Raw genomic sequence first — 55214 nt, 5'->3', positions numbered from 1 at the left:
CAGCCGCATCCGCGACACAGCAGCCGCCACCAGCACCATCTAGGCAAGGAGAGCCACCACCATGAGCGCTGTCTACACCGCCTCGGCCACCGCCACCGGCGACGGACGCGGCGGACACACCCGCTCCAGCGACGGCGTCCTCGACCTCGACCTCGCCGTCCCCAAAGAGATGGGCGGACCCGGCGGCCACCTCACCAACCCCGAGCAACTCTTCGCCGCCGGCTACGCCGCCTGCTTCCACAGCGCCCTCAAACTCGTCGCCGGCAAGCAGAAGATCACCCTCACCGACACCGCCATCACCGTCGACGTCGGCATCGGCCCCAACGGCCAGGGCGGCTTCGGCCTCACCGTCGCCATCGAAGCCGAACTCCCCGGCCTCGACGAAACCACCGCCCGCGGCCTGCTCGACGCCGCCCACCAGGTCTGCCCGTACAGCAACGCCACCCGCGGCAACGTCGACGTCACCCTGACGGTGGCCTGACATGACCCACTTCACCGCAGCCCAAGGCGTCGAACTGCACTACGAGGACTTCGGCACAGGCGACCCCGTCGTCCTCATCCACGGCTGGCCCCTGTCCAGCCGCAGCTGGGAAGCCCAGATCCCGGCCCTGATCGCCGACGGCCACCGCGTCATCACCTACGACCGCCGCGGCTTCGGCGCCAGCACCCAGACCTGGGACGGCTACGACTACGACACCTTCGCCGCCGACCTCGACGCCCTGCTGCGCCACCTCGGCCTGCGCGACGTCACCCTCGTCGGCTTCTCCATGGGCGGCGGCGAAGTAGCCCGCTACCTCGGCACCTACGGCAGCGACCGGATCACCAAGGCCGTCTTCGCCGGCGCCGTCCCGCCGTACCTCTACAAGAGCGACGACAACCCCGACGGCGCCCTCGACGACGCCACCATCAAAAGCTTCCAGCAAGGCGTCACCACCGACCGCATCGCCTTCGTCGACGGCTTCGCCACCGGCTTCTTCACCGCCGGCACCACGCTCAAAGTCAGCGACTCCCAGGTCCGCTACGCCCAGGAACTCGCCCACATCGCCTCACCCAAGGGCACCCTCGACTGCATCGCCGCCTTCGGCCTCACCGACTTCCGCGGCGACCTCGCCAAGATCGACGTACCGACCCTGGTCATCCACGGCGACAGCGACGCCATCGTGCCCTTCGAACACAGCGGCAAACGCACCCACGAAGCCATCGCGGGCAGCCGGCTCGTCGTCATCAAGGACGGCCCGCACGGCATCAACGCCAGCCACCCCGCCGAGTTCAACGAAGCCCTGCTCAGCTTCCTGAACAGCTAACCGGCCAGCTCACCCAGCGCGCGGTTCGTGCGGTTCGCCCGTACCGCCGCGCGCTGCTGCGCCGCCGTCACCTCGATATAACCCTGCGACGTCGTCAACGACGCATGCCCCAGCAACCGCATGATCTCCGAAGCATTCGCCCCGTCCTCGGCCAGCCGCGTCGCGAACGTGTGCCGCAACGCATGCAACTGCGCACCCCGCGGCACCCGATCCGTGATCCCCGCCCGCCGGTAACAGGACTCCACCAGATACTGCAACCCACCCCGCTTCAACGGCGCACCCTTCCGATCCAGCAGCAGAGGATCGCCCGGCCGCAACCGCCCGAACCGCACCCGCCGGCTGTCCAGATACCGCTCGACGACAGCATCCAGCTCCGGCTCGATCGGCACCGTCCGCGGCCGGCCACCCTTACCGGCCACCTCGACCCGCCGCTCACCCGGACGCCCCAGCACCGAACCCGCCCTCAACGCCAGCAGCTCCGACAACCGCAGACCCGCACACAGCGCGAGGGCCAGGACCATGACATCGCGCTCCGGCCACGGGTCACGCTGGCGCTCATCAGGCTGGTTGACCGCCTGCAGGAGCTGCTCCGGGGTGTCCTCACCACGCAGCGGCTTGGGGGAGGGGACCGCCATCCTGGGCTTACCCACGGCCGGCATCGGATTCCCGGCGACGACGCCGTCCACGACCAGGAAGCCGAAGAACGAGTTCCAGCTGGACCAGCACCGGTAGACCGAGGCGGGGGCCCGCCCGGCGGCGAACGTGGCGAACGCCGCTCGCAGAGACTTGGGGGAGAGGTCACGGAGAGTGACGTCCTCGCCGATGAGCCGCAGGACGGTGGTGAGATCCCGGCGGTAGGCCATCAGGGTGTGCTCGGACGGCTTCCGCACAGCTCTTGCGCCGAGGAAGTCTTCTATGAGAGTTTCTACCTTGATGTCTTGTTCGTCCTGCATAAGGAATATTATGCAGGAAATACTGGTGGAGTGGGGTCCGGATCTCAACCGAGACCGGCGCCGGGCGGCATCTTGTTGTAGGGATTCTGGGCGTCGCAGCGGCTGCACTGCAGGAACGGCTGGCCGTCCTCGGTGGAGTGCCTGGTCCATTTGTGCCAGCCCAGCCGGCACGTCCACGGCTTACTCATGCGGTGACGCTACGCCCGGGATGAGATCGCCTGCGTCCGCTGGGCGGTCCGCCGCCGGCAACCTTTCCGGTACGCCCTGAGCGCCGGATTCCCGCGGCTGATCCCGTCCCGTCGTGTGCGGCCGTCGATCCTGAGGCTCGGCTGCGTTGCGGGCGGCCTCTCGCATCCTTTCCGAGCGCTTCCTGGGCGCCGGTTCCACCAGACGGCTTCTCCTGAGGTTTCGCTTCGTGGCCGGCCGCCGTTTCCGGCTCCGCGACCCCTCTTGCGCGCTCAGGTTGACATAATGTTAATTATCGACCAGACAGTCGCGAGAGGATCTGGTCGATGGACCGCGGGCGGCGACTGTCGACGTGATCTGGAACGGTAAGGCCGTGACCGCTACTTCGTTCGAGGTCTCCCACGACGTCGAGACCATTGCCGTCCCACAGCTGCTGGAGTTGTTCGCCTCGGCGTGGTGGGCGGCCGGGCGCACGGAGACCGAGACCCGCGGCATACTCGCCGGGTCGGATGTCGTGGTGAGCGTGACGGATCGCTCATCAGGACGGCTGATCGGCTTCGCGCGGGTACTGACCGACCGTACATATCTGGCGCTGATCCTTGATGTCGTCGCGGCCCCCGACGTTCGAGGCGTCGGTGTCGGCGCGATGATCATGGATGCGGTGCTGGGGCATCCGTGGGTCAGTCGCGTCACGAGTGTCGAGCTGGTCTGTCAGCCGGATCTGGTCGGCTTCTACCGTCGGTGGGGTTTCACCGATGAGGTCGGGCAGTCCCGCCTCATGCGCAGGACTGCCCGGCCTTGACCGCTCCCCTGCTCGGGTCAGCCGACGTAGGCGGCGAGGTGTTCGCCGGTCAGCGTTGAGCGCGTTGCCACCAGGTCGGCCGGGGTGCCTTCGTAGACGATCTGGCCGCCGTCGTGGCCTGCTCCTGGGCCGAGGTCGATGATCCAGTCGGCGTGGGCCATCACTGCCTGGTGGTGCTCGATGACGATGACCGATTTGCCGGAGTCGACGAGGCGGTCGAGGAGCGCCAGGAGTTGTTCGACGTCGGCGAGGTGCAGGCCGGTTGTCGGTTCGTCGAGGACGTAGGTGCCGCCGTTGCCGCCCATGTGGGTGGCGAGCTTGAGGCGTTGGCGTTCGCCGCCGGACAGGGTGGTCAGGGGCTGGCCGAGGCTGAGGTAGCCGAGGCCGACGTCGGTGAGGCGTTGCAGGATGGCGTGGGCGGCGGGGATGCGGGCCTCCCCCGTGCTGAAGAATTCTTCGGCTTCGGTTACCGACATGGCCAGGACCTGGCTGATGTCGCGGCCGCCGAGGTGGTATTCGAGGACGGCGGCCTGGAAGCGTTTGCCTTCGCATTCTTCGCAGGGGGTGGCGACGCCGGCCATCATGGCCAGGTCGGTGTAGATGACGCCGTTGCCGTTGCAGGTGGGGCAGGCGCCTTCGGAGTTGGCGCTGAACAGGGCGGGTTTGACACCGTTGGCTTTGGCGAAGGCTTTGCGGATGGGTTCGAGCATGCCGGTGTAGGTGGCGGGGTTGCTGCGGCGGGAGCCGCGGATGGCGCCCTGGTCGACGGAGGTGACGCCGGCGCCGGGTGGGATCGAGCCGTGGATGAGGGAGCTCTTGCCGGAGCCGGCGACCCCGGTGATGACGCAGAGGACGCCCAGCGGGATGTCGACGTCGACGTTGCGCAGGTTGTTGGCGTCGGCGCCGCGGATCTGCAGGGTGCTGGTGGGTGTGCGGACCGTTTTCTTGAGGGTGGCCCGGTCGTCGAAGTGCTGGCCGGTGACGGTGCCGCTGGTGCGCAGGCCGTCGACGGTGCCTTCGTAGCAGATGGTGCCACCGGCTGTGCCGGCGCCGGGGCCGATGTCGACGATGTGGTCGGCGATGACGATGGTCTCGGGTTTGTGTTCGACGACCAGGACGGTGTTGCCCTTGTCGCGCAGGCGCAGGAGCAGGTTGTTCATGCGCTGGATGTCGTGCGGGTGCAGGCCGATGGTGGGTTCGTCGAAGACGTAGGTGACGTCGGTGAGGGCGGAGCCGAGGTGGCGGATCATTTTGACGCGTTGGGCCTCGCCGCCGGAGAGGGTGCCGGAGGGCCGGGCCAGGGAGAGGTAGCCGAGGCCGATCTCGACGAAGGAGGTGAGGGTGTGGTGCAGGGAGGTGAGCAGGGGCGCGACGGAGGGTTCGGTGAGGTCGCCGACCCAGGTGGCGAGGTCGCTGATCTGCATGGCGCAGGCGTCGGCGATGCTGATGCCGTTGATCTTGGAGGATCGGGCGGCTTCGCTCAGCCGGGTGCCGTCGCATTCGGGGCAGGCGGTGAAGGTGACGACCCGTTCGACGAAGGCGCGGACGTGGGGTTGCATGGCTTCGATGTCTTTGCTCAGCATCGACTTCTGGATCGACGGGATGAGCCCGGTGTAGGTGAGGTTGATCCCCTCGATCTTGACCTTGGTCGGTTCCTTGTAGAGCAGGTCCTGTAGTTCCTTCTTGGTGTACCGGCGGATCGGTTTGTCGGGGTCGAAGAAGCCGCAGCCGCGGTAGATGCGGCCGGACCAGCCGTCCATGCTGTAGCCGGGCACGGAGATGGCGCCCTCGTTGAGGGATTTGGTGTCGTCGTAGAGGGCGGACAGGTCGAAGTCGGTGACCGAGCCGCGGCCTTCGCAGCGGGGGCACATGCCGCCGGTGATGCTGAAGGTGCGGCGTTCCTTGACGGTCTGTCCGGCGCGTTCCATGGTGACGGCGCCGGCGCCGCTGATGGAGGCGACGTTGAAGGAGAACGCCTGGGGTGAGCCGATGTGGGGCCGGCCGAGGCGGCTGAACAGGATGCGCAGCATGGCGTTGGCGTCGGTGGCGGTGCCGACGGTGGAGCGGGGGTCGGCGCCGATGCGTTCCTGGTTGACGATGATGGCGGTGGTGAGGCCTTCGAGGACGTCGACGTCGGGGCGGGCCAGGGTCGGCATGAAGCCCTGCAGGAAGGCGCTGTAGGTCTCGTTGATGAGGCGCTGGGACTCGGCGGCGATGGTGCCGAAGACCAGGGAGCTCTTGCCGGAGCCGGAGACGCCGGTGAAGACGGTGAGTTGGCGTTTGGGTATCTCGATGCTGACGTCTTTGAGGTTGTTCACCCGGGCGCCCCGCACGCGGATCAGGTCGTGCCGTGTGGTGTTCTGCGGGCTCATGCGGGTCTCCATCTGTGCGGGGCGGCCAGGGTGGGTGGTCAGCGCAGTTGCTGGATGCGGATCATGTTGCCGGCGGGGTCGCGCAGGGCGCAGTCGCGGATCCCGTACGGCTGGTCGGTGGGTTCCTGGACGATGTCGGCGTCGCCGGCCTGGAGGCGTTCGAAGGTGGCGTCGAGGTCCTTGGTGGCGAGGTTGATGCCGGCGTAGGTGCCTTTGGCCATCATCTCGGTGATGGTGCGGCGTTCGTCGTCGGTGATGCCGGGGTCGGCGGCCGGTGGGTGCAGGACGATGGAGGTGCCGGGCTGGTCCGGGGGGCCGACGGTGATCCAGCGCATCCCGTTGTAGCCGACGTCGTTGCGGACCTCGAAGCCGAGGGTGTCGCGGTAGAACGCCAGGGCGGCGTCGGGGTCGTCGTGTGGCAGGTAGCTGCTGTGGATGACGATGTCCATGCTGATCAGGCTAGGTGTGGGGCCGGGGCCGGGGCTTCTCGATTCCTGATCGGTCTGGTGACCTGCCGGGTGACGCAGGACGGCATCCCGGCGGTGGTGCCGGCCACTTCGCGCCGGTAGACGCTGGGTGGCACGCCGACGAGCTCGGTGAAGCGGGTGCTGAAGGTGCCCAGGGAGGAGCAGCCGACGGCGAAGCAGACCTCGGTGACGCTGAGGTCGCCGCGGCGCAGCATGGCCATGGCGCGTTCGATGCGCCGGGTCATCAGGTACGAGTACGGCGATTCGCCGTAGGCGAGCTTGAACGCGCGGCTGAGGTGCCCGGCGGACATGGTGGCGCCGCGGGCGAGGGCTTCGACGTCGAGGGGCTGGGCGTAGTCGCGGTCGATGCGGTCGCGGACACGGCGCAGCCGGGCGAGGTCGCTGAGGTGCTGTGCTGCGGCGGGTCGGCTCGTCACACGCGGAATCGTGCCATGCCGGACCGTGGTTGCGTAGCCCGTCCGGGGTGAGGATGGGCTCATGGCGGAGGTGTCGTTGCCGGGTGGGTTCGTCGGTGGGGCGGTCCGGGTGGGGGCGACGGTGCGTAAGGCTCCCCCGGCGGATGCCGATGTCGTACGGGGTCTGCTGGAGTTGTTCGCCGAGCGGGGCTGGGCGGGCGCGCCGCGGTTCCTCGGTGTCGATGATCGTGGCCGGCAGGTGCTGAGTTTTGTGCCCGGTGAGGTGCCGTGGGGTGACGCCGCTCCCCCGGTCGACGATGCGGCGCTGGCGGCGGTGGCTGTCCTGGTGCGCGAGTTCCATGATCTGACCGCGGGTTCGGCGCTGGCCGGCGGCCAGGAGGTCGTCTGTCATCACGATCTGTCGCCGAAGAACACGGTGTTCCGCGGTGGGCGGCCGGTGGCGTTCATCGACTGGGACATCGCCGGGCCGGGGTCGCGGGTGCAGGACGTGGCCCACGTGTGCTGGCAGTTCGTGCCGCTGGGCCCGGCGGTGGCGGTCGGGGACGCGGCGCGGCGGGTACGGGTCGTCGCGGACGCGTACGGCTGGGGTGACCTGCCGTTGCTGGTGGAGACGGTGTTGTGGTGGCAGGACCGGTGCTGGCGGGGCATCGAGTCGGCGGCTGCGGCGGGGGTGCCGGCGATGCTGCGGTTGCGTGACGCCGGGGTGGTCGAGCAGGTGCGGGCCGCGTACGGGTGGACCGCGGCGCACGCCGCCGAGCTGGGGAAGGTGTTTCCGGGGCAGCGTTAGGGTGTGACGGTGACGGATCTCCGGCGGCTCTTCGACGATCTGGTGGGTTTGGAGATCGCGGTGTGGAACGCCGTGGACGCGCGGCTGAGCCGGGAGTGCGGCTTGCCGCTGGGGCAGTTCATGCCGATGCGGGTGATGGCCGCGACGCCGGGGTGCCGGGTGCTGGACGTGTCGGCGCAGTTGCAGATCACCGTGGGGGCGGCGAGCAAGGTGGTGGACCGGGTCGAGGTGGCCGGTCATTGTGTGCGCCGGCCGAACCCGCAGGACCGGCGTTCGTCGTTGATCGCGTTGACGCCGTCGGGGGCGGCGGCGCTGGCGGCGGCCGATGTGGTGTTCGAGCGGGGGCTGGCGGAGCTGCTGGGCGGGGTGCTGTCGCCGGCGGCGCTGGCCCGGTTCGCCGGCACGCTGGGCCAGGTGCGTGCCGCCCTCTGAGGCGAAAAGTGACGAGCATGTATGTTTCCGGGCATGATGCGGCATCGGGTCGTGCCGTTGCTGGTCGTGACGTCGGGGCTGTTCTCCGTGTTGCTGGCGGTGGCCGTGAACGTGGCCACGGGCGGGGTGCTGCCGGGGGCGCTGCGGCCGTACACGTGGATGGCCTGGCCCTTGGTGGGTCTGCTGGCTGTGGTGGGCGTCGCGCTGGGGTGGTGGCAGCAGCGGCTGGCCGAGCCGACGCCGGGCCGGGCCCTGGCGGTGCTCTCCCACCCCCCGGGTGAGTTGCCGGCGGCTCCGGCGCTGGTCGGGCGGGGTGCGGAGCTCGCGGCGGTACGGGCGGCGGTCGAGGGCGGCTCGCAGCTGGTGGTGATCGCGGCCGCCCCGGGTACGGGTAAGTCGGCGCTGGCGTTGCGGGCCGCTCATGATGCTCGTGACAGTTATCCCGACGGTCAGCTGTTCGCGGCGTTGCGGGGTGCGTCGGCTGATCCGGTGCCGCCGGAGGCGGTGCTGGTGCGGTTCCTGCGGGCGTTGGGGCGTCCGGACGACGAGCTGCGTGGTGAGGTGGTGGAGCTGGCGGCGCGGTTCCGGTCGGTGGTGGCCGACCGGCGGGTGCTGGTGCTGCTCGATGATGCCCGCGACGCCGCCCAGGTGCGGTATCTGCTGCCGGGCGGGGCGCACAGTGTGGCGATCGTGACGAGCCGGCGGCTGCTGTCGGATCTGCTGGGCGCTTCGGTGCTGACGATCGGGGCGTTGACGCCGGGCGCGGCGCTGGAGCTGCTGGCGACCGCGGCGGGCCCGGGGCGGGTGGCGGCGGATCCGGAGGGTGCGCGGCGGCTGGTGGAGGCGTGCGGCGGGTTGCCGCTGGCGTTGCGGATCGTCGGTGGCCGGCTGCGGATGCGTGCGCAGTGGTCGGCGTCGGCGCTGGCGGACCGGCTCGCCGACGAGGGCCGGCGCCTGGACGAGATGCGGCTGGCCGACCGGGCGGTGCGCTCGACGCTGCGGGCGGTCTACGACGAGCTGGGCCCGGGTGAGCGGCTGGTGTTCCGGCGGGTGGGCGGCTATCCGGGTACGTCGGTGGGGCTGGCCGCCGCGGCGGCCCGGTGCGCGCTGGACGAGCACGTGGTGGCCGAGGCGCTGGAACGGCTGGTGGACGCGTTCCTGGTGGAGTCGCCGGCGCCGGACCGCTACCGGATGCACGACCTGGTGCGGCTGTGCGCGCGGGAGCTCGCCGACGACGGTGAGGAGGGCGTGGACTGCCTGCACCGGCACCTGCGGTGGCTGACCGCCCGGGCCCGTTCGGGTCAGTGGCTGGCCGCCGAGCGGGAGAACGTGCTGGCGGCGGTGCACGCGGCGGTCGGGGCGGGGCTGGCCGCGCCGGCCCGGACGTTGATCGAGGCGGTGCATCCGCTGGTGACCGGGGAGGCCGAGCACTCCTACCGGCTGCGGCTGTGGTTGTCGGCGGTGCCGGTGGCGCAGGCCCTGGGTGATGAGCCGTTCCGGATCCGGGCGTTGCGGTGGGTGTCGCACTCGTACGGGATGGCGGGGCTGGTCCGGCTCGAGCTGCCGGCGGCGCAGCAGGCGCTGGAGGCCGCCGAGCGGCTCGGCACCGACGTGCGGGAGATCGCGCTGGCGTTGTGGCGGGTCGGGGACGCGTGGCGGGCGCAGGACCGTTTCGCCGAGGCCCAGGCGGCGCTTCTGCGGGCGCTGGAGCTGCTGATCGGGCTGGGCGCGGTCGCGGACGAGGTCGAGGTACGGCTGTCGCTGGGCACCCTGTACAACACGTTCCTGCGTCCGGAGCTCAGTGTGCCGGTGCTGAGCCGGGCCGTGGAGCTGCTGCCCGAGCGGGAGTCGCCGGAACGCGGCTGGGCGCTGCTGGGTCTGGGCCTGGCCTCGGAGCTCGGCGGGCAGACCGACCGGGGCCGGGAGCTGGTGGCGGAGGCGATGGGTGTCGCCGAGCGCATCGGTGACGAGATGCTGCGCGGCTACTGCCTGCAGGAGCGGGGCTGGCTGTACGTGCGGCACGGGGCGTACGACCACGCCGAGCGGGACTTCCGGGCGATGCTGGCGATCTTCGAGCGGCTGCGCAGCGGGCACGGCATCGGCAGCGCCCACGCGGCGCTGGGTGACATCGCCGACATGCGGGGGCAGCACACGGCGGCGTTGCGGGAGTACGGCACGGCGATGGCGGAGTATGAGCGCCTCGGGCTGCGGGTGCGTCTCGGTCAGGTGCTGCTGCACCGCTCGGAGGTGCTGCGGGCGTCGGGCCGCGAGCAGGAGGCCGACGCCGACCGGGCCCGCGGTGAGCAGTTGAGCGGGGACGCGCCGGTGCATCGGGGACCGGCGGTGCAGCGACGGCCGGGCCGGCCGGGACGGGAGGCATGATGGCGGTGCGGTGGGTGACGGGGTTCCTGGATACGCCCTCGCGGGTGGCGGAGCCGTTCTGGCAGGCGGTGACCGGGTCGCGGTTGTCGCCGCGGCGCGGGCCGGGCGGGGCGTTCGCGACGCTGGTGCCGGCCGGCGGGGACGCGTACCTGCGGGTGCAGGTCGTCGGGGACGGCCCGGCCCGCGCCCACCTGGATCTGCACGTCGAGGACGTGGCGGCGCAGGCCGCCCGGGCGGTCGCGCTGGGCGCGGCAGTCGTGCTCGACGACGGGGACCTGGTGGTGCTGCGCTCCCCCGCCGGGTTGCTGTTCTGCCTGGTGACCTGGCACGGCGAGGCGGTGCGGCCGGCCGGTGGGCGCAGCCTGGTCGATCAGATGTGCCTGGACGTGCCGGTGGCCGGCTTCGACGCGGAGGCCGATTTCTGGGCCGCCCTGACGGGCTGGCCGCGGCGGGCGGGGTCGCTGCCGGAGTTCGATTTCCTGGTACGCCCGGACGGCATGCCGCTGCGGTTGCTGCTGCAGCGCGTCGGCGGGAGCACGGCGGGCATGCACGTGGACCTGGCCTGTACGGACCGGCCGGCGGAGGTGGCGTGGCATCAGGAGCTCGGCGCCGAGGTGGTGGCGGTGCACCAGCGGTGGACGACGCTGCGGGATCCGGCCGGCCGGGCGTACTGCATCACCGACCGGCCGCTCTGACCGCGCTATTGGCGGGCGAAGTCCTCGCCGAGCAGTTCACGCAGCCGGCCCAGCGCGCGCATGCTCTGCATCTTCACCACCGACGACGACACCCCGAGGATCTCGGCGACGGTGTCGACGCTGTGGTCCTCCCAGTGCCGCAGCACCACGATGGCCTGGTCCCGTACCGGCAGGGTGGCCAGCGCCTGCATGAGCGTGACGTGCAGGTCTGCGGCGGACTCGGCCGCTTGACCGGGGTGCTCGGGCAGGTCGGCCAGTACGACCTCGGTGCCGCTGCGGCGCTTGCGCAGGTCGAACACGGCGTTCATCAGCACCCCGCGGCTGTAGGCCGGCAGGTCGGCGGTGCGCCAGATCCTCGGCCAGGCGGCGTACATCTTGGCCAGGGTCAGCTGCGTCAGGTCCTGGGCCAGATGCCAGTCGCGGCACATCAGGTAAGCGGTGCGCCGCAGCCGGGGCGTGGCGGCGGCGACGAACGTGGCGAACTCCTCGTCGCGGGCCGCGCGGTCCCGGCGCCACAGAGAGCTCACTTGGGCGTTCCCGGACAGGACTGGCCGACCAGGTCCTGGACGCCGGGACGGTTGCGGAACCGCGCGGCGAAGTCCCGGTACCCGGACGGCTCGGCCAGATTCACCCGGAAGGACTGCGGCAGGTTGGCCGGGGAGACCGCGGCGACGAAGTCCGGGCTGTCGCGCCACAGCACCTTGAACTTCTGGTACGCCTGCTCACGGCTCTCGAACTGCGCGTCGTGCACGACCGGGTCCTTCCAGAGCGCCTCGCTGAGGGTGTTGAGCTGCCCGACGGTGATGTCGTCGCGCAGGAACACCGCGACGGCGGCGGCGTTGTCCTGCACCGGCCACGTACAGGCGGCACTGGCCGGTGGCATGAGCATCGCCGCCGGTGACACGAACGACGGCGGCGCGGCGGTAGGGGCCAGGGCGATGTTGAGGGCGATCAGGGTGCCGGTGACGACGGCGGTGGCCGTACCCCCGATGAGCAGGCCGCGGCGCCGGCGGATCCGCCGGCCCTGGGTCATCGCCTGCTCGACCGGGTCACCCGGCGGGGGCAGGGGTTCGTCGTCGAGGGCTCGTTCGAACAGGCCCTGCAGGTTCTGCTGCACAGTGCGCGCTCCCGGCTGTGTGGTGGCTACTGCCCTGGATGACTGCCTGGGTGTGCGGATCGGTCACATGATCCCCGCCGCGGCCACAATGCGGTCCCGTGACCGGCCGGCCGGGCGCGCCTGCGTGCTTTGTCGGTGGGGCCTGGTAGAACTACGGCATTGAAACACGCGTTCGAATCCACGTTGACCGACGAAGGGACGACCATGGCAACGGCGGCACGCACCGGTGTGCGAGGGCTCAGCACGGACGAGCTGCAGGTGATCCGCGACGGGCTCGCCGCGGGGCGGCGGCCGCGGGTGATGTTCACCGAGTCCGCGGGGCAGATCGCCGGGCAGGTGGGGCAGGTCGTGGCCCTGACCGACCCGGCCGGGTCCGACGAGTGGGTGGTCGTGCGCTTCGGGCGCGACGAGCTGCCGTTCTCCCCCGGTGACCTCAAGGTGGCCCCCAAGGGCCCGGTGAAGAAGGCGGCCCCCGTGCCGCCGCAGCCGGCCAAACCGGCCCCCGAGTTCGTGATCGACAAGCCCATCCCCGCGCCGGCACCCCCGCCCGCGGCGGCCCCGGCCCCTGATCCGGCACCCGCGCCCGCGCCGGCCGCGTCGGCTCCCGCCCCGCGCAAGGCGACGGCCAAGACGGCCAAGCCCAAGCCGCCGCCCAGCCTGACGGTCACCCTCGCCTACACCGACGGCGAGTGGACCATCGCCGCCAACCAGGGCTCCAAAGCCCTGGCCAAGCCGTACGTGGTGAAGCCGTCCGAAGCGATGAAGATCGTCCAGCTGGTCGACGTGCCCGGCGTGCAGGAAGCGGTCGAGCACATCGTGTCCGCCGAACGCGCCGAGGTCGAGCAGCAGGCCGAACGGCTGCGCGCCGAGCTCGCCGAGATCGAGGCCCGCCTGGCGGAGCTGCGCGACGCGGGCTGACCGGCATGCGATCATGTCGCCTTGATGGAAGACACCTGGCGGGCGCCGTGGTTGTGGCGGGCGTTGCTGCGCACCTCGCGGATGGTCGTGCCGCTGCTGTGCCGGCTGCGCGTCTCCGGTGAGGTGCCGGCCGGGCTGCGGCACGGCCCGCTGATCCTCGCGGCCAACCACGTCAGCCCGATCGACCCGCTGATGCTGATGGCGGCGTGCAGCCGCGCCGGCATCGCGCCGCGCTTCATGGCCACCGCCGGGCTGTTCACGGCCCCGGTGGCGGGCACGATCATGCGCGCGTGCGGGCACCTGCGCGTCGACCGGCACACCGCCCAGGTCGCGCAGGCACTGCCCGCCGCCGCCGAAGCGTTGCAGGCCGGATCGGTGGTGCTGGTCTACCCGGAGGGCCGCATCGGGCTGGACCCGTGGATGTGGCCCGAACGCGGCAAGACCGGCGTGGCCCGGATGGCGGCCCTGTCCGGGGCACCGGTCATCCCGGTCGCGCAGTGGGACACCCACCGGGTGCTGCCGTACGCGGCCCCCAAAGGCCTGGCCGGCTCCCTGCTCCGGACGATCCGGCAGCGACCGGTGGTGCACGTCCGCTTCGGCGAACCGATCGACCTGTCCGGGATGACCGGCACGGCGGGCGCCCAGGCGATGCGGGCGACCGACCGGATCGTCGAGGGGATCGCGCAGACGCTGGCGCCGCTGCGCGCGGACGAGCCGGAAACACCCCGGCACATCGACAAGACCCGCCCACCCGACATGAGCCGCGTCCGCCGCAACCGCGCCGCCGGCATCCGCCCCCACTGACCGCGCCCGGGGTCGGCCGCGGTCAGCTCGGCGCGATCTGGGCCAGCTGGGTCAGCAGCTGCACCAGCCGGTAGGCCTGCGCCACGTCCTCCGCCGTGAACGTGATAGTGCGAGCGCCCGGAGCCCGGCTCACACCGGGGATCAGCGTCGCCAGGTCCACCGTGTGCGGCCCCTGCAGATCCACCTCGACCCTCAGCGGACCCGGCATGATCACCAGCGGGACGTGGTCGTGCCGGCGGATCGCCTTGGCCGCGGTCCGGTGCAGCCGTTCGCGGGCCTCGTCCGGGTGCAGGGCGATCGCGGCAAGCTGCCCCAGCGCCTGCTTGACCGCCACCGTCGCCGCGCCCGGCACCAGCTCGAGCAGTTCGGCGCACGCCACGTCGTCCCCGCTGATCAGCACGACCGGGGCGCCGTGGAAGCCGGCCAGGGCCGCGTTCAGGCCGATCTCACCCACCGAGCGGCCGTCGATGCGCACGTCGAGCAGCGCGTCGCTCATCGTGTGCGCCAGCACGGCCGGCCCGGCACCGGAACGGGCGTGGTAGCCGACGAACAGCACCGCGTCGGTGTCGTCGTCGAGCCCGGCGAGCATGCCCAGCGGGCGGGGGTTGCCCCGGACCAGGCGGGCGCGGCGGTCCAGCTCCTCGGGCAGCAGGTTCCGGAACGGGCCGTGCGCGTCCGCGACCAGCACCTCAGCGCCGGGCACAGCCTCCAGGACCCCGGCGACGGCCGCGTTGACCTCGGCGGTCATCAGCGCCCGGGACCGCTCGTAGTCGGCGCGGCCGAGGTTGATCTCGCTGGGATGCACGATCCCCGAGACGCCTTCCATATCGGCTGAGATCAGTATCTTCATCGCCTGGCACCTTACGCGGCGCCCGTTCAGCCGGGGTGCGCCAGCACAGCCTCGCGGGTCGGGCGTACTCAGCCGGGGGTGCGGCGCTGACGCAGGTACGCCAGCACGGCCTCACGGGTCGTGCGCACCCCGAACAGGGCCCGCGCCTCCGCGATACGCCGGTTCGCCGTCCGCAGCGACAGGAACTCCGCCGCCGCGGCCGCCGCGATCGTGTCGCCCGCCGCCAGCCGGTCCAGCAGGGCCCGCTGCTCCGGCACCAGCTCCGCGACCGTGTCACCCGCGTCCGCCGGCGCCGGCTGCCCACCCGGACCCAGGTGCACCGCGCCGAGCCGGCTCAGGTCGTCGATCAGCGCCCGGCCCACCGGGGTGTCCGCGTCGCAGACCGCGACGATGCCCGCTCCCCGCGCCGCCGCCAGGACCGCCAGCTGCAGGTTCTCCCGGTCGGCGACCCGGCCGTGCAGCACCAGCCGCGCGCCGGTGACGTCCCACGCCGGGTCCGGCAGCGCGAAACCCTCACGGGGGATCCAGCCCTCGCGGGCCAGGCGGCGGACCACGGACTCGGCGTCGGCGCCGGAGGCGACGACGTGGCGGGGAGCATCGGGCTGTCGGGTCACCGGCCATCCTCACGGTCGGGCAGTACGGCGGAGCGACGGTCACGGTCCGGCGGTCCGGCCGCCTCGATCTGGGTCAACGCCAGCGCGGCCGCCTCCGTCCTGGTCCGGGCGCCCAGCTTGCGCATACCCGCCCGGATGTGGGTATCCACGGTCTCCGCCGAAATACCCAGCTGCCCGGCGATCCGCCGGGTCGGCTCACCCGCCGCGACCAGGCGCAACACGTCGGTCTCGCGCCGGGTCAGCTGCGAACCCGAGCGCGGGCTGCGGGTGTCCCGGTGCACGTGGTGCCGGCGCAGCCCGCGCCGGGCCCGGCCGGCCAGCACCACCAGCCCGGCCGTGTCGGCCAGGTGCTCGGCCTCCAGCAGCGCGGCCACGGCCCGTTCCGGATCGGTGTCGTGCAGTCCCGCCGCGAGCAGGCAGCGGATCTGCTCCCGCAACGCGACCCCGGCCCAGCTCTGCGCGGCCGCGGCGAACCCGGTGCCGGTCGCCCAGGCGGTCAGCGTGCGCCGCGCGGCGGCCGGCAGCCCGGCGGGGATCGCCGGGGCCGGCGCGTCGATCTCGAACGCGGACGCGAAAGCAGCCCGGGCCGTGGCGCCGGAGTCATACGCGGCCCACCGGGCAGTGATGTGCCCCAGTCCGGTCAGCAGCCCCGCGACGGCGGCGTCCGGGGGCTGCGCGGCCCGGTCGGGCTGCCCGTCGAGCCAGGCCGCCTCCCGCGCCACCCACGCGGTGGCCGGATGCCCGTCGGGCGCGGCGAGCCGGGACCGGGCGGCGGCGAGCAGACCGGTGTCCGCCTCGATCAACGCGGTCGCGGCGATGGCATAGCCGCGGGCGTCGGCGGGCAGCGCCCGGTCGGTGAGATCGGCGGCGCGCCGCAACGCCCGGTCCGCCACGAACCGCACATCCGACGACGACCCGCTCTCACCGCGGCTGCCGGAGACGGCGCCCGGCCCGGCCGGGTCTCCAGCCCGCGACGCGTGAGAGGCATCAGGTCCGGCGGAAACAGCACCCGAACGCCCGTCCGGCGCCGCGAACGAGCCGGAACCGGCGGCCGGGCCGTAGACAACACCCGGTGGGCCATCGCCGGAACCGGCGGCCCGGCCGTAGACAACACCCGCAGGGTCGTCGACCGATGCCGGAAGAGGCCCGGCCCCGGACCCGGCGCCCCCATCCGGCACCCCGTGCTCCGGCGTGGCGAAGGCACCGGCGCCGCGAGCCGGATCGGTGCCCGCAGAGGAACCGGCCGGGGCGCCGGCCCCGGCGGACGACGCCCGGGAAACGTCGGACTCAGCGCTCGAAGCAGCCGAAGCGGCCAGAAGCGTGCCCCGCAGAACATCGGCCCAGTCCGCCACCGCCAGGAACCGGGTCTGCCAGCTGTAAGCCAGATCCGCCGCACACCCCGCCGCCGCGTCCCGGGCCGCAGCCGCCGCCTCACCCAACCGCCCGTCGGCCGCCAGATGCTCCACCAGCAGCCACGCACTCCACCGCCCGGTCAGCGGATCAACGCTCGCCGCGACCGCAGCCGCCAGCGCCGAGTCCCACCCCGGCCGGCGATGCGCGGCCCCCACGGCCGCCAGCGCCGCCGCCACCCCCGGCGGCGGCGCCGGATACCGGGCGGCGACCTTGCCCGCCATGTCCAGCGCACCCGCCGGGTCGGTCGCCAGCTCAGCCAGCACCAGAATCCGGTCCCGAGCGGCCACGACGGTTCCCGGCGCCGCGTCAGGCACCGGCCGCACCGCCGCCCGCGCCGCCACCGGATCCCCGGCCTGCAGCAGCGCCTCCCCGCGCAGCACGTCCGCCTCCACCCCGAGCGGCCCGGTGCTGCTCAGCACCCGCGCCGCCGGATGCGGCCGGCCCGCGGCCAGCAACGCGTCCGCGGCCGCGATCCGCACCCGCGGATCAACGGTCACCCCGGGCAGCTCACACGCGAACTGCAACAGATCGGCGCGGTCGCCGCCGGCAACCCGGTCGGCCGCGGTCAAGGCCCGCCGGTACGCCCCCAGATGGTCACCGGCCGCAGCCAGGTGCCGCGCCGCCTCCGCATCCGGGGTCAGCTCCGCCAGCGCCCGGTGCAGATCCGTACGGGCCGCCGCGTCGAGCAGCCCCGCCGCGGTCTCCGCGAAGTACGCCGACACCGGCACGAGCCCGGCCGCGTCCTCGGTGACCAGCCCGGCGGCGCGCAACTCGTCGGCGCCCGGACCGAGCAGCGCCGCCGGGGCCGGCCGGCCGAGCAGGCCCAGCGCGGCGAGCGCGGTGCGGGCCGTACGGGGCAGGTCGGCCAGGGCGGTGGCGATCGCGTACGCGACCTGGTCGATGTCGGTCTCCGGGGTGCCGCGGCCCGCCCCGGCCTGCCGGGCCAGTGCCGTGATCGCGAGGGGGTTGCCGCCGGCCCGGTCCACCACCGCGGCCAGGGCGGCGTCGCTGAGCTGACCGCCGGCGCGCCGGGCCAGCTCCAGCGCGGACTCGCGGCTCAGCGGCATCACCTCCAGCCAGGCCGTGGCCGTCGCGCGCAGCGCCGCGACGCTGTCCTCGCTCAGCCGGTGCGGGGTGCGCAGCGCGACCACGACCCGTACGTGCGCGGCCAGGTGCGGCAGGGCGGCGAGGGTGGCCGGGTCGGCGTACTGGAGGTCGTCGAGCACGAGCAGGCCGCCGCGGACCCGCGAGCGGACCGCCTCGGCCAGCAGCGGCACGTCGTGGGCGGGCAGGCGGGCCTTCAGCGCCCGCGACAGGGCCAGCGCCGGTACGGCGGCGAGCATCGCCAGCCCGCCCCCGGCATGCACGGGCCCGGGTGCCGCAGTCGCGACCCGCCGCAGCAGCGTGGAACGGCCGGCTCCGGGTGCGCCGGTGAGCACGACGAGGCCGGGACGGCGCAGATGCGCGGCGGCGAGCCCGGCCAGGTCCTGCTGTGCCACCCGCATCCCCCGTTTCCCTGTCCTGCCCGGCGTCCGTGCCCGGGTGGCACGAACACGGGATCTGCGTCGCCGCGAGCTTCCGTAGTCTGTGGTGCGGCAGGCGTCCCGCCCTGCCCGCGAACGGGAAGGGTGGCGACTGTGTCTTCGACACCGGCCGCGGTCAGTACATTCTCCCTGACCATGTGCTCGGCTGACGAGTCATGACCGTCGGACCGCTCTCCGCCCGCGTGGCGACGCTGTGTGACGAAATCGTCGCCCGGGTCGGTCCGGAAGCCGGTGGCCAGGCCATTCAGGTCCGCGACCGGCTGTCGGAGCCGTTACGCGTCGCTATCGCGGGGCGGTTGAAAGCCGGAAAGTCGACACTCGTCAACGCGTTGATAGGCCGCCGGGTGGCCCCCACGGCGGTCGGTGAGTGCACCCGGGTGGTCACCCGCTTCCGGTACGGGGCCGCCGACCGCGTCGATGTGGTGCTGCGCGACGGCTCCCGCTCGAGCCTGCCGCTGGCCGACGACGGCATGATCCCGCAGCGTCTCGGGGTCAGCCCGGACCGCGTCGCCTATGTGGACGTCTCGCTGACCAGCGACAAACTGCGCGATCTGACCGTCGTCGACACGCCTGGGCTGGCGTCGACCGACACCCGGGTCAGCGCCCGCGCGCAGGCGGAGCTCGGCGCCGGCACCGCACCGTTCGACGCCGACATCGACGCCGACTCCGCCTCCGAGGTCGCCGCGGCCGAGGCGGTCGTCTACGTGTTCACCCAGGCGGTCCGGGCCGACGACGTGCAGGCGCTGGAGGCGTTCCGGACGGCGTCGGCGCGGCTGGCCAGCAGCCCGATCAACGCGCTGGGGGTGTTCGGCAAGGTCGACACACTGGTCGGCGGGGCCGGGGACCCGTGGCCGGTCGCCGGTCCCCTCGCCGAGCAGCAGGCGCTGCTGCTGGCCCGTACGGTGTCCGAGGTCGTGCCCGTGGTCGGCCTGCTGGCCGAGACCGGCGAGGCCGGCCGGCTCACCGCGGCCGACTGCGCCGCGCTCAAGGAGCTGTCCGCGTTGCCGGCGGCCGAGCTGCGGGTGCTGCTGGCCTCGGTCGACCTGTTCCGCAGCCGCCCCGCGCCGGTCGACGTGCACCGCCGCGACCGGCTGCTCACCCTGCTCGACCTGTACGGCATCGGCTTCGCCCTGGCCGAGCTGGCCGCCGACCCGCGGCTGGGCACCGGTGAGCTGGTGCGCCGGCTGGTCCGCGCGTCCGGCTTCCCGCGGCTGCGCGACACCCTGGAGCAGACGCTGCGCTGGCGGGCCGACGCGATCAAGGCCGGCTGGGCGCTGTCGCGGCTGGAACGCGTCGCCGGGCACACCAGCGACCCCCGCGACCGGGAGGCTTTGCGTGACGCGATCGAGCGGCTGCTGCGCGAGCCCGCCTACCACCGGCTGCGGCTGCTGGAGGTGGCCCAGCGGGTCACCTCCGGGACGGTGCCGCTGCCGGTGGCGTGGGAGCAGGAGCTGATCCGGCTGGCGACCTCCGACGACGCCCGCTGGATCCTGCGGCTGCCGCACGCCGACGGCCCGCAGCTGGCGGCCGCAGCCGTCGAGGCGGCGAACCGGTGGCGGGTGTACGCGGTCGCCGGCGCCGGGCCGGCGCAGTCGCGGGTGGCGCAGGTCGCGCACCGCGGCTTCCACCTGCTGGCCCAGGCCGTCCGCGAGCAGGCCGGCCGTGACCCGCTCGACCAGACGGAGATCGTGCCGGTTCGGCGCGGAGCGGAGGGGTCACGGTGAGCCTCGCCAAGGAGCTCGACATCGCCGTACGCGACGCGCTGGCCGCCGTGCGCGCCGGTGACCCCGACGCCGGGGCCGAGCTGGCCGAGCTGCGCCGGGTCCAGCTGACCCGGCCCTCGGTGGTGCTCGTCGGTGAGACCAAACGCGGCAAGAGTTCGCTGCTCAACGCGCTGCTCGGCGTACCGGATCTGTCGCCGGTGGATGCCGCCGTCGCGACCGCGACCTACCTGCATTTCTCGCCCGGCCCGCTGTCGGCCGCCGCCTACGTGCCCGGCGCGGGTGAGCCGGTCGACCTCGACCCGGCGCAGCTGGCCGCCTGGGCCACCGGCCGGGACCTGCCCGACGGCGCCCGGACCCCGCGCCGCATCGAGATCACCCATCCCGCGCCGCTGCTGCAGTACGTCAGCCTGCTCGACACCCCGGGGGTCGGCGGCCTCGACCCGGCCCACACCACCGTCGCCCTGGACGCGGTCGAGCGGGCCACCGCGCTGCTGTTCGTCGCCGACGCGTCCGCGCCGCTGTCGCAGCCGGAGCTGGACTTCCTCGTCGCGGCCAGCGCCCGCGTCGACGCTGTCGTGTTCGCCCTGACCAAGGTCGACGCCTATCCGGGGTGGCGGCGCATCGCCGACGACAACCGGGCGTTGCTGCGGGCCCGCGCACCCCGCTTCGCCGACGCGCCGTGGTTCCCGGTGTCGGCGCGGCTGGCCGAGCTGGCCCGCACGGTGCCCGCCGGCGAGCAGGCCGCGCTGGTCGACGCGTCGCGCATCGCCGAGCTGCAGCACGCCCTGGTGGAGCTGGCCGGGCGCGGGCATCAGCTGCAGCTGGCCAACGTGCTGCGCGCGGCGCGCGGGGAGCTGGGTCGCCTGGAGGCGGCCGCGGCGGCCCGGGTGCAGGCCAGCGAGGCCGACCCGGCGCAGGTGGCCCGGGTACGGGCCCAGCGTTCCGCGCTGGCCGCCCGTAAACGCACCGAGTCGCGGCAGTGGTCGCTGCTGCTGAGCACCGAGACCCAGCGGGCCCGGGTCGAGGTCGTCGGCATGCTGCGCACCCGCATCGCCGGCGTGCAGCACGACTTCAGTGCCCGCATCGACACCGCCCGCGGTGCGGCGCTGGACGCGCTGCCCGATCAGCTCGACACCGAGCTGCAGGCCGTGGCGGTGCAGCTGTCCGACGACCTGCAGGCCACGTTCCGCCAGGTCGGGGAGCGGATCCTGGCCCAGGTCTTCGACGCCGACGAGCTCGCCGGGGTCCTGGACCGGCTCAACGCGACCCTGCGGCACGCCCTGGCGGCCAGCCCGCCGCGTGACGGCGCCGGGGACAACCTGCTGGTGGCGCTGTCCGCCGGCGGGATCGCCTTCATGGCCGGCCGCGGGGCGATCTTCGGCGCGTCACTGTTCGGCGTCGGGTCCGCGGTCGCCGGTGGGCTGCTCGTCCCGGTCGCCGGGCTCGGCCTGGGCCTGGCCGCCGGCGGTTACGTGCTGTACCGGCGGCGGGTGCAGAACGACCGGCAGCAGGCCCGGGCCTGGCTGCGCGAGATCCTCGGCGAGGCCCGCGCGGCGCTGTCCGACGAGATCTCCTACCGCTTCACCGACCTGCAGTACGCGCTCAGCGTCGCCGTCGACGACGCCGTCGAGCGGCGGCTGCGCGAGCTCGACGCGCACATCGCCGACATCGACGCCGCGGCGGCCGAGGACGCCGCCGGCCGCGCGAAACGGCGCACCCAGGCGACCGCGGACCTGGCCGCGGTCCGCACCCGGATCAGGCAGGTCGACGAGGTTCTCACGCGGGCGCGTTCCCTGACCCCCGCACCCGCCGATGAGGAGGCGACATGAGCGACGAGCACGGCTGGCCGGATTTCTCGCACGCCGAGGGTCACGACGAGCACGGCGAGGCCCACGACGCCGGCGTCCACGACCCGGGCGTCCACGACGACGCGGGGGCCGGCAGCCCGTTCCACGACGACCTGTTCGGTCACGACGACGCCGACCAGGCCGGGCCCGACGCCCACGGGCTGGACGCCGGGCCCGACCTCGACGGCGCGCACGACGCCACCGACGGCGGCTGGGACGACCAGCACGAGCCGGGCACCGGCCACGACGACGACGCCGGGGCCGGGGTCGTCGACGTGACCGACGGGCACGGCATGGGTCCCGTCGGCGCGGATCCCGACGCGGCGCCGGACCTGGAGCAGGTCAGCATGTTCCCGCCGGTGGTCGACGTGGGTCCGCTGCCGGAGCCGGTCGACGGCTTCCCGTGGATCGACACCGGCAGCCTCGGGCTGTACCACTCCGGGCTGGTCGAGGCCGTGGCCGAGGAGCCGGTGCCGGCGCAGGACCTGGCCGACTACGCCGCCGAGGACCTGCCACCCGGCGTCGACCCGTGGGCCGCGCTGGCCGACTCCGACGACCCGGCCACCAGCACCCTGGCCAAGTGGTGGCAGCCGGAGGCCTGACCCGCGACGTGGCTGTACCCAGGACGGCGCTGAGGTGGCATCATCAGCGCGCCGTCCCCCGTCTTTTCGCCTGGAGCCACCCTGATGACCGCCACCACCGTCCCGGTGAGCAACCGGCGTGAACGTACCGGCTGGTACTTCTACGACTGGGCGATGTCCGCCTTCTCCACCACGGTCATCACGGTGTTCCTCGGGCCGTTCCTGACCAGCGTCACCGAGCAGGCCGCCGGGTGCGCGCTGGGCGCCGACGACTGCGACGCGCGGGTGCACCCGTTCGGCCTCAGCATCGCCGCCGGCTCCTACTTCCCGTACCTGGTGTCGCTGTCGGTGCTGCTGACCGTGTTCGTGCTGCCGGTGATGGGCGCCGTCGCCGACCGGGCCGCACGCAAGAAGCCGCTGCTGGCCGCCGCGGCGTTCCTCGGCTCCGGCGCGACCATCGCGATGGCGTTCGTGACCGGCGAGCGGTACCTGCTGGGCGGGCTGCTGTTCATCGTCGCGAACATCGCGTTCGGCGCGTCGGTGGTGGTCTACAACTCGTTCCTGCCGCGGCTGGCCGGGCCTGACGAACGCGACAAGGTGTCCAGCCGTGGCTGGGCGCTGGGCTACCTCGGCGGCGGTGTCCTGCTGCTGCTCAACCTGGCCGTGGTCACCTGGCTCACCATCGACGGCGACGACCGGCGCACGTTGGACCTGGCCCGCTGGTGCATCGTCTCGGCCGGGGTCTGGTGGGCGGTGTTCACCCTGGTGCCGCTGCGCCGGCTGCGGGAGCACCCCAGCGCCGAGGCCGGTACGGCGGGCGGCAACGTGCTCACCGACGGTTTCCGCCAGCTCGGCAGCACCATCCGCAGCCTGCGGGCGTACCCGTTGACGTTGTTCTTCCTGCTCGCGTTCCTGATCTACAACGACGGCATCCAGACGGTCATCGCCCTGGCCAGCCAGTTCGGCACCGAGGAACTGAACCTGCCGCAGAGCGCGCTGATCGTGACGATCCTGATCGTGCAGTTCCTGGCGTTCGGCGGGGCGTTGCTGCTGGGCGCGGTCGCCGAGCGCATCGGCGCCCGCAAGACGGTGCTGATCGCCCTGGTCGGCTGGCTGGGGGTCATCCTGGCCGCGTTCTGGCTACCGGAGGGTGAGCCGCTGCCGTTCATGCTGCTGGGCGTCGCGATCGGCCTGGTCATGGGCGGCAGTCAGGCGCTGAGCCGCTCACTGTTCAGCCAGCTGATCCCCGACGGCCGCGAGGGCGAGTACTACGGCTTCTACGAGATCAGCGACAAGGGCACCAGCTGGCTGGGGCCGCTGGCCTTCGGGCTGGTGTTCCAGCTGACCAACAGCTACCGCATCGGGCTCGTGTCGCTGGTGGTGTTCTTCATCGTCGGTGGCATCCTGCTGGCGATGGTCCCGATGCGCCGGGCCATCGTCGCGGCCGGCAACACGCCGCCGCGGCTGCTCTGAGCCGGACCCGGGGGCTGTGGTGGACATCGTGATCGACGCGGACTCGGCGGTGCCGCCGTACGAGCAGGTGCGGTTGCGCATCGCCGAGCTGGCCGCCGCCGGTGCGCTCGCGGCCGGCGCGAAGCTGCCGCCGGTGCGGCAGCTCGCCACCGAGCTGGGCCTGGCCGCGAACACCGTCGCCCGCGCCTACCGCGAGCTGGAGCAGGCCGGGCTGGTCGAGACCCGCGGCCGGGCCGGCACGGTGATCACGGCCCGGGCCGCGCAGACCCCGGCGGCGGCGCAGAAGGCCGCGCAACGCTACGCCGAGCAGGCCACCGCGCTGGGCCTGACGCCGCAGGCGGCGCTGGAGCTGGTCCGCGCCGCGCTGGGACTGGCCGCGGTGAACTCCTAGTCCTCCGGCTCCCAGGCGATCAGCTGGTCGAAGACCTGCCGGTCGCCGTCGAGCTGCAGCGACTCCATCGGGATGCGGCCGTAGCAGAACATCACCAGCTCATGGGCCGTGCCCCGCGCGGAAGCATGGGCAACCTCCGGGTCCACGGCGGCGGCCGGCGTGGGCAGGCGGGCGGCTCGGGCACCGTCGGCGGAGAACCGGAGCCGCCAGGAACGGCCCTCGGTGGCGTGGTAGTCGATGACCGCGGGCTTGTGCGGCCACGCGGCCGTGTTCGCGACGCACGTGGTCACGAACTCGTCGACGCCGTCGAGAGCCACCTCCTCCGGCAACGGCTGCGGGGCGCCCACGGTGACCTGGGCGTCGTAGGTGTGCACGGCGACCTGCTGAAGCTGATGCCGGGCGACGGCGCCGGTGGTCTGCGGCGACTGCGACGGACCCCACCACGTCCAGCAGCCACGATCCGGGCCGGCCTCCCGCAGCGCGTCCAGCAGCTCCTGCGTCGACGCGGCGAACCAGGCCAGCAGGGCCTCGCGCTCCCGGGGCGCCACCGGGGCGGACATCGCCGGCGGAGCGTCGGCGGGTCCAGCGGCCACGGTGGCGGCCCACCTGCGGCGGCCGTCGCCCAGGTGCTGGACCAGGTCGAACAATGTCCACTCGGGGCAGGTCGGCACCTGCGCGTCGAGGCTGGGTGCCGCGGCGACCGCCGTCCGGAAGGCGGTCGATCGTTCGTCCATCAGCCGCAACAGGTCGGCGAACTCCAGAGTCTTTTCCACCGCGGCTTTGTACCACCGCCCTGCGACAACCGACAGCGGATTTCCTCACCCCGTGGGCGCAGGTGACCGGCCGAGCAGCACCAGGATGTGCCACAGGTACTTGCACAGCTGCAGCGTCTCGGCGTCCCTGGCCTGCCGGGCCGCGTGCCCGATGACGGCGGCGTCGATCAGCGGCGGTCCCAGGCTGCGGGCCAGCGCGGCCGCCTCCGGCCCCCGTAAGTCGTCGGGGAAGTCCGCGGCGGCCAGCACGAAGCCGGGGTGGTGACGCAGCGGGGCCAGCTGCGCCAGGTGCGCGGCGGTGGGCGTACCGGTGAAGCTGGGGTCGGCCACGACGGCCTCGACGTCGGCGTCCAGGTCGACCCCGCCGTGGATCTGCGCCTCGACGTAGTCGTCGAGGGCCCGGCCGGCGCTCGTGCGCGGCCGGGTCAGCGCGGCCACCCACGCCTGCGGGTCGTCCGCGGCCACACCCAGAGCTGACCCGGTACGGGTGACCTGCTCGAGCAGCGCCGCCCAGATACCGCCGAAGGTGTCCGCGGTGCCGACCACCGTGGGTTCGGTGACGCTGTCGCCGTGGCTGAACGTGGCCCGCGCGTTCACCTCGGGGCGCAGCACCAGGTGGCAGCTGCCGAACCGCGGTGACGCCCCGTCGAGGTGCCCGGCCAGGTTGAGCCCGCCGTAGACGGGCCGGCCACGGACCACCTCCGGCGGGTACGCGCCGGCGAACATCCGCCGTTCCCAGCGTTCCCGGTCCCCGCCGGCGTACGCGGTGAGCCCGCCGTTGGAGATGCCGGTCTCGAACTGGCTGCGGTACACCCGGTCGCGGGCCAGGTGCTCGGCGACGGTACGCCCGTCGGCGAGCAGCCGGTCCGGGTGGAAACTGACCGTGATCCGGGCGCCGGGCACCGGCAGGTCTCCGGCGGTGCCGAGCCCGCGCACGTACGCGAGGGCCCGGGCCGGCGGATCGCTCACTTCGGCTGGATGACGTTCGTGGCGAGCAGCACCATCAGCAGCGCGCCCAGCACCAGCCGGTAGCCGATGAAGATGCTGTACGAGTGCCGGGCGATGAACTTCAGCAGCCAGGACACGGCGAACCAGCCGACGATGAAGCTGACCAGCGTCGCGACGATCGTCGGGAGCCAGCCGACACCGCCGTTGTCGGCCGAGATGTTGTCGTACTCGGTGACGGTCTGCAGGACGCTGGCGGCCAGCAGCGCCGGGATCGACAGGAAGAACGACAGTTTGGTGACCGTCACCCGGTCGAGGTCACGCAGCAGGCCGGCCGACATCGTCGCCCCGGAGCGCGACACGCCGGGGATCAGCGACAGGCACTGCACCAGCCCGATGATCAGAGTGTCCTTCCAGGTCACGTCCTGCTCGTGGCGGACCTGGGTCGCGGCGTGGTCGGCGAACGCCATCACGCCGCTCCACAGGATCAGCGCCCCGGCCACGAACCACAGGCTGCGCAAGGTGCTCTCAATGGTGTCCTGGAACAGCAGCCCGACAATGCCGATCGGGATCGAGCCGAGGATCACGGCCCAGCCGAAGCGGTAGTCGGGATGCTCGCGGTGCTCGCCGTTGAGCACGCCGCGGACCCAGCCGGAGATGATCCGGGCGATGTCCTTGCGCAGGAAGATGACGGTGGCGATGACCGCACCGGACTGGATGATGGCCGTGAACGCGGTGATGTCCGGCGCGTCGATCTGATAGCCGAGCAGCTTCTCCACGATGGTCAGATGGCCCGTGCTGGAGATCGGCAGGAACTCGGTGAAGCCCTCCACCGCACCCAGCAGCACCGCTTCGAAGATGTTCAACCCGACCTCGTCCCTTGATCGTTGCCTGACCGCGGTCGAGGATAGGGGGTCGCTCAGCCACCGCTGCGCCTGACCCGCGCCGCGGCGATGGTGTAAGCGGGGTCACGGTCGAGGTTGTGCCGGTCGCGGTCGTAGCGGCGGGTGGTGCGGGGGTCGGCGTGACCCATCGCGTCCTGCACGTCCTCCAGCGGCACCCCCTCGGCGCGGGCGGTGGTGGCGAACGCGTGCCGCAGCGAGTGCGGCGACAGCCGCGCCCACCCGGCGATGCCCGCGTCGCGGGCCAGGCGCCGCACCAGCCGGAACACGGCGTGCCGGTCGATGCGGGCGCCGGTGGCGGTGACCAGCAGCGGCCCGTCGAGCCGGTCGGCGGTGGTGGCCTCGGCCGCGGCGCGCTGCTCCAGGTAGGCGTCCAGGGCGGCCGCCGCGTACGGGGTCAGCGCCCGCCGCCGCGGCTTGCCGCCCTTGCCGACGAACCGCACACTGCGGTGCCCGCGCTCCACACCGACGTCGGCGACGTCGAGACCGACCAGCTCACCGACACGCAGACCGAGGTCGGCCAGCAGCGCGACAGCCGCCCGGTGCCGCAACGCCGCCGGCCCGGTCTCGGCCTCGACCGCGCCCAGCAGCGCGTCGACCTCCTCCGGCGACAACCCCACCGTGGCGGAGTGGTCCCGCGAGACCGGCGGGCGGTCCGCGCCACCGACCGGGTTCGCGTCGATCGCGCGCAGCTTGACCAGGAAGTCGTACCAGCTGGACAGCCCGGACAGTTTGCGCGCCACCGTCGCCGGGGCCAGCGACTGCGCCTCCAGCCCCCGGGCGTACGCGTTGACGTCCAGGAACGACGCCCGCAGCGGCTCCACCTCCCGCTGCGCGCACCACGCCAGCCACGCCGCGACGTCGCGCCGGTACGCGTCGCGGGTGTGCTCCGACAGCCGCCGGTTGGCCAGCCACGCCTCGGTGACCTGTTCGGCGCTGCCGCCGACGGTGACCGCGCCTGCGCTCTGCCTGGGGATCAGCGTCGACATGGCGACCATCGTGTCAGCTCTGACGCACCTGACCGTCCGCGACATGCCAGGTACGGGTGTGCCCGACGGCGCCGGCGAAGTACCGGTCGTGGGTCACGGTCAGCAGCGTCCCCCGGTACGCGCGCAGCGCCTGCTCGATGACCTCCAGCGCGTCGAAGTCCAGGAAGTTGGTCGGCTCGTCGAGCAGCAGGATCCGCGCCGGGCTGTTGACCATGACGGCCAGCAGCAGCCGCCGCAGCTCCCCGGCGGACAGGCTGCGCAGGCTCGTCCCCCACTGGTCCGGCCCGAACTGGTGCCCGGCCAGCAGCCGCTCGGCGTCCTCGGCGTACACCGGCACCCGGGAACGGAAGAAGTCCAGCACCGTCGTGCCGGTACGCAGCCCGTCGGAGGTCTGCGGCAGCACCGCCAGCTCCACGTCGGCGTGCTCGGCGATCGAGCGCAGCAAAGTGGTCTTGCCGGCGCCGTTGCGCCCGGTGATCAGGATCCGGTCGCCGCGCCGCACCTCCAGGTCGACACCGTCGAGCAGGGTCCGGTCGCCGAGCTTGACGGTCAGGTCGTGCACGGCCAGCACCGTGTCGCGGTCGGCGCGCTCGTCAGCCGGGAACGCCAGGGTCAGCGGCGGGCGGGTCCGCGGCTCGGCGATCCACCGGGCCGACTCCATCTGCCGGCGCAGCCGCCGCTCGCGGGCCTTGGCCTTCTGCGCCACCTTCTTGGCGATGCGGCGCAGGTGCGGCGCCTCGACCCCGGACCGTACGGTCGTCTCGACGAACCGGGCCTGCTGCTTGGTGCGTTCGATGTCCTGTTCCCAGCGGATCCGGTCCTTCTCCTGCGCCTCGTAGTCCAGCAGCAGCCGCTGCCAGCGGCGGGCCTTCTCCTGCCGGTAGGCGGTGTACCCGCAGCCGGGATAGTCCTGCGGCTGCTCGTGGATGCCGTCGAGCTCGACGACGTGGGTGACCACGGCGTCCAGGAACGCCCGGTCGTGGCTGACCGCCAGCACCCCGCCGGGGAAGTCACGCAGCCACTCAGCGAGCCACGCGGCGCCCTCGGCGTCCAGATGGTTGGTGGGTTCGTCGAGCAGCAGCAGCCCGGGCGCGTCCAGCAGGGCCCGGGCCAGCAGCAGCCGGGCCTGCTCACCGCCGCTGACCTCGCTCAGGCGCAGGTCGGCGGGCAGGTGGTCGATGTCGAGACGCTGGCGGATCTCGGTCAGCCGGGTCTCACCGGTCCAGCCTTCGAGGGCCGTCCAGCGTTCCTGGACCTGGCCGTACTCGTCGAGGACGTCGGCGCCGCGCTCGAGCGCGGTCTCCAGCTGCCGCAGCCGCTCGGTGACCGCGGCGAGCTCACCGAGCCCGCCGGTGAGGAACTCCCCGACGGTGCCCTGCGGGTCGGCGACCTGCTGCGGCACGTACCCGACCCGGGTGCCCGGGGCGCGGGTGACGCTGCCGGAGGTCGGCGCGAGCTCGCCGGCCAGCACCCGCAGCAGGGTCGTCTTGCCGGCCCCGTTGGGGCCGACGACACCGATGCGGTCGCCGGGACCGACGATCAGGTCGAGGTCGGAGAAGAGCAGATCACCGTCGTGGGCGCGGCTGATCGAAGCGGCTTTCAACAAGGAGTCCTCCAGGGACCGATACCGACAGGGGTACGGCGACCCGCGCGCGACCAGCGAAGGGCGGCGCGTGCACGGGTCGGGTCGGTATCACACGGAGGTGACGACTCCTCGGGCTCGGCGGCAGGGCTCGGCAACCACTCTGACGCGGTCCCGGCGGTGCCGCAAGCCAATTTTCAGGCGGCGTAGGCGACCGAGGTCTGCATGCCCTGCACGTCGGTCACGGCCAGCCGCGACGCCATCGTGCTGCGCGCCGCGATCTGCGCCGCGTACGCCGCCCGGCGCCGCGCCACGCAACCGTCACCCTTGGCCGGACCGGAACCCTGCTGCTCCATGTGCGTGCTCAGACCGTCCTTGAGCAGGGCCAGCGCCTCGGTCCGCAGCTGCGACACCCGCGACTCGGTGACCCCCAGCTCCGCGGCGACCTCGGCCAGCGGCCGCTCCTGCAGGTACGACGCCTCGACCACGAACCGCAGCCGCTCCGGCAGCACCGCCACCGCGTCGTGCAGGTAGCCGATCCGCTCGCGGTGCAGCAGCGTCTCCTCCGGGTTCATCGAGTCCTCGGTGACCATGTCCTCGGCCGCGCCCGCGGTGAAACCCTGCAACGACAGCACCGCCGCGCGCTGCACGTCGTCGTCGACCGTGGCCAGCTCGCTGACGCCCACCCCGAGCAGCTCGGCCAGCTCAGCCGGGCTCGGCGTGCGACCCAGCTGCGCGGTCAGCTCCTGCCGGGCCACGTCCGCGCGGCGGGCCCGGGCCCGCACCGAACGGCTCGCCCAGTCCATGCTGCGCAGCTCGTCCAGCAGCGCCCCGCGGACCCGCACGGCGGCGAACCGCCCGAACGGGATGCCCCGGCCCGCGTCGAACGCCTGCGCGGCCGTGACCAGCGCCGCGTACCCGGCCGAGGCCAGGTCGTCACGGTGCACGTGCGCGGGAACCTTGAACAACATCTCCCGGACCAGGTGACCCACCAGCGGCATGTTCTCGCGGATCAGCTGCTCCAGCTCGCGGCTGACGGTCTTCGTCGTGGCTGCGGACATCGTGTGTTCCCCCTCGTGTGTGTCGCCCGGTGACGGCTCACCGGCTGACAGGGGGAACTTTTCGTGGCGCTGGGTGCAGACTCCGGTCGCGTTCGGTTGCCGGACGGTTGCACTGCGAAAAAACCTAAAGTCCGCCCGAGGGCGGCGGCCAGCTGCGCCTACGCCAGCAGCCAGCCGTTGTCGACGGCCAGGCGGACCGCCTCGGCCCGGGTACGCGCCCCGGTCTTGCCGATCACCGACGACAGGTGATTACGCACCGTGCCCTCCGACAGGCGCAGCTCCCGGGCGATGTCAGCCACCGTGCCGCCGTCACGGGCCGCCCGCAGCACATCACTCTCCCGCTCGGTCAGCGGCGAGTCCCCGTGCGCCAGCGACTGCGCCGCCAGCGCCGGATCGACCACCCGCAGCCCCTCGTGCACCCGGCGCACCATGTCGGCCAGCTGCCGCGCCGGAGTGTCCTTGACCACGAAACCACTGGCCCCGGCGGCCATCGCCTGCCGCAGATACCCGGCCCGGCCGAACGTGGTGACCATCAGCACCCGGCAGCCCGGCACCGCCGCCCGCAACGCCCGCGCCGCCGCGACCCCGTCCAGCCCCGGCATCTCCACATCCAGCAGCGCCACGTCCACGTCATGACCACGGACCGCGTCGACGACCTCGTCACCCCGGCCCACCTCGGCCACCACCTGCAGATCCGGCTCCATGTCGAGCAGGGCCGCCATCGCCCCGCGGACCAGCGCCTGGTCGTCGGCCAGCAACAACCGGATCATGCCGGCACCTCCACCCGTACCCGGAAACCCGGCCCGTCGCCGCGGCGACCGACCGTCAGCGTCGCCCCCGCCGCGTCAGCGCGGCGCCGCAGACCGACCAGACCCTGACCGTCACCGGCCGGCGCAGCGTCACCCGGCCCGTCGTCGACGATCTCCACGCTCCGCGGCGCCAGCCGCACCGCACAGTGCCCCGCCCGGCTGTGCCGCACCACGTTGGTGACCGCCTCCCGGATCGTCCACGCGAACAACTCCCGGTTGCGCGTGGGCACCGCATCGGTGGCCCCCGGCAGCTCCGCGCACACGTGCGCCGCCGCCAGCGCCTCCCGCGCCGCCGCGATCTCCCCCGGCAGCGAGATCCCCCGCACCCCCAGCGCCGTCGCCCGCACATCCGACAACGCGTCGCGGGCCAGCACCTCCAGCTCCCGCAGCTCCGAACGCGCCCGGCCCAGATCCACGTCCAGCAGCCGCTGCGCCAGCTCCGCCTTCACCGTCACCACCGTCAGCGAATGCCCCAGGATGTCGTGCAGATCAGCGGCGATGCGCGCCCGCTCGTCAGCCACGGCCCGCTCGGCGGTCTCCCGCTGGGTGATCTCCGCCAGCTCCTGCTGCGCCACCTGCAACCGCCGCTGACGCTCCGCCGCCAGCCGGAAACCGCCGCTGGCCGCCGACCCCAGCAGCACCGCCAGCCCGTAACCCTGGTCGTCCCAGCCCGGCACCCGCCACGCCAGCACCTCGGCCACCACCAGCAGCAACCCCGCGAACGGCGCCGCCTGCCACAGCGGCAACCCGATCATCGCCGACGCCGCCACGTACACCAGGCAGGTCAGCGCATGCACACCCGCACCGGGCACCTGCAACGCCGCCAGCGCCAGCAACGCCAGCAGGACCAGCCAGAGCCGCACCACGACCCGCAGCGGCCGCCCGCCCCGGCGCACCGAGCTCATCCAGGCCACCAGCGCCAGGTACAGCGCCGCGAAGCCGGCCAGCGCGGCCAGCCCCACGTCGCGCTGCCAGCCCGCCGGATGGGCCAGCAGCGCGGTCAGGTTCTCCTTCAGGTAGAACAGCCACACCCCGGCGAAGACCCACCCGAAGCGCCGGCCCCGCCGCTCCGCCTCGCTCATGGTCGTGACGCTACCGCTCACTCAGACCCGCGCCGTGTCCCGCCGGAACCGCCACATCGCGCCCGCGGCGAACAACGCCGTCCACACCACCACACCCGCCGCGGCGGCCCACAGGTTCCCGTCGTGGGTCAGCGGATACCGGGCGATCTCCCCCACCCCGTACACCGGGGTGAACTTCGCAATCGTCGCGAACGTGTGTCCCAGCTGATCAACGGGCACGAACAACCCCCCGGCGAACGACAGCACCGCCAGCACCGGACCGAGGATCTGCATCACGTTCTCACTGGGCAGCAGATAACCCATGAACAGCCCGAACGCGGCGAACACCAGCGCACACACCCAGGCCAGCAACCCGCAGGCCACCCAGGCCGACGCCGGCAACTGCGCCCCCGACACCGCCCCGACCACGAACGTCACGCCGACAGACACGGCCCCGATCACCATCGCCAGGACCAGCTTCACCGCGATGTACGCCCCCGGCCGCAACGGCGTCAGCCGCAACTGCCGGCTCCACCCCGCCGCCCGCTCGATCGACACCATGGCTCCGCCGCTGGTCGTGGCCAGCATCGCCCCGTACACCGCCATGCTCACCAGGATGTAACCGGTCACGTTCCCGCCACCGACCCGCTCCGAGCGCGACGCCGAATTCGTGCCGAACAACAGGAAGAACGCCGCCGGCAACACCACCGTGAAGATCACCGTGCGTTTGTTGCGGACCATCCGCCGCAGCTCCAGCCCGATCATCGCCACACTGAAACCGCCGAAGCGCGGCAGGCTACGGGCAACAGGCATGCTCATCGGGCACTCCCCGCGGTCGTCTTCTCGTCGGCGGTCAGGGTCAGGAACGCCTGCTCCAAATTCCGGGACGTGATCTCCAGATCCCGGGCGGCGGTCTCCGCCAGCAGGTAGCGCGCCACCTGATCGGTGTCGCCGGCATGCACATAAACGGTGTCACCACGCAGCTCCACCGACTCGACCCCCGGCAGCGCCCGCAGGTCGGCCTCATTGGCACCCGGCAACGTCGCCCGGACCGTACGGCCCGACGCCAGAGCCTTCACCTCGGCCGCCGTACCGTCGGCCACCACCCGGCCCCGCCGCACGAAGACCACCCGATCCGCGTACGCGTCGGCCTCCTCCAGGTAGTGCGTGGCGAAAATGACCGTCCGGCCGCCCCGCGCGTCCTGCCGGATCGACGTCCAGAAGTCATGGCGGCCCCCGACATCCATCCCCGTCGTCGGCTCATCCAGGATCAGCAGCTCCGGATCCGGCAACAACGCCATCGCGAACCGCAGCCGCTGCTGCTGGCCACCCGAGCACTTACCAACCAGCCGCTGACCGATGTCCGCGATCCCGGCCCGCTCCAGCGCCCGCGCCACCTCGGCCCGGCCCCGCCCGAACAGCACCGCAGTCAGCCGTACGGTCTCCTCAACCGTGTAGTCCTTCAACAAACCACCGGACTGCATCACCGCTGACACCAGCCCCAGCGCCACCGCCTCACGCGGCGGGCGGCCGTACACCCTGGCCGTGCCCGCCGTCGGCGCCGACAGGCCCAACAGCATGTCCACCGTGCTGGTCTTGCCCGCACCGTTGGGCCCCAGCAGGGCCACCACCTCCCCCGGACGGATCCGCAAACTGATCCCGTCCACGGCGGTGACCGCCCCGAAACGCTTCACCACCGCCTCCAGATCGACGGCGAACTGGCCGGACCCGCGGATCCCGGCCTCAGGTAACGCGGTAACTGTCATACCCCGATCCTCAGCGCTCCCGGCGACGACCGAGGGGGGCAACCGTCACGACCATCCCATGACATCTGTCAGGGCACTCCTGGATGATCGGCCCTCCCCCGGCCGGGCACCGCCGGTCCACACTGGAACAACTCGCTGTCATCCCACGGGGGGAAACATGAGAACACTGCTCGCTGCCGTCATCACCGCCACCGTCGCCGCCACCGCACCGGCCACACCGGCCACCGCCGCACCCCGGCAATACACCGTCACCGACCTCGGCACCCTCGGCGGCCTCTCCACCGAGGTCTACGACCTCAACGACAAAGGCGTCGCCGTCGGCCGCAGCCTCACCGCCGACGGCGAGATGCACGCCTTCTCCTGGCGCAAAGGCCAACTCACCGACCTCGCCACCCTGCCCGGCGGCCACTACGCCGAAGCCCACGGCATCAACGAAAGCGGCACCATCGCCGGCACCGCCCTGAACGCGGACGGCGAATACCGCGCCGTCATCTGGCGCCGCGGCCGCATCACCGACCTCGGCCAGGGCCGCAGCATCGGCTGGGACATCAACGACAACGGCCAGGTCCTCGTCTCCCGGGTCGACGAAACCGGCGCCCAGACCAGCCGCCTGATCTGGCACAACGGCACCGTCACCGAACTAGGAGCGGAAAACGACACCGCCCGCACCACCGGAAAGATCAACAACGAGGCCAAGGTGCTGATGCTGTTCGACAACACCTACCTGGGTTTCCAGCAGTACGGCTCCACCAGCGGCTTCGGGCCCATCGCCACCCCGGGCAGCAACTACCCCAACGACATCAACAACAGCGGCATCATCGCCGGGTACTCGACCGATGAGCTGGGACGGACCCGGCCGGTGACGTACCCGCTCGGGCCGGTGGAACTGGGCACGCTCGGCGGGCCGGACGGCAACGCCACCGCCGTCAACGACAAGGGTGTGTTCGCGGGGGTCGCTCAGACCGCTGCCGGGACCAGCCGGCCGGTGCTGTGGCGCAACCGGCTGATCATCGACCTGACCACGCGGGGGCTGACCGGGAACGAGATGCCGGTCGGGATCAACAACCGCGGGCAGATGATCGCCACCATCGACTTCCGGGCAGCGTTCATCAGCTGAGGGAGCGCTGGCACAGGCACAGGGTGATGGCCCGCGCCCGGCATCGGTGTTGCCGGGCCGGGCGCCAGCGCGGTCGCGAGGTGAGGTGAGGTGACGGGCTGGACGCCCACACGGTTGCGAGGTGATGGCTGAGCCGGCACGGCATGGGGTGAAGGGCTCAGCCAGGCCGGGAGTCGCGCCAGCGGGACCCATGGCCGTTGCCGGCCGGGCGACCGACCGGCCCGTTGGCCGGGGCGGGGCGCACTAGCCGGTTGACCGGTTGACCGAGACCAGCCGCTTGGCGGCTTGGCGGCTGGCGGCTTGGCCGCTTGGCGGCTTGGCGGCTTGGCCGCTTGGCCGCTTGGCCGCTTGGCCGCTTGGCCGCTTGGCCGCTTGGCCGCTTGGCCGCTTGGCCGCTTGGCGGCTTGGCCGCGCCAAGCCCTTGGCCCGGCTTGGCGGCTTGGCTCGGCCTCGCGGCTTGGCCGCGCCGGGCGGCTGGCCCCGGCCAAGCCCTTGGCCCCGGCCGGGTAGCTGGCCCCGGCCGGGTAGCTGGCCCCGGCCGGGTAGCTGGCCCCGGCCGGGCGGCTGGCCCCGGCCGGGCGGCTGGCCGCGCCAAGCCTCTGGCCCGGCTGGGCGGCTTGGCCGCGCTACCCTCTCGGCCCGGCTACCGCGGTTGGCCTGCTGCGCGGCGTCCGGCCGAGGCGCGGGTGATGAGACTCGGGCTGGGTGCCAAAGCCGAGGTGCCGGGATGCTGACCCCGCCGGACGGCTCAGTCAGCAGCCAAAAACCGATAGCCCACGCCCGCAAGAATCAACCCATGGAAGCCACCCACACCGCCCTCATCATCGAGGTCCCCGCCGCCGAACCAGCCGTCAGCGCCCACCGCACGGCCCTCGACCGCGCCGCCTCCTGGGGCGTGCCCGCCCACATCACCCTCATCTTCCCGTTCCTGCCCCCCGACACCATCAACGACGACACCCTGACCGCCATCCAGCAGATCGCCGCTGCGGAAAACCCCTTCGAGCTGACCCTGGACCGCATCGGCTGGTTCGGCGACACCGTGGTCTGGCTCGCCCCGACCCCGGCCCAACCCTTCATCACCCTCACCACCGCCCTGGCCGCACGATTCCCCCAGGCCCAGCCCTACGGCGGCGCATTCGACGAGACGGTCCCTCACCTCACCATCGGCCACGACCACCCCCGCCCCACGCTCGAAGCAGCCGCCGTCGCAGTCCCCCGCCACCTACCGATCACCACCACCATCACCTCGCTCCGCCTGATGGCCGGCGCCCGCGAACCCGCGACAACTGGCACCCCGTCGCCGACTTCCCCCTCGGCGCCTGACCCGCCGGCAAGACCGCGCCTCAGCCCGCCACGCAGAACTCGTTGCCCTCCGGATCAGCCAGCACCACGTGATGCGTGCCGTCCACCGCCAGGACCGACGCACCCGCGCCCACCAGCTGCGCCACCTTCGCCTCGACCCGCTCCCACACCTGCTCCGGCGCGCCGTACCGGCCCACCCGCACGTCGATGTGCAGCCTGTTCTTCGCCACCTTGGGCTCCGGCACCTCCAGGAACACCAGCCGCGGACCGATCCCCTCCGGATCGTGCAGCCACGCCCCGCCACCCTCGTCCTCACCCGGCGGACCGAACGACGCCGCCCACTCCTCCCGGGTCCGGAACGGTGCCGGCGGCGGCTCGTCCACATAGCCCAGCGCCAGCTTCCAGAACTGCGCCAGCTCCACCGCCCGCGCACAGTCGAACGTCAGGTCCACCCGCAATGCCATCTCGCACCCCCCGGTTCCGCTCTCAGCGATCACATCTTCCGCTCGGGGTACGACAAAAGGCATCGTCGACGCCATGAAGCTGCTCGTGCTCGGCGGCACAGGGTTCGTCGGTCCCGCCCTCATCGACGAGGCCCACACCCGCGGGCACAACGTCACCGTCCTCAACCGCGGCCACCAGCCACCCCCGCCGGGCACCACCGGCCTCACCGGCGACCGCCTCAGCCCCGCCGGCCTGACCGCACTGACCGGCGGCACCTGGGACCTGGTCATCGACACCTGGTCCGGACGCCCCAGCGCCGTCCGCGACGCCGCCCACGCCCTCGACGGCCGCGCCGGCCACTACACATACCTCTCCAGCCGCAGCGTGCACGCCGACGCCGACACCCCCGCACGCACCGAGGGCGACCCGCTCGTCGACGCCTCCCCCGACTCCGACCACGACAGCGACTACTCGGCGGCCAAACGCGGCGCCGAACTCGCCGCGGAGCAGAACTTCACCGGCCCGGTCCTGCACGCCCGCGCCGGACTGATCCTGGGCCCGCGGGAGAACATCGGCCGCCTCCCCTGGTGGCTCAACCGCCTCGCCCGCGGCGGACCCACCCTCGCGCCCGGGCCGAAAGACCTGAAACTGCAGTACATCGACGCCCGCGACCTGGCCACCTGGATGCTCGACGCAGCAGAGCAGGGCGCCGCCGGCCCCTACAACGTGGTCAGCCCGCCCGGCCACACCACGATGGCCGAGCTGCTGGAAACGGCGAACGAGGTCACCGGCAACCACGCGGACCTGCACTGGGCCGACCCCCAGGCCATCCTCGACGCCGGCATCGAACCCTGGATGGACCTCCCGATCTGGCTCACCGGCAACGACTACGCCTTCATGCACGGCGCCGACGTCACCAAGGCCCAGGCCATCGGCCTGAAGATCCGCCCGGTGCGCGAGACGATCGTCGACACCTGGACCTGGCTGCAACAAATCGGCGGTACGGCGCCACAACGCCCCGACCGCACACCGGTAGGCCTCGACGCGACGAGAGAAGCCGACTTCCTCAGGGGCATGCAGCAGAAGTAGAGGCCGACCCCGCACGAACCCCCGCGCGGTGGCTACGAAAAGCGCCCCCGACGAGTACCCCACAGTGCGGCAGTTGACCTGACCGCAAGCCGCCCGAACCCGCAGCGGGACGCCACACCACAAGCGACGACGAGCCCATGCCGCCGGTGGGCAATGACCGCACCCCGTGATTGACCCTGCCCCGAATCCCAAAGGCTGAATTCAAATCAGGGGTAGTCGTTGATTCCTTTTTGTTTTGGAACAACCGTGTGCGAGCGATCGAGCGCACACCCTGTAAGGCATCCTAGGATGTTGGATGGCAGGCCCGGCCCGACCCCGACAAGCCGACTGCCGGAGAATACGACCCGTGCCCACACCACCGACCACCCCAGCACCACCCGACGGGCACACCGCCGACCCCACCAGAACCCGCACTGAACTGCACCAACACCGCCCGGACCTGGTATCGGCCTACGACGCGGCCCTCCCGGCGGCCCGAGCCGAGATTATGGCCCGCCTCCTCAACGCCCTGCACCACGAACCACTCCCCGGCGTAACCCACCGTGCACACCACGTCCAACTCGCCGACGGCCGCGCGCTGACCGCCCCCACCGCAGCCACCCTCCCGTTCGCCACCCCCGAACCCGGCCTCACCGCCTGGCTCACCCACCAAGACGGAAGCCGCCTGAGCGACTCCCGCCGGGACGAGGCGAGCCGGGACGAGGCGAGCCGGGACGAGGCGAGCCGGGACGAGGCGAGCAGGCGACAAGTCCGCCGCGGCGGATCCCACCCGGACGACGTCCGCCGGGGCCAAGCCCACGATGGTGGATTCCACTCCGACGAAGCCCGAAGAGGCGGGGCCCGCAGCGGCGAAAGCATCCGACAGACGGGCCGCTGGGACCGATGCGACCCGCACGAGAGTCCCTGGGACCGAAGCAGCCCAGACGAGACCCGCCGAGCCGGAAGCGGTCCCGACGAGAGCTACCGGACCGGAGACGGCCCGGGCAGGACCCACCGGGACGAATCAAATCCGGCCAGAAACCGCCCGGCTGAGGCCTACGACGATCCCGCCACCCTGCTGCGCTCCCTGAACCTCGGCCCCCACACCGAACGCCTCGCCCGGGAAATCGACAACAGCGTCGCCAACCTGGCCCTCGCCTACGCCGACCCCCCACCCACTCCCGCCGCCCTCGACCTCAAGAGAGCCCAAGGCGACCCCGACGGCCTCGTCCGCCTCGAGCAACGGGTCCTCGAAGGCCACCCCCTGCACCCCTGCACCCGTACCCGCGGCGGCATGACCGTCGCCGATGTCCTGGCCTACGCCCCCGAGCACCGCCCGGTCATCCGCCTGCGCCGCCTCGCCGTCCCGCCCGACCGCTGGTACGGCGACACCCCACCGATCCTCTACGCCCACCCCTGGCAGGCCGAACGCATCACCGCCCGCTACCCCTGGCTGACCGATGCCGGCCAGACCGACCTGGTCCGCCCTCTCATGTCCCTGCGCACCGTCGCTCCGCTGTCCGGCGCCGACCATCTCAAGACCGCCGTCGACATCCAGATGACCTCCGCCGTGCGTACCGTCTCACCCGCCGCGATCCACAACGGCCCGCGACTGTCCGACCTGCTCGCGACCCTCACCGCCGACCTGCCCCTGACCGTCCTGCGGGAGACCGCCGCCGGCGCGGTCCTGATCGACGGCCGGCCCCAGCGCCACCTCGCCCACCTGCGCCGCCAAGCCCCGCGGATCGGCGCGACCGAGACCGTGCTGCCCCTGGGCGCCCTGCCGGAGCTGCTGCCCGGCCTGGCCACCGACCCGTACGCGTGGTGGCACGACCTCGTGCACCTGCTGCTCCCGCCGCTTCTGACCGTGCTGGACCGCGGCGTCGCGCTGGAGGCCCACGGGCAGAACACGCTGCTGGTGCTCGACGGCGGCCGGCCGTCGCGGATCGTCTACCGCGACCTCGGCGGTGTCCGGGTCAGCGCCCGCCGGCTGCGTGCCCATGGCGTCGAGGCACCGCCGGTCGAGGGGGATCTGCCCAGCGACGACCCGGACGTGTTGCGCACCAAGCTGGCCGCCGCCGTCCTCGGTACGGTCGCCGGGCAGCTCATCGCCGTGCTGACCCGCGCCGGCGCCGACCCGGAACGGCTGTGGGCAGCCACCGCCGCCGCGATCCGGGGCACCGCGACCAGCGACGCGGCCCGGCTGCTCAGCGACCCGCTGCCGGTCAAGGCGACCACGGCGATGCGGCTGGCCGACGACCCGCTCGTCGACCTTTGGACCACCCACGACAATCCGATGGCGGGGGCATGACACGCAGCCTGGCGACCCGGCGGCTCGCCATCACCGCCGCCCACACCGGCGCGGCCCTGGCCGTGCACGCCCCTCAGCTCAGTGACGGGTTCACCGCCGCGCTGCCCGAGGCGGCCGACGTGGTCGGGCGGCGGCTGCGCGGCGCGCTGGTCCGGGAGGGGATCGTGCCGGCCGCGCCCGGCGACCGGATGCACGCCTTCCACCGCGTCGAGTACGGCACCGCGGGGGCCGACGACCCCGCCGACCTGCTGCCGGAGCGGCTGCCGGGCAACGCTGCCGGGTTCGCCGCCGAGCTGCGCAACGCCGTGGTCAACCTGGCCGTCGCCATGGCCCGGCACGCGCACGTGCCGGCCACCGACCCGGACCACGCCGCGGTCGCCGGGGAGCGGCTCGCCGTCGCCGGGCACAACCTGCACCCGTGCGGGCGGACCCGGCTGGGCTGGGACACCAGCGACGTGCTGGCCCACGACCTGGAGGCCGGGCACACCCGGCTCGGGTTCATCGCGGTCCGCGATGACCTGCACCTGGGCGACGACGTCGGCGCCGCCCTGCGGGAGGTGTATCCGCAGCTGCCGCAGGCGCCGGCGGGCTACCGGCTGCAGCCGGTGCACGCCTGGCAGCGCGACGCCGTGCTGCCGTCGCGCTACCGCGATCTGCTCGACAGCGGGGCGCTGCGGATCCTGGACGACGAGCTCGACGCGATCCCGACCGCCGCGCTGCGGACGCTGCTGCTGCCGGTCGCCGCGGACGGCACCCGCCGGTACGTGAAGGTGTCGCTGGACATCCAGGTCACCTCGACGCGGCGCAGCATCAGCGTCGCCAGTACCCGCAACGGCCCGGCCGTGTCCGTGCTGCTGCACCGGCTCGTCGCCGAGGACCCGGCCGCGGACCGGCTGCTGCTGATGGCCGAGACCGCCGGGGCGGCCGTACCGGCCGGGTCGGGGCGGGACATGGCCGCGATCATGCGCGACGGTCTCACCGGGCGGCTGCGCCCCGGTGAGCAGGCGGTGCCGGGTGGGGCGCTGCCGTTCGTCGCCGCCGCGCTGGTGGCCGAGTTCGCCACGAGTACGGGACGACGCGACGACGCGGGCGCGGCGGCCGCGTTCCTGGACGCGTACACCCGGCTGGTCGTGCCGCCGCTGCTGCGGCTGACGCTGCGCGGGGTGGCCCTGGAGGCGCACCTGCAGAACTGCCTGCCCACGTTCACCGGCGGGGTGCCGCAGCGCCTCGCCGTGCGCGACTTCGCCGGGCTGCGGCTGCACCCGGGCCGGCTGGCCGCCGCCGGTCACGACGTGACGCTGTGGCCCGGCTCGGTGGTCGGTACGGACGATGCCGCGGTGCTGCGGGCCAAGATCGGGTACACGGCGTTCCAGGCGCATCTGGGTGAACTGGTGATCCGGCTCGGTGAGTCGCACGGGCTGGACGAGGACGCCGCGTGGCGGATCGTGCGGGCCGTCGTCGACGAGACCTACGCCGGGGCGGGTGAGCTCGCGGCGCAGGACCACGCCGCTTTCACCGCGCCGACCGTGCCGCACAAGGCGCTGGTGCGGATGCGCCTGGCCGGGGGCGGCGACGAGTACCTGCCGGTGGAGAATCCCCTGCATGCCGCTGCCTGAGCACGTCGCCGCCGCGCTGCGGGCCCTGCCGCGGCCGGTGTGTGCCTACGTCTACGACACGGCCGCGCTGCGGGAGCGGGCCGCCGCGGTGCGGGCCGCGCTGCCGCCGGGCACGACCCTGCTGTACGCGGTGAAGGCCAACGGGCACCCGGCGGTCGTGCGTACCCTCGGCGCGGCCTGCGACGGCCTGGAGGTCGCCTCCGGCGGTGAGCTCGAGCTGGCGGTCGCGGCCGGCGCCGGCCGGATCGTCTTCGGCGGGCCGGGCAAGACCGACGCCGAGCTGGCCGCGGCCGCGGCCGCGGGCGCGCAGGTCAACGTGGAGAGCGGCCACGAGCTGCGGCGCCTGGACCGGGCCGCCCGGGCGGCCGGGACGGTCGTGCAGGCAGCGGTACGGGTCAACCGCGCACAGGCCGCGCTGCCCGGCAGCCACGCCATGACGGGTACGCCCACCCCGTTCGGTGTCGACGAGCAGGAACTGGCCCGGGTGCTGGCCCTGCCGCTGACCTCGGTCCGGATCACCGGCTTCCACCTGCACGCCGTGTCGAACAACCTGGACGCCGCCGCCCACGCCCGGTTCGTCGCCGAGGCGCTGGACTGGTCGGTGGCCACCGCCGCCCGGCACGGGCTGGACCTGCGGTTGGTCAACGTCGGCGGCGGTCTCGGCGTCGACTACCTCAGCGACGCCACCATCGACCTGGGCGAGCTGCGGGCCGGGCTGGCCGGGCTGACGGTGCCGGCCGGCGTGGAGCTGATCGTCGAGCCCGGCCGGATCCTGACCGCCGACGCCGGCTGGTACGCCGCCGAGGTCCTCGACCTCAAGCACACCCACGGCCGCTGGTTCGCGGTGCTACGCGGCGGCACGCACCACTTCCGGCTGCCCGCCGCCTGGGGCTACAGCCACCCGTTCACCGTGCTGCCCGTCGACGACTGGCCCTACGAGTGGCCCCGCCCCCAGGTCACCGACGTCACCGTGGACGCCGTCGGGGAGCTGTGCACCCCGCGCGACGTCCTCGCCCGCGACCAGCCCGTGGACCGGCTGCGCATCGGTGACGTGCTGGTCTTCGCCCGCACCGGCGCGTACGGCTGGGACATCTCCCACCACGACTTCCTGCGCCACCCGCCACCGCGATTCGAGGTGCTCTGACATGGACCCGGTCCACCGCCGCGCCGCCCGGGTCGTCTGCGTCGACGCGGGCGGCCGCATCCTGTTGCTGCACTGGCGGGACCCGGTGGACGGGCACGACGTGTGGGAGCCGCCCGGCGGTGGCGTCGAGCCGGGCGAGGATTTCCTGGCCGCGGCCGCCGTGACCGGGCCGTCGGTGACCGGGCTCGACCCGGCCGCCGTGACCGGGCCGTCGGTGACCGTGCTGCGGGACTTCCGGTGGAAGGGACAGCCGTTCGCCGGGCCCGAGGAGTTCTTCCTGGCCCGCTACGACGTCGCCCGGCCGCCGCTGGCCCGCGACGGCCTCATGCCCGACGAGCAGCTCACCCTGGCCGGGCACGCCTGGCTGAGCCCGGCCGAGCTCAGCGGCCTGGCCGGGCTGGACCCGCCGGACCTGATCGAGGTCATCCGGCGGCTCGGAATTCCGCCCGCCACCGCCTGATCAGCGGGTCGTCGGGGTCACCGATCTCGTCGACCCGTACCGGGGTCAGGCCCGGGGCGGCGAACGCGTCGATCTCCGCGCGGGTCAGCGGCCACGGCGGGCCGTCGGTGCCCGTACCGGTCGCGGCGGCCGCCAGGACCAGCAGGGTGCCGCCGGGCGCGACCAGCGGGCCCACGTTGGCGATCGCCCGGTCCCGGACCGGCTTGGGCAGGGCCTGCACGTTGTTGCTCTCACACACCAGGTCGAAGCCGCCGCGCCACTGCGGCGGCGGGTCCAGCAGGTCCGCCACGCGGTACTCGACCGGGGAGTCCGGGTGCCGCTCGCGGGCCGTGCGCACCGCGGTGGCGGAGATGTCGAACGCCGTGGTGACGAAACCCAGCCCGGCGAGGAACTCGGCGTCGCGGCCCAGCCCACAGCCGATGACCAGGGCGCGGCGGGCGCCGCCGACGACCGCGCCGTCGCGGGCCCACCCGGCGAGCAGCTTGCTGGGCCGCGGCACGTCCCACGGCACCTGTGCGGTGCCCGCGCCGGCTTCGGCGTACAGCTGCTCGAACCAGCCGGTGGGATCGCCGGCCGCCAGCGACGCGGCGGCCAGGCGGGTGGTGTCCGGCACGGTGGGCTCGGGTACGGGCTCGCTCATCGGCGGGCCGCCCGTGGTCCGCGGCGCAGCTCACGCAGGGCCTGGCGGCGGACGTCACCGGTCAGCGTGTCGATGTAGAGCCGGCCGTCGAGGTGGTCGGTCTCGTGCTGCAACGCCCGGGCCAGCAGGCCGGTGCCCTTGATCGTCAGCGGCTCACCGAACTGGTCGACGCCGGTGGCGGTCACCGACCAGGCCCGCCGGGTCGGATACTCCATGCCGGGCAGCGACAGACAGCCCTCCTGGTCGTCCTGCTCACCGTCGAACTCCGACAGCACCGGGTTGATCAGGTGAGCGACCACGCCGCCGACGTTGTACGAGAACGCGCGCAGGCCGACGCCGATCTGCGGGGCGGCGACCCCGGCCCGGCCGGGCTCGCGCACGGTGTCCTCCAGGTCGGTGATCAGCGCCCGCAGGTCGTCGTCGAACGCGACGACCTCGGCCGCGGGGGTCCGCAGCACCGGGTCGCCGTAGAAGCGGATTCCTCGCACAGTCATGGCCTCAACCTAGGCGAAGCGGGTGCGCGGCTCAGGGACCGGCCAGCGCGGCGCGCATCGGGGCCGCCTTGGCCGCCGCCTCGTCGACCTCAGCCCACGGGTCACTGTCGATGGTGATGCCGCCGCCGGCCCACAGGTGCACCCGTTCACCGTCGACGGCCGCCGTACGGATGCTCAGGCCCAGGTCGATGTGGTCGGTGCCGACCCAGCCCAGGGCGCCCATGGCGACGCCGCGGCCGACCGGCTCCAGCCGGGCGATCTCGCGCAGTGCCGCGTGCTTGGGGGCGCCGGTCACCGAGCCGCCCGGGCACAGCGCCCGGAGCAGCTCGGGCAGGCCCACCGGCTGCTCGATCGGGGCGGACACCACCGACTCGGCCTGCCACAGCTCGCACCAGCGGCGCACCGCGAACAGCTCGTCGACCCGGACCGGGCCCACGCCCAGGCGGGCCAGGTCGTTGCGTTCCAGGTCGACGATCATCACGTGCTCGGCGCGTTCCTTGGCCGAGGCGAGCAGCTCGCGGCGGCCCTGCTCGGTGGCCGGCCGGGTGCCCTTGATGGGCCGGGTGATCACCCGGCCGCCGCGGACCTCGACCAGCGTCTCCGGCGTGGCCGTCGCCACGGCCCAGCCGTCGCCGCTCAGCACGCCGCCGTAGCGCGCGCCGGGCAGGGCGGCCACCCGGGCCAGGGCCGGCCCCGGATCGCCCGTGTACGGCGCCGAGGCATGCCCCACGACGTTGACCTGATAGACATCGCCACGCCCGATCGCGTCCCGGACCGCGGTGACCGCGGCGGCGTGCTCGGCGCGGCTCCAACTGTCGTGCCACGGACCGAGCCGCCACTCGTCCGGGCTTGCACCCGCTGCGGAACCTCCCGAATTGCCGGAGCCGATCGCACACGCTCCCATCACGGACGGTGACGGCTCGACCGGGTCACGGTGGGTGTGCACGACGGCCACCACATCCGGGATCCCGGGGACCGGAGAAGGCGCTCCGGCAGGCCCGCCGATGATCACCGAACCGGCCGACGCGGACACGTACAGTGTTGCGCCGCAAGGGGTTCCGACGCCGGTCGGGTGGAATTGGGTAGCCGTTCGGCCGATGTCTCGCACCGGCAGTCCGTTGCCTTCGAGGAACGCCGCGACAAGCTCTGCGGGGTCACCACCATCACCCACCGACCACTCGAAACGGTATGACTCACCGTGACGGCCCTGGCAGGACGCCGGAGAACCCGGTTGAGGACCCCGCCCGGGTGTCGGAAAGTGGTCGGCGGCGGCTCTGCCGTGGAACATCAGAACAGTGGATTCTCTCAATGGGGCGCCGTCACTCACGAGATCCGGATTCGTTCGGATGGGAGTAGTGTTCCGCCCCGTTGATGTGAAGCACGACACAACCCCCTACCGGAGACACCAGATGTGCCAGCACCAGAAGTCCTGCCCCTCTGCCGAAGCCGTCGACCGCGAAGCGGCCCGGATCGTGGCGACCTTCCCCGAGCAGGGATGGAGCCTGCTCTGCAACGGTGTCATCGTCTTCGAGGACACCGGTGAGCTGCTGCCCGACGGCAGGACGATCGCACCACACCGCGGACCGGCGGTGCACGCCCTCGCGGCCTGACAACACCGGCGGGGCCTCGCCACGAGACCCCGCCGCGCTACGGCTCAGTCCTCGAACGCCTCCGGCGAGGGGCACGAGCAGACCAGGTTCCGGTCCCCGTACGCCCCGTCGATGCGCCGCACCGGCGGCCAGTACTTCGAGGTCCGGTCCACCCCGGCCGGGAAACCCGCCAGCGACCGCGGGTACGCGTGCTGCCACTCGTCCGCCGTCACCGCCGCCGCCGTGTGCGGGGCGTTGTGCAGCGGATTGTCGTCCCGCGGCCACTCCCCCGCCGCCACCCGCTCGATCTCGGCCCGGATCGCGATCATCGCGTCGCAGAACCGGTCCAGCTCGGCCAGGTCCTCGCTCTCGGTCGGCTCCACCATCAGCGTCCCGGCCACCGGGAACGACATCGTCGGCGCGTGGAAGCCGTAGTCGATGAGCCGCTTCGCCACATCGTCGACCGACACGCCCGTCGCCTTGGTCAGCGGCCGCAGGTCCAGGATGCACTCGTGCGCGACCAGGCCCTCGTTGCCGGCGTACAGCACCGGGTAGTGCTCCCGCAGCCGCGCCGCCACGTAGTTCGCCGCCAGCACCGCCACCCCGGTCGCCGCGGCCAGCCCCTCCGGGCCCATCATCCGCAGGTACGCCCACGAGATGGGCAGGATCCCGGCCGAGCCGTGCGCCGCCGCCGACACCGCGTGGTGCTCACCGGGCTCCAGCGGGTCACCCGGCAGGAACTCCGCCAGATGCGCGCGCACCGCGACCGGGCCCACGCCGGGGCCTCCGCCGCCGTGCGGGATGCAGAACGTCTTGTGCAGGTTCAGGTGCGACACGTCCGCGCCGAACTTGCCCGGCTTGGCGAAACCGACCAGCGCGTTCAGGTTCGCCCCGTCGACGTACACCTGGCCGCCCGCGTCGTGCACCGCGCCGCACAGCTCCGCGATGCCCTTCTCGTACACGCCGTGGGTCGACGGATACGTCACCATGATCGCCGCCAGCGCGTCCGCGTGCTCGGAGATCTTGGCGGCCAGGTCACCCAGGTCCACGTTGCCGTTCTCGTCGCAGGCCACCACGACCACCCGCATGCCCGCCATCACCGCGCTGGCCGCGTTCGTGCCGTGCGCACTCGACGGGATCAGACACACGTCCCGGTGCGTCTCACCCCGCGAACGGTGATAACCCCGGATCGCCAGCAGACCCGCCAGCTCACCCTGCGAACCCGCGTTCGGCTGCACGCTCACCGCGTCGTACCCGGTGACCTCGGCCAGCCACCCCTCCAGCTGCGCCACCAGCGCCTCGTAGCCGGCCGTCTGCGACGCCGGCGCGTACGGGTGGATGTTGGCGAACTCCGCCCAGCTGACCGGCTCCATCTCGGTGGTCGCGTTCAGCTTCATCGTGCACGAGCCCAGCGGGATCATGCCCCGGTCCAGCGCGTAGTCGCGGTCCGACAGCTTGCGCAGGTACCGCAGCATCGCCGTCTCCGAGTGGTGCGCCGAGAACACCGGGTGCGTCAGATAGTCGGTGGTGCGCTCCAGACCCGCCGGCAACGCCACACCAGCAGGCGCCGCCGGAGCCGCACCGAACGCGGCCAGCACCGCCGCCACGTGCGCCGGCGTCGTCGTCTCGTCACACGCGACCGACACCCGGTCGGCGTCCACCAGCCGCAGATTGATCCCCGCACCCTCGGCCGTCGCGACCACCTCAGCCGCCCGGCCCGGCACCACCGCGGTCACCGTGTCGAAGAACGCGGCGTGCGCGACCTCCACCCCGGCCGCGGCCAGCCCGGCCGCGACCGCACCGGCCCGCTCATGGGTACGCCGGGCGATCTCCCGCAGCCCCGCCGGACCGTGATACACCGCGTACATGCTCGCCATCACCGCCAGCAGGACCTGCGCGGTGCAGATGTTGCTCGTCGCCCGCTCCCGGCGGATGTGCTGCTCACGGGTCTGCAGAGCCAGCCTGTACGCCGGAGCGCCGTCCGCGTCCCGCGACACCCCGACCAGCCGGCCCGGCAACGAACGCTCCAGCCCGGCCCGCACCGCCAGGTAACCGGCGTGCGGGCCACCGAAGCCCAGCGGTACGCCGAACCGCTGCGTCGTGCCCGCCGCGATGTCCGCCCCGATCTCGCCCGGCGCCCGCAGCAACGTCAGCGCCAGCAGATCCGCCGCCACCGTCACCAGCGCACCCACCGCGTGCGCCGCCTCGACCAGCGCCGCGTGATCCCGCACCGCGCCCGAGGCGCCCGGATACTGCAGGTGCAGCCCGAAGAACTCCGCCGGCAGCTCCGCACCGGCGTCCAGGTCGGCCAGGACGATCTCGATACCCAGCGGCTCGGCCCGGGTCCGCAGGATCGCCAGCGTCTGCGGCAGCGTGTCCGCGTCGACCACGTACACCGGGCTCTTGCTCTTGCTCGACCGGCGGGCCAGGGTCATCGCCTCGGCCACCGCCGTGCCCTCGTCCAGCATCGACGCGTTCGCCGTGGTCAGCCCGGTCAGATCGGTCACCATCGTCTGGAAGTTCAGCAGCGCCTCCAGCCGGCCCTGGCTGATCTCCGGCTGATACGGCGTGTACGCCGTGTACCAGGCCGGATTCTCCAGCACGTTGCGCCGGATCACCGCCGGGGTGAAGGTGCCATAGTAGCCGAGCCCGATCATCGAGGTCGCCACCGTGTTGCGGCCGGCGATCTCCCGCAGCTCCGCGATCGTCTCCTCCTCGGAGGCGGCCGAGGGCAGCTCCAGCGACCCGTGCCAGCGGATCACCTCGGGAATCGCGGCGTCCATCAGCGCGTCGAGCGAGGCGTACCCGATCGCCTTGAGCATCTGGGTCTGCGCATCGGCATCCGGGCCGATGTGGCGGTCAGCGAACGTCATAGCGGCTCCTGCGGGGAGAGAGAGGTCGGCGGACGCAACCTCCCCCTCTGTCATACCCACAGGGCACTCCAGAGTCGCCTACCTACGCGGTCCTTTTGCCTGAGAGGTTCCGGGGAGGATTTGCCCCTTCGGCGCCACCGAGGTGGTCTCTCCCGCGCGGTGTACGGCTGCTACGAACCTACCAGCGCGCACGTTTCGATCATGTGTCCCTAGGGTGTGGTGTGTGACCTACTCCGCGGCGCCAGACCGCTACGACACCATGACCTACCGCCGCGCCGGGCGCAGCGGGCTCAAACTGCCCGCCATCAGCCTCGGCCTGTGGCACAACTTCGGCGACGCCCGCCCCATCGAACGCCAGCGCGACATCACCCGCCGCGCCTTCGACCTCGGCGTCACCCACTTCGACCTGGCCAACAACTACGGCCCGCCGCCCGGCAGCGCCGAGGAGAACTTCGGCCGCGTCCTGGCCACCGACTTCCGCCACCACCGCGACGAACTCGTCGTCTCCACCAAGGCCGGCTACCACATGTGGAACGGCCCCTACGGTGAGTGGGGCTCCCGCAAATACCTGGTCTCCTCGCTGGACCAGTCCCTGCGCCGGCTCGGCCTCGACTACGTCGACATCTTCTACCACCACCGCCCCGACCCGGACACCCCGCTGGAAGAGACCATGGGCGCCCTCGACGCCGTCGTCCGCTCCGGCAAGGCCCTCTATGTCGGCATCAGCAACTACAACGCCGAACAGACCGCCCGCGCCGCCGCCATCCTGCAGGAACTCGGCACTCCCCTGCTGATCCACCAGCCGTCCTACTCCATCCTCAACCGCTGGATCGAGAAGGACCACCTGCTCGACACGCTGGAAGCTGTCGGCGCCGGGTGCATCGCCTTCAGCCCCCTGCAGCAGGGCCTGCTCACCGACCGCTACCTCGGCGGCATCCCCGACGACTCCCGGGTACGCACCAGCGTCTTCCTCAACGAGAGCGACCTGGACAAGCCCACCATGGGCCGCATCCACAACCTCAACGACATCGCCCGTCGCCGCGGCCAGTCCCTGGCCCAGATGGCGCTGGCCTGGGCCCTGCGCGACCAGCGCATGACCAGCCTGATCATCGGCGCCAGCAGCGTCGAACAGCTCGAGACCAACGTCGCCGCCCTGGACAAGCTCGACCTGAGCGACGACGACCTGCAGGCGATCGACGGCACCAGCCTGGACCTGTGACCGCCCTCGTCACCGAGCACACGATCCTCGCGGTCGTGGTCGGCTCCCGCGCGTACGGCCTCGCCGGCCCGGGCTCCGACCACGACCGGCGAGGCGTGTACGCAGCCCCCACCGCCCTGTTCTGGCATCTCGACAAGCCACCGACCCACCTCGACGGCCCGGCCGACGAACAGTTCTCCTGGGAGCTCGAACGCTTCTGCACCCTGGCCCTGCAGGGCAACCCGACCGTGCTCGAAGTGCTCTGGTCACCCCTGATCACCGCGGTCACCGCCGACGGCGAACACCTGCTGGCCACCCGGCAGGCGTTCCTCTCCCGGCGCGTCGCCGACACGTACGGCGCGTACGCCCGTGACCAGCTCAAACGCGTCGACGCCCGGCGCCGGCGCAGCGGCGGGACCAACCACAAACAGGCCATGCACATGATCCGGCTGCTGCTGGCCGGCGCCCACGTCCTGCGGACCGGCGAAGTGCTCGTCGACGTGTCCCCGCTGCGCGAGCGCCTGCTGGCCGTCAAGAACGGCGACGTGCCGTGGGAATCGGTGACCGCGTGGGCCGGCGACCTGCTGGCCGACCTGGACGAGGCGGCCGCGCGCACCGCCCTGCCCGAGACGCCGGACCGGGCCGCCGTCGACGCGCTGCTCTACGCCGTACGGGAAAGGGGTCTGCCATGACCATCGACGTGCCGAACTGGGCCGGCCAGGTCGCCGAGGACCTGCCCTACCCCCTGATCTTCGCCACCGTGAGCGGCGCCCACCTGTACGGCTTCGCGTCGGCCGACTCGGACCTGGATCTCCGGGCCGCCCACCTACTGCCGGCGGCCGAGGTCGTCGGCCTGCGCACCGGCCCCGAGACCCTGCAGTCCGACGGCTGGCGCGACGGCGTCGAACTCGACGTGGTCAGCCACGACCTGCTCAAGTTCGCCCGCCTGCTCACCGGCCGCAACGGCTACGTGCTGGAACAGCTGCTGTCCCCGCTGGTGGTCGCCACCTCCCCGGTCCACGAAGAGCTGAAGGCGCTGGCCCCGACGCTGATCACCCGCCACCACGCTCACCACTACCTGGGCTTCGCGGCGACCCAGGAGCGGCTCTTCGACCGCACCGGCGAGCTCAAGCCGGCGCTGTACACGCTGCGGGTGCTGCTCACCGGAGTGCACCTCATGCGGACCGGCGAGCTCGAGACCGACCTCGGCCTGCTGGGCACCGGCCTGGCGTACGTGCCGGAGCTGATCGGCCGCAAGCGCGAGGCGGAGCACGGCCCGTTCCCGTCGGCCGTGCGCGCCGACCTCGCCCGGGACATCCCCCGGCTTCGGGCCGAGCTGGAGACGGCGCGGGACGCTTCCACGCTGCCCGAGCAGGCCGACCGGGACGCCGTCGAGGCGTTGCACCAGCTGGTCGTCCGTACCCGGCTTTCTTAGTTTCGTCGTCCGCCGCAGGCGGTCATTTCTGCTTCTGGTGCGGCGTGCCGCACTGCGCCTAAGGCATCCTAGGACTCTAGGAGTTATCCTTCAGCAGGGTTGGCGGTCTACCCTGGTCCCATGCCCACCACCGCGCCCGACGCCCCGGCGGTTCACCTCGCCCGGCCGCACCGGCCGGTGCTCGTGGCAGGCACCCTCGGCGAGCTGACCGGCCCGGCCCACGGACTGGTCGAGCTACCGCTGCGGCTGTGGTGGAATCCGGTGCGCACGTTCGACCTGGACCAGCCGACGATGCTGCTCTGGATGTACGAGAACGTGCTGCGTGAGGCGGTGCGGGTGGACGAGCTGCGCAGTTATCTGCACGGGCCGACGCTGGTGCGGATCTGGGCGGAGCTCAACCTGCCCCGTGGTGTCCGCGCCGCGTGGGAGGCTCGCCACCCGATGCTGCGCCGGGCCGCGGCCGCCTGAGCCCTGATCGTCCTCCACCACAATGCCGGCTACCGCTACCACGCGATAGCCCGGTGCAACGAGAACGACGGCCACGTCTATTTCGCGAACGGACCAGTCGTGAGGGCTCCCAATTACTCGCGCGCCTACTGCCACGAGTACGCGTACGCGGATGACGCCTTCATCGATTTCGACTGAGCGACCACAGGATCGATGGCTGCCCAAGGGTGTTGAGGATCTGATGGTGACGACAGACCTCAACACCCTTTGCGTCACGAGCTCCAGGAACATCCGCGTCGCCCGATGCTGTCTCTTCGACCGCGCGGTCCTCCTGAAGGTCATCGACGGCACAGGGCCGACCGATCGGCGGCAAGTCGGCGCGGGGTCGGACGGCCTCTTCGCGCAGAACGCGCACCGCCTCAGAACCGGATCGTGCCCCGGCCGGTCGCGGTGGCGCCGCGGGGCAGATCCGCTAGCGTCGCCGGGGTGAGCGGGAACATCGACGACTTCTACCGTGACGTCGCCACCATCGCCCTGACCGTCGGGGAGAAGCACGGCTTCGTGCTCGGTGGCGGCGTCGCCTGGCTGGTCAACGGCCTGGTGCAACGCCCGACCGAGGACATCGACCTGTTCACCGACACCGCCGGGGCCGTCGAGGCTGCCGCCGGGCAGGTCACCGCCGCCCTCACCGACGCCGGCTACCAGGTGTTCCGCGAGGTCGGTGACGAGCTCTTCGAGGGCATGGACGACGACCTGCGCGAGTACCACGTGGCCGACGGCACCCGCGCGCTGCGGCTGACCCTGACCCGGCTGGACCGCAGCCGGGCCCCGGTGGTGATGGACGTGGGCCCGGTGATGCACCTGGACGACCTGGTCGCGTCCAAGGTCGCGGCGCTGGTCAACCGGCGGGAGGTCCGCGACTACATCGACGTGGCGGCCGCGCTGGAGCGGTATTCGCTCACGCGGGTGCTGGAGCTGGCCCGGGCGCTGGACCCCGGCCTGGACGACGATGAGGTGGCCGACGCCGGACGGTATCTGGACCGGCTCGACGACGCTCGGTTCGCGGTCTACGGACTCAGCCCGGAGCAGGTCCGGGTGGTGCGGGAGCGGCTGGCGGCCTGGCCGCGCTGACGAGCTCCCGTCGCCGGAGGTAGTAGACGAAGCCCTCCCAGTCCGGCTCCGAACGGTCCGGGCGCATGCCCGCCGCCGCGGCGCACCGCACACTGGCCTCGTTGTCCGGCTCGACGCCGGCCGCGAACAGCACCACGTCGGCGACCTCCGGCGCGGCCATGACCGCCAGCAGCGCCGCCGTCCCGAAGCCTTGCCTCCAGCGGCGCGGATCCACGACGTACACCAGCCCCATGCTCAGGCCCGGCTCCACCGCCTCGATCACCGGGCCGCCCGGGCCCTCCGAATACCGGCACCAGCGGTCGTACACCTCCCCACCGATGTTCGCGACCACCGCCCCGGACGGGTCGTACGCCACCCAGGAGTGGTCGCGCAGCACCCGGCGCCCGCGGAACGTCTCGCCCAGTCCCGTGCCGGCCAGCTCCAGGTTCCGGACCGGCCACTGCGGGCCGCCCAGCCGCCGGACCACCTCCGGGTGCTCGAACCAGGGCTGTACGGCGGGCAGCAACTCCCGGGTGAACGGCGCCAGCATCACGTCCATGGCCTCCAGTGTGCCCCCGAGGCGGGCGTCCGAATACCGCCAGACCGCCGGGCGGGCGGCGCCGCAGGATGAGGTCATGACGACGACCATCGCGTACCGGATCAGCGCCCTCTCCCCCGCCGTGCTCGATGAGGCCCGGGCCGGGAGAGCGGCCGAACGGCACTGTGCGCGCGGGGGTGAGCCGCTGCGGTGCTGCCTGCGTGACGCGGCCGCCGGTGAGGGACTCCTGCTCTTCAACTACGAGCCGCCGCTTCCCGCGTCGCCGTACCGGGAGAAGGGTGCGGTGTTCGCCCACGCCGCGCCCTGCGGCGGGCCTGCCGACGACCTGACCTATCCGGGCGACTGGTACGGCCGTCCGCAGGTGCTGCGGGCCTACGACAGCGCCGGGCGGATCCATCCGGCCAGCCGGCAGCACGACGGTGGTGATCCGGTGGCGGCGCTCACCGCCGTGCTGGCCGAGCCGGGCGTTGTCCTGGTGCACAGCCGCAACGTGGTCTACGGCTGCTACATGTTCAGCGTGCTGCCTACGGGCGCAGCGTCGCGGTGACGTCGTCCACGTCGAAGGTGGTCACGCCGCCGCCCGCGGACTCGCTGCCGGCGAAGGTGATGATCGCGGTGCGTTCGGTGGCCGCGGCGGCGGCCCCGGCGCCGTACTGGTGCCAGTCGGTCGGCATGTCGAAGGCGAACGAGAAGCGGGTCTTCGGCGGCTCGCCGGTCACCCCGAGGCCCATGTTGAGGTAGTCGCCCCGGCTGGTCTCGGTGGAGCTCGCCCGGGCGTAGAACCTCACGTCCAGGCCGCAGCCGGCCGGGATCGTGACCGTGGAGCGCAGCAGGTCGGTGCGGGTGACGTCGAGGCCGGCGAAGGTCGCGTACGCCCGGCCGGTGTGCGCCGGGCGTTCCGGCGTGCCCAGCACCACCATCCGGGGGCCGGCGGTCCAGCCCGCCGTCCCGCGCTCGAAGCTGGGGTTGAGCTGCACCTGGGCCGTGCAGGGGGCCGGTGCGGGCGTGGCCGGGGCCTGGGCACCGCCGGTGGTGACCACGAGGGCGGCGGCCAGGACGACGAGGACTTTCACGGGACCTCCGAAGATCGGTGACATAGAACAATGTCGATACATTCTGCAACCGATCGGCAACCCGGTGTGTCCCGTTCCGCACCCGGTCGAGCGCAATCTCTCTCTTGCGAGGCCACCACCGCACCAGAGGAGCTCCCGGAATGCGCCTTCGAATCGGTTCCACCATCGCCGTCGTCGCCGCCGTCATCGGCCTCGCGGGCAGCGTCGCCGGCCCGATCTACTCGGCGTTCGGCGTCTAGCAGGTCCGTACCACTCCACAGCAGGGTCCCTTCCGTGGGGGGGGGGGGGGGGGGGCCGGGGAGGGGGGTGTTGGGGAGGGTGGGCCACCATGACACTCAACGAAAACCTTCCGG

The 55214-nt window shown here is 72.8% G+C and carries 56 protein-coding genes, 1 pseudogene and 1 riboswitch (1 of these 58 only partly in view); of the genes and pseudogenes, 29 read left to right on the top strand and 28 right to left on the bottom strand.

Going from position 1 to position 55214, the window contains the following annotated elements; genetic code table 11:
* The 3 genes in view from ACZ6S4_RS34975 to ACZ6S4_RS34965 are tightly spaced (at most 18 nt apart) and all read left to right on the top strand, a layout consistent with a single transcriptional unit that may run on beyond the window.
* Nucleotides 1-43, top strand: partial view of a MarR family winged helix-turn-helix transcriptional regulator gene (locus ACZ6S4_RS34975; protein WP_465479006.1) — the 3' end only. The gene continues 407 nt to the left of window position 1, outside the view; only the last 43 of its 450 coding nucleotides appear in the window; its start codon lies beyond the left edge, outside the window; it ends in the stop codon at nt 41-43.
* A gap of 18 nt (nt 44-61) precedes the next feature.
* Nucleotides 62-481 carry an organic hydroperoxide resistance protein gene (locus tag ACZ6S4_RS34970; protein WP_465479005.1) on the top strand — a complete coding sequence of 140 codons (420 nt, stop codon included), beginning with the start codon at nt 62-64 and terminating at the stop codon, nt 479-481.
* A 1-nt stretch (nt 482) separates the two neighbouring features.
* Nucleotides 483-1304, top strand: a complete 822-nt coding sequence (locus tag ACZ6S4_RS34965) for an alpha/beta fold hydrolase (protein WP_465479004.1) — start codon at nt 483-485, stop codon at nt 1302-1304.
* On the opposite strand, the gene ACZ6S4_RS34960 is transcribed toward ACZ6S4_RS34965, so the two are convergent.
* Entirely contained in the window at nt 1301-2257 is a 957-nt protein-coding gene (locus ACZ6S4_RS34960) for a tyrosine-type recombinase/integrase (protein WP_465479003.1), read from the bottom strand. The genes ACZ6S4_RS34965 and ACZ6S4_RS34960 overlap by 4 nt on opposite strands.
* A 44-nt stretch (nt 2258-2301) precedes the next feature.
* Entirely contained in the window at nt 2302-2445 is a 144-nt protein-coding gene (locus ACZ6S4_RS34955) for a hypothetical protein (RefSeq protein WP_465479002.1), read from the bottom strand.
* 371 nt (nt 2446-2816) lie between these two features.
* Here ACZ6S4_RS34955 and ACZ6S4_RS34950 point away from each other — a divergent pair, with 371 nt between their 5' ends.
* Complete coding sequence (locus tag ACZ6S4_RS34950; RefSeq protein WP_465479001.1) at nt 2817-3245, top strand: GNAT family N-acetyltransferase; 429 nt, start codon at nt 2817-2819, stop codon at nt 3243-3245.
* Between the two features lie 17 nt (nt 3246-3262).
* Here ACZ6S4_RS34950 and ACZ6S4_RS34945 read toward each other — a convergent pair whose 3' ends face one another.
* The 3 genes from ACZ6S4_RS34945 to ACZ6S4_RS34935 are packed head-to-tail and all read right to left on the bottom strand — an operon-like array spanning nt 3263 to nt 6521.
* Nucleotides 3263-5629, bottom strand: a complete 2367-nt coding sequence (locus tag ACZ6S4_RS34945) for an ATP-binding cassette domain-containing protein (protein WP_465479000.1) — start codon at nt 5627-5629, stop codon at nt 3263-3265.
* 26 nt (nt 5630-5655) lie between these two features.
* Nucleotides 5656-6066, bottom strand: a complete 411-nt coding sequence (locus ACZ6S4_RS34940) for a VOC family protein (protein WP_465478999.1) — start codon at nt 6064-6066, stop codon at nt 5656-5658.
* A gap of 5 nt (nt 6067-6071) precedes the next feature.
* Nucleotides 6072-6521 carry a helix-turn-helix transcriptional regulator gene (locus ACZ6S4_RS34935; protein ID WP_465478998.1) on the bottom strand — a complete coding sequence of 150 codons (450 nt, stop codon included), beginning with the start codon at nt 6519-6521 and terminating at the stop codon, nt 6072-6074.
* A 61-nt stretch (nt 6522-6582) separates the two neighbouring features.
* Here ACZ6S4_RS34935 and ACZ6S4_RS34930 point away from each other — a divergent pair, with 61 nt between their 5' ends.
* Genes ACZ6S4_RS34930 through ACZ6S4_RS34915 form a run of 4 tightly spaced genes read left to right on the top strand, consistent with a single transcriptional unit; the run spans nt 6583 to nt 10817 of the window.
* Nucleotides 6583-7308 carry a phosphotransferase family protein gene (locus ACZ6S4_RS34930; protein WP_465478997.1) on the top strand — a complete coding sequence of 242 codons (726 nt, stop codon included), beginning with the start codon at nt 6583-6585 and terminating at the stop codon, nt 7306-7308.
* Nucleotides 7309-7317: 9 nt separating this feature from the next.
* Nucleotides 7318-7740 (top strand): MarR family winged helix-turn-helix transcriptional regulator, encoded by a 423-nt coding sequence (locus ACZ6S4_RS34925; protein ID WP_465478996.1) that lies wholly within the window; start codon nt 7318-7320, stop codon nt 7738-7740.
* A gap of 33 nt (nt 7741-7773) precedes the next feature.
* The gene (locus tag ACZ6S4_RS34920) at nt 7774-10122 is read left to right on the top strand and encodes an ATP-binding protein (protein ID WP_465478995.1); all 2349 of its coding nucleotides are present in this window, start codon (nt 7774-7776) and stop codon (nt 10120-10122) included.
* 14 nt (nt 10123-10136) lie between these two features.
* Entirely contained in the window at nt 10137-10817 is a 681-nt protein-coding gene (locus tag ACZ6S4_RS34915) for a VOC family protein (protein WP_465478994.1), read from the top strand.
* A 5-nt stretch (nt 10818-10822) separates the two neighbouring features.
* Here ACZ6S4_RS34915 and ACZ6S4_RS34910 read toward each other — a convergent pair whose 3' ends face one another.
* Both ACZ6S4_RS34910 and ACZ6S4_RS34905 read right to left on the bottom strand, forming a co-directional pair.
* The gene (locus tag ACZ6S4_RS34910; RefSeq protein ID WP_465478993.1) at nt 10823-11344 is read right to left on the bottom strand and encodes a SigE family RNA polymerase sigma factor; all 522 of its coding nucleotides are present in this window, start codon (nt 11342-11344) and stop codon (nt 10823-10825) included.
* Complete coding sequence (locus ACZ6S4_RS34905; RefSeq protein ID WP_465478992.1) at nt 11341-11934, bottom strand: permease-like cell division protein FtsX; 594 nt, start codon at nt 11932-11934, stop codon at nt 11341-11343. The genes ACZ6S4_RS34910 and ACZ6S4_RS34905 overlap by 4 nt, the downstream gene beginning before the upstream one ends.
* A gap of 204 nt (nt 11935-12138) precedes the next feature.
* Here ACZ6S4_RS34905 and ACZ6S4_RS34900 point away from each other — a divergent pair, with 204 nt between their 5' ends.
* Together ACZ6S4_RS34900 and ACZ6S4_RS34895 are read left to right on the top strand one after the other, a co-directional pair.
* A complete protein-coding gene (locus ACZ6S4_RS34900) occupies nt 12139-12852 on the top strand; it encodes a hypothetical protein (protein ID WP_465478991.1) in 714 nt (237 codons plus the stop codon).
* 24 nt (nt 12853-12876) lie between these two features.
* Nucleotides 12877-13656 carry a lysophospholipid acyltransferase family protein gene (locus ACZ6S4_RS34895; RefSeq protein WP_465478990.1) on the top strand — a complete coding sequence of 260 codons (780 nt, stop codon included), beginning with the start codon at nt 12877-12879 and terminating at the stop codon, nt 13654-13656.
* Between the two features lie 22 nt (nt 13657-13678).
* Here ACZ6S4_RS34895 and ACZ6S4_RS34890 read toward each other — a convergent pair whose 3' ends face one another.
* The 3 genes from ACZ6S4_RS34890 to ACZ6S4_RS34880 all read right to left on the bottom strand — a co-directional run bounded on the left by ACZ6S4_RS34890 (nt 13679) and on the right by ACZ6S4_RS34880 (nt 18038).
* Nucleotides 13679-14506 (bottom strand): M55 family metallopeptidase, encoded by an 828-nt coding sequence (locus ACZ6S4_RS34890; protein ID WP_465478989.1) that lies wholly within the window; start codon nt 14504-14506, stop codon nt 13679-13681.
* A gap of 68 nt (nt 14507-14574) precedes the next feature.
* On the bottom strand, nt 14575-15120 hold the full coding sequence (locus ACZ6S4_RS34885; protein WP_465478988.1) for a LuxR family transcriptional regulator: 546 nt from the start codon (nt 15118-15120) through the stop codon (nt 14575-14577).
* Nucleotides 15117-18038, bottom strand: a complete 2922-nt coding sequence (locus ACZ6S4_RS34880) for a LuxR C-terminal-related transcriptional regulator (protein WP_465478987.1) — start codon at nt 18036-18038, stop codon at nt 15117-15119. The genes ACZ6S4_RS34885 and ACZ6S4_RS34880 overlap by 4 nt, the downstream gene beginning before the upstream one ends.
* 194 nt (nt 18039-18232) lie before the next feature.
* On the opposite strand from ACZ6S4_RS34880, the gene ACZ6S4_RS34875 reads away from it, so the two are divergent.
* The 5 genes from ACZ6S4_RS34875 (at nt 18233) to ACZ6S4_RS34855 (ending at nt 24093) form a co-directional block, all read left to right on the top strand.
* The gene (locus tag ACZ6S4_RS34875; RefSeq protein WP_465478986.1) at nt 18233-19801 is read left to right on the top strand and encodes a dynamin family protein; all 1569 of its coding nucleotides are present in this window, start codon (nt 18233-18235) and stop codon (nt 19799-19801) included.
* A complete protein-coding gene (locus ACZ6S4_RS34870; RefSeq protein ID WP_465478985.1) occupies nt 19798-21630 on the top strand; it encodes a dynamin family protein in 1833 nt (610 codons plus the stop codon). The genes ACZ6S4_RS34875 and ACZ6S4_RS34870 overlap by 4 nt, the downstream gene beginning before the upstream one ends.
* Nucleotides 21627-22250, top strand: a complete 624-nt coding sequence (locus tag ACZ6S4_RS34865) for a hypothetical protein (protein ID WP_465478984.1) — start codon at nt 21627-21629, stop codon at nt 22248-22250. Before ACZ6S4_RS34870 ends, ACZ6S4_RS34865 begins: the two co-directional genes overlap by 4 nt.
* Nucleotides 22251-22334: 84 nt before the next feature.
* Complete coding sequence (locus ACZ6S4_RS34860; RefSeq protein ID WP_465478983.1) at nt 22335-23702, top strand: MFS transporter; 1368 nt, start codon at nt 22335-22337, stop codon at nt 23700-23702.
* A gap of 19 nt (nt 23703-23721) precedes the next feature.
* Nucleotides 23722-24093: a GntR family transcriptional regulator gene (locus ACZ6S4_RS34855; protein ID WP_465478982.1), complete on the top strand. Its 372-nt coding sequence runs from the start codon at nt 23722-23724 to the stop codon at nt 24091-24093.
* On the opposite strand, the gene ACZ6S4_RS34850 is transcribed toward ACZ6S4_RS34855, so the two are convergent.
* The 10 genes from ACZ6S4_RS34850 to ACZ6S4_RS34805 form a co-directional block, all read right to left on the bottom strand.
* A complete protein-coding gene (locus tag ACZ6S4_RS34850) occupies nt 24090-24866 on the bottom strand; it encodes a maleylpyruvate isomerase family mycothiol-dependent enzyme (protein ID WP_465478981.1) in 777 nt (258 codons plus the stop codon). The two genes, ACZ6S4_RS34855 and ACZ6S4_RS34850, sit on opposite strands and share 4 nt — an antisense overlap.
* Nucleotides 24867-24911: 45 nt before the next feature.
* Nucleotides 24912-25835: a DUF3626 domain-containing protein gene (locus tag ACZ6S4_RS34845; RefSeq protein ID WP_465478980.1), complete on the bottom strand. Its 924-nt coding sequence runs from the start codon at nt 25833-25835 to the stop codon at nt 24912-24914.
* Nucleotides 25832-26677 (bottom strand): undecaprenyl-diphosphate phosphatase, encoded by an 846-nt coding sequence (locus ACZ6S4_RS34840; RefSeq protein ID WP_465478979.1) that lies wholly within the window; start codon nt 26675-26677, stop codon nt 25832-25834. The genes ACZ6S4_RS34845 and ACZ6S4_RS34840 overlap by 4 nt, the downstream gene beginning before the upstream one ends.
* Nucleotides 26678-26730: 53 nt before the next feature.
* Nucleotides 26731-27702 (bottom strand): tyrosine-type recombinase/integrase, encoded by a 972-nt coding sequence (locus tag ACZ6S4_RS34835; protein ID WP_465478978.1) that lies wholly within the window; start codon nt 27700-27702, stop codon nt 26731-26733.
* 13 nt (nt 27703-27715) lie between these two features.
* Nucleotides 27716-29305 (bottom strand): ABC-F family ATP-binding cassette domain-containing protein, encoded by a 1590-nt coding sequence (locus ACZ6S4_RS34830; RefSeq protein ID WP_465478977.1) that lies wholly within the window; start codon nt 29303-29305, stop codon nt 27716-27718.
* Between the two features lie 176 nt (nt 29306-29481).
* Nucleotides 29482-30345, bottom strand: a complete 864-nt coding sequence (locus ACZ6S4_RS34825; protein ID WP_465478976.1) for a sigma-70 family RNA polymerase sigma factor — start codon at nt 30343-30345, stop codon at nt 29482-29484.
* 158 nt (nt 30346-30503) lie between these two features.
* The gene (locus ACZ6S4_RS34820) at nt 30504-31115 is read right to left on the bottom strand and encodes a response regulator transcription factor (protein WP_360552176.1); all 612 of its coding nucleotides are present in this window, start codon (nt 31113-31115) and stop codon (nt 30504-30506) included.
* Nucleotides 31112-32236 (bottom strand): sensor histidine kinase, encoded by a 1125-nt coding sequence (locus tag ACZ6S4_RS34815; protein ID WP_465478975.1) that lies wholly within the window; start codon nt 32234-32236, stop codon nt 31112-31114. Before ACZ6S4_RS34815 ends, ACZ6S4_RS34820 begins: the two co-directional genes overlap by 4 nt.
* A 21-nt stretch (nt 32237-32257) precedes the next feature.
* Nucleotides 32258-33034 (bottom strand): ABC transporter permease, encoded by a 777-nt coding sequence (locus ACZ6S4_RS34810; protein WP_465478974.1) that lies wholly within the window; start codon nt 33032-33034, stop codon nt 32258-32260.
* Nucleotides 33031-33981, bottom strand: coding sequence for an ABC transporter ATP-binding protein (locus ACZ6S4_RS34805; RefSeq protein WP_465478973.1), 951 nt, complete (start codon nt 33979-33981; stop codon nt 33031-33033). Before ACZ6S4_RS34805 ends, ACZ6S4_RS34810 begins: the two co-directional genes overlap by 4 nt.
* Nucleotides 33982-34138: 157 nt before the next feature.
* On the opposite strand from ACZ6S4_RS34805, the gene ACZ6S4_RS34800 reads away from it, so the two are divergent.
* On the top strand, nt 34139-35098 hold the full coding sequence (locus tag ACZ6S4_RS34800) for a hypothetical protein (RefSeq protein ID WP_465478972.1): 960 nt from the start codon (nt 34139-34141) through the stop codon (nt 35096-35098).
* Between the two features lie 727 nt (nt 35099-35825).
* Nucleotides 35826-36302: pseudogene (locus ACZ6S4_RS34795) on the top strand (2'-5' RNA ligase family protein); the annotation flags it as partial.
* Between the two features lie 139 nt (nt 36303-36441).
* Here the strand turns inward: ACZ6S4_RS34795 and ACZ6S4_RS34790 are convergent.
* Nucleotides 36442-36864, bottom strand: coding sequence for a VOC family protein (locus tag ACZ6S4_RS34790; RefSeq protein WP_465478971.1), 423 nt, complete (start codon nt 36862-36864; stop codon nt 36442-36444).
* Between the two features lie 73 nt (nt 36865-36937).
* Here ACZ6S4_RS34790 and ACZ6S4_RS34785 point away from each other — a divergent pair, with 73 nt between their 5' ends.
* Nucleotides 36938-37933, top strand: coding sequence for an NAD-dependent epimerase/dehydratase family protein (locus ACZ6S4_RS34785; RefSeq protein ID WP_465478970.1), 996 nt, complete (start codon nt 36938-36940; stop codon nt 37931-37933).
* Nucleotides 37934-38936: 1003 nt separating this feature from the next.
* Here ACZ6S4_RS34785 and ACZ6S4_RS34780 read toward each other — a convergent pair.
* Complete coding sequence (locus tag ACZ6S4_RS34780; RefSeq protein WP_465479032.1) at nt 38937-39173, bottom strand: hypothetical protein; 237 nt, start codon at nt 39171-39173, stop codon at nt 38937-38939.
* Here ACZ6S4_RS34780 and ACZ6S4_RS34775 point away from each other — a divergent pair.
* Genes ACZ6S4_RS34775 through ACZ6S4_RS34760 form a run of 4 tightly spaced genes read left to right on the top strand, consistent with a single transcriptional unit; the run spans nt 39060 to nt 43443 of the window.
* Nucleotides 39060-40223: an IucA/IucC family protein gene (locus tag ACZ6S4_RS34775; protein WP_465479029.1), complete on the top strand. Its 1164-nt coding sequence runs from the start codon at nt 39060-39062 to the stop codon at nt 40221-40223. The genes ACZ6S4_RS34780 and ACZ6S4_RS34775 overlap by 114 nt on opposite strands.
* Nucleotides 40220-41839 carry an IucA/IucC family protein gene (locus ACZ6S4_RS34770; protein ID WP_465478969.1) on the top strand — a complete coding sequence of 540 codons (1620 nt, stop codon included), beginning with the start codon at nt 40220-40222 and terminating at the stop codon, nt 41837-41839. The genes ACZ6S4_RS34775 and ACZ6S4_RS34770 overlap by 4 nt, the downstream gene beginning before the upstream one ends.
* Nucleotides 41826-42983 carry an alanine racemase gene (locus tag ACZ6S4_RS34765; RefSeq protein ID WP_465478968.1) on the top strand — a complete coding sequence of 386 codons (1158 nt, stop codon included), beginning with the start codon at nt 41826-41828 and terminating at the stop codon, nt 42981-42983. Before ACZ6S4_RS34770 ends, ACZ6S4_RS34765 begins: the two co-directional genes overlap by 14 nt.
* Before the next feature lies 1 nt (nt 42984).
* Complete coding sequence (locus ACZ6S4_RS34760; RefSeq protein WP_465478967.1) at nt 42985-43443, top strand: NUDIX domain-containing protein; 459 nt, start codon at nt 42985-42987, stop codon at nt 43441-43443.
* On the opposite strand, the gene ACZ6S4_RS34755 is transcribed toward ACZ6S4_RS34760, so the two are convergent.
* The 3 genes from ACZ6S4_RS34755 to ACZ6S4_RS34745 are packed head-to-tail and all read right to left on the bottom strand — an operon-like array spanning nt 43406 to nt 45865.
* Nucleotides 43406-44083: a class I SAM-dependent methyltransferase gene (locus ACZ6S4_RS34755; RefSeq protein WP_465478966.1), complete on the bottom strand. Its 678-nt coding sequence runs from the start codon at nt 44081-44083 to the stop codon at nt 43406-43408. The genes ACZ6S4_RS34760 and ACZ6S4_RS34755 overlap by 38 nt on opposite strands.
* Nucleotides 44080-44577, bottom strand: a complete 498-nt coding sequence (locus tag ACZ6S4_RS34750; RefSeq protein ID WP_465478965.1) for a peptide deformylase — start codon at nt 44575-44577, stop codon at nt 44080-44082. The genes ACZ6S4_RS34755 and ACZ6S4_RS34750 overlap by 4 nt, the downstream gene beginning before the upstream one ends.
* A gap of 31 nt (nt 44578-44608) precedes the next feature.
* Nucleotides 44609-45865 carry a chorismate-binding protein gene (locus ACZ6S4_RS34745; RefSeq protein ID WP_465478964.1) on the bottom strand — a complete coding sequence of 419 codons (1257 nt, stop codon included), beginning with the start codon at nt 45863-45865 and terminating at the stop codon, nt 44609-44611.
* Nucleotides 45866-45986: 121 nt separating this feature from the next.
* Between ACZ6S4_RS34745 and ACZ6S4_RS34740 the strand changes: the two genes are divergently transcribed.
* Entirely contained in the window at nt 45987-46187 is a 201-nt protein-coding gene (locus tag ACZ6S4_RS34740; protein WP_212986528.1) for a DUF5999 family protein, read from the top strand.
* Between the two features lie 44 nt (nt 46188-46231).
* Here the strand turns inward: ACZ6S4_RS34740 and gcvP are convergent, their stop codons facing one another.
* Nucleotides 46232-49039 (bottom strand): aminomethyl-transferring glycine dehydrogenase, encoded by a 2808-nt coding sequence (gene gcvP, locus ACZ6S4_RS34735; RefSeq protein ID WP_465478963.1) that lies wholly within the window; start codon nt 49037-49039, stop codon nt 46232-46234.
* A 77-nt stretch (nt 49040-49116) separates the two neighbouring features.
* Nucleotides 49117-49204, bottom strand: a riboswitch (glycine riboswitch).
* Nucleotides 49205-49262: 58 nt separating this feature from the next.
* Between gcvP and mgrA the strand changes: the two genes are divergently transcribed.
* The 5 genes from mgrA to ACZ6S4_RS34710 all read left to right on the top strand — a co-directional run bounded on the left by mgrA (nt 49263) and on the right by ACZ6S4_RS34710 (nt 53250).
* Complete coding sequence (mgrA, locus tag ACZ6S4_RS34730; protein WP_465478962.1) at nt 49263-50258, top strand: L-glyceraldehyde 3-phosphate reductase; 996 nt, start codon at nt 49263-49265, stop codon at nt 50256-50258.
* Nucleotides 50255-50929 (top strand): nucleotidyltransferase domain-containing protein, encoded by a 675-nt coding sequence (locus ACZ6S4_RS34725; RefSeq protein WP_465478961.1) that lies wholly within the window; start codon nt 50255-50257, stop codon nt 50927-50929. The genes mgrA and ACZ6S4_RS34725 overlap by 4 nt, the downstream gene beginning before the upstream one ends.
* Entirely contained in the window at nt 50926-51672 is a 747-nt protein-coding gene (locus tag ACZ6S4_RS34720) for a nucleotidyltransferase domain-containing protein (RefSeq protein WP_465478960.1), read from the top strand. Before ACZ6S4_RS34725 ends, ACZ6S4_RS34720 begins: the two co-directional genes overlap by 4 nt.
* 120 nt (nt 51673-51792) lie before the next feature.
* Nucleotides 51793-52140 carry a hypothetical protein gene (locus ACZ6S4_RS34715; RefSeq protein ID WP_465478959.1) on the top strand — a complete coding sequence of 116 codons (348 nt, stop codon included), beginning with the start codon at nt 51793-51795 and terminating at the stop codon, nt 52138-52140.
* 465 nt (nt 52141-52605) lie between these two features.
* The gene (locus tag ACZ6S4_RS34710; RefSeq protein ID WP_465478958.1) at nt 52606-53250 is read left to right on the top strand and encodes a nucleotidyl transferase AbiEii/AbiGii toxin family protein; all 645 of its coding nucleotides are present in this window, start codon (nt 52606-52608) and stop codon (nt 53248-53250) included.
* Here the strand turns inward: ACZ6S4_RS34710 and ACZ6S4_RS34705 are convergent.
* Complete coding sequence (locus tag ACZ6S4_RS34705) at nt 53195-53866, bottom strand: GNAT family N-acetyltransferase (RefSeq protein WP_465478957.1); 672 nt, start codon at nt 53864-53866, stop codon at nt 53195-53197. The two genes, ACZ6S4_RS34710 and ACZ6S4_RS34705, sit on opposite strands and share 56 nt — an antisense overlap.
* Between ACZ6S4_RS34705 and ACZ6S4_RS34700 the strand changes: the two genes are divergently transcribed.
* Nucleotides 53865-54335, top strand: a complete 471-nt coding sequence (locus ACZ6S4_RS34700) for a DUF1203 domain-containing protein (RefSeq protein ID WP_465478956.1) — start codon at nt 53865-53867, stop codon at nt 54333-54335. The genes ACZ6S4_RS34705 and ACZ6S4_RS34700 overlap by 2 nt on opposite strands.
* On the opposite strand, the gene ACZ6S4_RS34695 is transcribed toward ACZ6S4_RS34700, so the two are convergent.
* A complete protein-coding gene (locus ACZ6S4_RS34695) occupies nt 54313-54861 on the bottom strand; it encodes a hypothetical protein (protein WP_465478955.1) in 549 nt (182 codons plus the stop codon). The genes ACZ6S4_RS34700 and ACZ6S4_RS34695 overlap by 23 nt on opposite strands.
* Nucleotides 54862-55214: the final 353 nt, after the last annotated feature.

The sequence above is a fragment of the Actinoplanes sp. NPDC051405 genome (assembly GCF_055586185.1).
This window is presented reverse-complemented; position numbering and strand designations above follow the sequence as displayed.

Coding starts and splice junctions, on each gene's coding strand:
- ACZ6S4_RS34970 (WP_465479005.1), top strand. CDS start 62: ATGAGCGCTGTCTACACCGCCTCGGCCACCGCCACCGGCGACGGACGC.
- ACZ6S4_RS34965 (WP_465479004.1), top strand. CDS start 483: ATGACCCACTTCACCGCAGCCCAAGGCGTCGAACTGCACTACGAGGAC.
- ACZ6S4_RS34960 (WP_465479003.1), bottom strand. CDS start 2,257: ATGCAGGACGAACAAGACATCAAGGTAGAAACTCTCATAGAAGACTTC.
- ACZ6S4_RS34955 (WP_465479002.1), bottom strand. CDS start 2,445: ATGAGTAAGCCGTGGACGTGCCGGCTGGGCTGGCACAAATGGACCAGG.
- ACZ6S4_RS34945 (WP_465479000.1), bottom strand. CDS start 5,629: ATGGAGACCCGCATGAGCCCGCAGAACACCACACGGCACGACCTGATC.
- ACZ6S4_RS34940 (WP_465478999.1), bottom strand. CDS start 6,066: ATGGACATCGTCATCCACAGCAGCTACCTGCCACACGACGACCCCGAC.
- ACZ6S4_RS34930 (WP_465478997.1), top strand. CDS start 6,583: ATGGCGGAGGTGTCGTTGCCGGGTGGGTTCGTCGGTGGGGCGGTCCGG.
- ACZ6S4_RS34920 (WP_465478995.1), top strand. CDS start 7,774: ATGATGCGGCATCGGGTCGTGCCGTTGCTGGTCGTGACGTCGGGGCTG.
- ACZ6S4_RS34900 (WP_465478991.1), top strand. CDS start 12,139: ATGGCAACGGCGGCACGCACCGGTGTGCGAGGGCTCAGCACGGACGAG.
- ACZ6S4_RS34895 (WP_465478990.1), top strand. CDS start 12,877: ATGGAAGACACCTGGCGGGCGCCGTGGTTGTGGCGGGCGTTGCTGCGC.
- ACZ6S4_RS34890 (WP_465478989.1), bottom strand. CDS start 14,506: ATGAAGATACTGATCTCAGCCGATATGGAAGGCGTCTCGGGGATCGTG.
- ACZ6S4_RS34880 (WP_465478987.1), bottom strand. CDS start 18,038: ATGCGGGTGGCACAGCAGGACCTGGCCGGGCTCGCCGCCGCGCATCTG.
- ACZ6S4_RS34875 (WP_465478986.1), top strand. CDS start 18,233: ATGACCGTCGGACCGCTCTCCGCCCGCGTGGCGACGCTGTGTGACGAA.
- ACZ6S4_RS34865 (WP_465478984.1), top strand. CDS start 21,627: ATGAGCGACGAGCACGGCTGGCCGGATTTCTCGCACGCCGAGGGTCAC.
- ACZ6S4_RS34860 (WP_465478983.1), top strand. CDS start 22,335: ATGACCGCCACCACCGTCCCGGTGAGCAACCGGCGTGAACGTACCGGC.
- ACZ6S4_RS34835 (WP_465478978.1), bottom strand. CDS start 27,702: ATGTCGACGCTGATCCCCAGGCAGAGCGCAGGCGCGGTCACCGTCGGC.
- ACZ6S4_RS34825 (WP_465478976.1), bottom strand. CDS start 30,345: ATGTCCGCAGCCACGACGAAGACCGTCAGCCGCGAGCTGGAGCAGCTG.
- ACZ6S4_RS34820 (WP_360552176.1), bottom strand. CDS start 31,115: ATGATCCGGTTGTTGCTGGCCGACGACCAGGCGCTGGTCCGCGGGGCG.
- ACZ6S4_RS34815 (WP_465478975.1), bottom strand. CDS start 32,236: ATGAGCGAGGCGGAGCGGCGGGGCCGGCGCTTCGGGTGGGTCTTCGCC.
- ACZ6S4_RS34810 (WP_465478974.1), bottom strand. CDS start 33,034: ATGAGCATGCCTGTTGCCCGTAGCCTGCCGCGCTTCGGCGGTTTCAGT.
- ACZ6S4_RS34805 (WP_465478973.1), bottom strand. CDS start 33,981: ATGACAGTTACCGCGTTACCTGAGGCCGGGATCCGCGGGTCCGGCCAG.
- ACZ6S4_RS34800 (WP_465478972.1), top strand. CDS start 34,139: ATGAGAACACTGCTCGCTGCCGTCATCACCGCCACCGTCGCCGCCACC.
- ACZ6S4_RS34790 (WP_465478971.1), bottom strand. CDS start 36,864: ATGGCATTGCGGGTGGACCTGACGTTCGACTGTGCGCGGGCGGTGGAG.
- ACZ6S4_RS34785 (WP_465478970.1), top strand. CDS start 36,938: ATGAAGCTGCTCGTGCTCGGCGGCACAGGGTTCGTCGGTCCCGCCCTC.
- ACZ6S4_RS34770 (WP_465478969.1), top strand. CDS start 40,220: ATGACACGCAGCCTGGCGACCCGGCGGCTCGCCATCACCGCCGCCCAC.
- ACZ6S4_RS34765 (WP_465478968.1), top strand. CDS start 41,826: ATGCCGCTGCCTGAGCACGTCGCCGCCGCGCTGCGGGCCCTGCCGCGG.
- ACZ6S4_RS34760 (WP_465478967.1), top strand. CDS start 42,985: ATGGACCCGGTCCACCGCCGCGCCGCCCGGGTCGTCTGCGTCGACGCG.
- ACZ6S4_RS34755 (WP_465478966.1), bottom strand. CDS start 44,083: ATGAGCGAGCCCGTACCCGAGCCCACCGTGCCGGACACCACCCGCCTG.
- ACZ6S4_RS34750 (WP_465478965.1), bottom strand. CDS start 44,577: ATGACTGTGCGAGGAATCCGCTTCTACGGCGACCCGGTGCTGCGGACC.
- ACZ6S4_RS34745 (WP_465478964.1), bottom strand. CDS start 45,865: ATGTTCCACGGCAGAGCCGCCGCCGACCACTTTCCGACACCCGGGCGG.
- ACZ6S4_RS34740 (WP_212986528.1), top strand. CDS start 45,987: ATGTGCCAGCACCAGAAGTCCTGCCCCTCTGCCGAAGCCGTCGACCGC.
- gcvP (WP_465478963.1), bottom strand. CDS start 49,039: ATGACGTTCGCTGACCGCCACATCGGCCCGGATGCCGATGCGCAGACC.
- ACZ6S4_RS34720 (WP_465478960.1), top strand. CDS start 50,926: ATGACCATCGACGTGCCGAACTGGGCCGGCCAGGTCGCCGAGGACCTG.
- ACZ6S4_RS34715 (WP_465478959.1), top strand. CDS start 51,793: ATGCCCACCACCGCGCCCGACGCCCCGGCGGTTCACCTCGCCCGGCCG.
- ACZ6S4_RS34700 (WP_465478956.1), top strand. CDS start 53,865: ATGACGACGACCATCGCGTACCGGATCAGCGCCCTCTCCCCCGCCGTG.
- ACZ6S4_RS34705 (WP_465478957.1), bottom strand. CDS start 53,866: ATGACCTCATCCTGCGGCGCCGCCCGCCCGGCGGTCTGGCGGTATTCG.